The 55839-nt window shown below is 74.7% G+C and carries 53 protein-coding genes (2 of these 53 cut by a window edge); 22 read left to right on the top strand and 31 right to left on the bottom strand.

Annotated elements, in window-relative coordinates:
• Positions 1 to 1542: the 5' end (the start) of an FtsX-like permease family protein gene (locus AB0D46_RS15475; protein ID WP_362877828.1), read on the bottom strand. 1728 nt of this gene lie to the left of the window's left edge; only the first 1542 of its 3270 coding nucleotides appear in the window; the start codon lies at positions 1540 to 1542; its stop codon lies off the left edge, out of view.
• A 158-nt stretch (positions 1543 to 1700) separates the two neighbouring features.
• Here AB0D46_RS15475 and AB0D46_RS15470 point away from each other — a divergent pair, with 158 nt between their 5' ends.
• Positions 1701 to 2414 carry an ABC transporter ATP-binding protein gene (locus AB0D46_RS15470; RefSeq protein WP_362877827.1) on the top strand — a complete coding sequence of 238 codons (714 nt, stop codon included), beginning with the start codon at positions 1701 to 1703 and terminating at the stop codon, positions 2412 to 2414.
• 90 nt (positions 2415 to 2504) lie between these two features.
• Here the strand turns inward: AB0D46_RS15470 and AB0D46_RS15465 are convergent, their stop codons facing one another.
• On the bottom strand, positions 2505 to 2996 hold the full coding sequence (locus AB0D46_RS15465; RefSeq protein ID WP_362877826.1) for an STAS domain-containing protein: 492 nt from the start codon (positions 2994 to 2996) through the stop codon (positions 2505 to 2507).
• A gap of 187 nt (positions 2997 to 3183) precedes the next feature.
• Here AB0D46_RS15465 and AB0D46_RS15460 point away from each other — a divergent pair, with 187 nt between their 5' ends.
• Positions 3184 to 4068 (top strand): hypothetical protein, encoded by an 885-nt coding sequence (locus tag AB0D46_RS15460; RefSeq protein ID WP_362877825.1) that lies wholly within the window; start codon positions 3184 to 3186, stop codon positions 4066 to 4068.
• Positions 4065 to 4391 carry an HAD-IA family hydrolase gene (locus AB0D46_RS15455; RefSeq protein ID WP_362877845.1) on the top strand — a complete coding sequence of 109 codons (327 nt, stop codon included), beginning with the start codon at positions 4065 to 4067 and terminating at the stop codon, positions 4389 to 4391. The genes AB0D46_RS15460 and AB0D46_RS15455 overlap by 4 nt, the downstream gene beginning before the upstream one ends.
• Here the strand turns inward: AB0D46_RS15455 and AB0D46_RS15450 are convergent.
• A complete protein-coding gene (locus AB0D46_RS15450) occupies positions 4349 to 4828 on the bottom strand; it encodes a hypothetical protein (protein ID WP_362877824.1) in 480 nt (159 codons plus the stop codon). The two genes, AB0D46_RS15455 and AB0D46_RS15450, sit on opposite strands and share 43 nt — an antisense overlap.
• 216 nt (positions 4829 to 5044) lie before the next feature.
• On the opposite strand from AB0D46_RS15450, the gene AB0D46_RS15445 reads away from it, so the two are divergent.
• From AB0D46_RS15445 to AB0D46_RS15425, 5 genes are all read left to right on the top strand, one after another.
• Positions 5045 to 5551, top strand: coding sequence for a GNAT family N-acetyltransferase (locus tag AB0D46_RS15445; protein WP_362877823.1), 507 nt, complete (start codon positions 5045 to 5047; stop codon positions 5549 to 5551).
• 176 nt (positions 5552 to 5727) lie between these two features.
• Entirely contained in the window at positions 5728 to 6138 is a 411-nt protein-coding gene (locus AB0D46_RS15440) for a VOC family protein (protein ID WP_362877822.1), read from the top strand.
• 128 nt (positions 6139 to 6266) lie between these two features.
• Positions 6267 to 6812, top strand: coding sequence for an AraC family transcriptional regulator (locus AB0D46_RS15435; protein ID WP_362877821.1), 546 nt, complete (start codon positions 6267 to 6269; stop codon positions 6810 to 6812).
• On the top strand, positions 6812 to 7477 hold the full coding sequence (locus AB0D46_RS15430) for a glyoxalase (protein WP_362877820.1): 666 nt from the start codon (positions 6812 to 6814) through the stop codon (positions 7475 to 7477). The genes AB0D46_RS15435 and AB0D46_RS15430 overlap by 1 nt, the downstream gene beginning before the upstream one ends.
• Before the next feature lie 126 nt (positions 7478 to 7603).
• Complete coding sequence (locus AB0D46_RS15425) at positions 7604 to 8017, top strand: VOC family protein (RefSeq protein ID WP_362877819.1); 414 nt, start codon at positions 7604 to 7606, stop codon at positions 8015 to 8017.
• 99 nt (positions 8018 to 8116) lie between these two features.
• On the opposite strand, the gene AB0D46_RS15420 is transcribed toward AB0D46_RS15425, so the two are convergent.
• Positions 8117 to 8914: an alpha-L-glutamate ligase gene (locus AB0D46_RS15420; protein WP_362877818.1), complete on the bottom strand. Its 798-nt coding sequence runs from the start codon at positions 8912 to 8914 to the stop codon at positions 8117 to 8119.
• Positions 8911 to 9954, bottom strand: a complete 1044-nt coding sequence (locus tag AB0D46_RS15415) for a hypothetical protein (RefSeq protein WP_362877817.1) — start codon at positions 9952 to 9954, stop codon at positions 8911 to 8913. Before AB0D46_RS15415 ends, AB0D46_RS15420 begins: the two co-directional genes overlap by 4 nt.
• A 232-nt stretch (positions 9955 to 10186) precedes the next feature.
• Here AB0D46_RS15415 and AB0D46_RS15410 point away from each other — a divergent pair, with 232 nt between their 5' ends.
• From AB0D46_RS15410 to AB0D46_RS15385, 6 genes are read left to right on the top strand one after another with little or no spacing between them, the layout of a single operon-like run.
• Positions 10187 to 11800: an ATP-binding protein gene (locus AB0D46_RS15410; protein ID WP_362877816.1), complete on the top strand. Its 1614-nt coding sequence runs from the start codon at positions 10187 to 10189 to the stop codon at positions 11798 to 11800.
• The gene (locus AB0D46_RS15405; protein ID WP_362877815.1) at positions 11797 to 12195 is read left to right on the top strand and encodes a roadblock/LC7 domain-containing protein; all 399 of its coding nucleotides are present in this window, start codon (positions 11797 to 11799) and stop codon (positions 12193 to 12195) included. The genes AB0D46_RS15410 and AB0D46_RS15405 overlap by 4 nt, the downstream gene beginning before the upstream one ends.
• Positions 12192 to 12545, top strand: a complete 354-nt coding sequence (locus tag AB0D46_RS15400; RefSeq protein WP_362877814.1) for a DUF742 domain-containing protein — start codon at positions 12192 to 12194, stop codon at positions 12543 to 12545. Before AB0D46_RS15405 ends, AB0D46_RS15400 begins: the two co-directional genes overlap by 4 nt.
• On the top strand, positions 12526 to 13161 hold the full coding sequence (locus AB0D46_RS15395; RefSeq protein ID WP_362877813.1) for an ATP/GTP-binding protein: 636 nt from the start codon (positions 12526 to 12528) through the stop codon (positions 13159 to 13161). The genes AB0D46_RS15400 and AB0D46_RS15395 overlap by 20 nt, the downstream gene beginning before the upstream one ends.
• Positions 13158 to 14387 (top strand): cytochrome P450, encoded by a 1230-nt coding sequence (locus AB0D46_RS15390; protein ID WP_362877812.1) that lies wholly within the window; start codon positions 13158 to 13160, stop codon positions 14385 to 14387. The genes AB0D46_RS15395 and AB0D46_RS15390 overlap by 4 nt, the downstream gene beginning before the upstream one ends.
• The gene (locus tag AB0D46_RS15385; RefSeq protein WP_362877811.1) at positions 14384 to 15622 is read left to right on the top strand and encodes a cytochrome P450; all 1239 of its coding nucleotides are present in this window, start codon (positions 14384 to 14386) and stop codon (positions 15620 to 15622) included. The genes AB0D46_RS15390 and AB0D46_RS15385 overlap by 4 nt, the downstream gene beginning before the upstream one ends.
• Before the next feature lie 113 nt (positions 15623 to 15735).
• On the opposite strand, the gene AB0D46_RS15380 is transcribed toward AB0D46_RS15385, so the two are convergent.
• The 3 genes from AB0D46_RS15380 to AB0D46_RS15370 all read right to left on the bottom strand — a co-directional run bounded on the left by AB0D46_RS15380 (position 15736) and on the right by AB0D46_RS15370 (position 18166).
• A complete protein-coding gene (locus AB0D46_RS15380) occupies positions 15736 to 16473 on the bottom strand; it encodes a zf-HC2 domain-containing protein (RefSeq protein ID WP_362877810.1) in 738 nt (245 codons plus the stop codon).
• Positions 16470 to 17072, bottom strand: a complete 603-nt coding sequence (locus AB0D46_RS15375; RefSeq protein ID WP_362877809.1) for a sigma-70 family RNA polymerase sigma factor — start codon at positions 17070 to 17072, stop codon at positions 16470 to 16472. Before AB0D46_RS15375 ends, AB0D46_RS15380 begins: the two co-directional genes overlap by 4 nt.
• A gap of 110 nt (positions 17073 to 17182) precedes the next feature.
• Positions 17183 to 18166, bottom strand: coding sequence for a DUF1996 domain-containing protein (locus AB0D46_RS15370; protein WP_362877808.1), 984 nt, complete (start codon positions 18164 to 18166; stop codon positions 17183 to 17185).
• Between the two features lie 277 nt (positions 18167 to 18443).
• Here AB0D46_RS15370 and AB0D46_RS15365 point away from each other — a divergent pair, with 277 nt between their 5' ends.
• The 3 genes from AB0D46_RS15365 to AB0D46_RS15355 all read left to right on the top strand — a co-directional run bounded on the left by AB0D46_RS15365 (position 18444) and on the right by AB0D46_RS15355 (position 24417).
• On the top strand, positions 18444 to 19178 hold the full coding sequence (locus AB0D46_RS15365) for a DUF1838 family protein (protein WP_362877807.1): 735 nt from the start codon (positions 18444 to 18446) through the stop codon (positions 19176 to 19178).
• Between the two features lie 456 nt (positions 19179 to 19634).
• Positions 19635 to 21416, top strand: coding sequence for a S8 family serine peptidase (locus tag AB0D46_RS15360; protein WP_362877844.1), 1782 nt, complete (start codon positions 19635 to 19637; stop codon positions 21414 to 21416).
• Between the two features lie 241 nt (positions 21417 to 21657).
• Positions 21658 to 24417 carry a LuxR family transcriptional regulator gene (locus AB0D46_RS15355; RefSeq protein ID WP_362877806.1) on the top strand — a complete coding sequence of 920 codons (2760 nt, stop codon included), beginning with the start codon at positions 21658 to 21660 and terminating at the stop codon, positions 24415 to 24417.
• A 28-nt stretch (positions 24418 to 24445) separates the two neighbouring features.
• Here AB0D46_RS15355 and AB0D46_RS15350 read toward each other — a convergent pair whose 3' ends face one another.
• The 10 genes from AB0D46_RS15350 to AB0D46_RS15305 all read right to left on the bottom strand — a co-directional run bounded on the left by AB0D46_RS15350 (position 24446) and on the right by AB0D46_RS15305 (position 40655).
• Positions 24446 to 25303, bottom strand: a complete 858-nt coding sequence (locus tag AB0D46_RS15350; RefSeq protein WP_362877843.1) for a glycoside hydrolase family 19 protein — start codon at positions 25301 to 25303, stop codon at positions 24446 to 24448.
• Between the two features lie 256 nt (positions 25304 to 25559).
• Positions 25560 to 25973 carry a rodlin gene (locus AB0D46_RS15345; RefSeq protein WP_362877805.1) on the bottom strand — a complete coding sequence of 138 codons (414 nt, stop codon included), beginning with the start codon at positions 25971 to 25973 and terminating at the stop codon, positions 25560 to 25562.
• Positions 25974 to 26081: 108 nt separating this feature from the next.
• A complete protein-coding gene (locus AB0D46_RS15340) occupies positions 26082 to 26303 on the bottom strand; it encodes a DUF5302 domain-containing protein (protein WP_362877804.1) in 222 nt (73 codons plus the stop codon).
• 105 nt (positions 26304 to 26408) lie between these two features.
• Positions 26409 to 26690, bottom strand: coding sequence for a hypothetical protein (locus AB0D46_RS15335; protein WP_362877803.1), 282 nt, complete (start codon positions 26688 to 26690; stop codon positions 26409 to 26411).
• Entirely contained in the window at positions 26687 to 27436 is a 750-nt protein-coding gene (locus AB0D46_RS15330; protein WP_362877802.1) for an HNH endonuclease family protein, read from the bottom strand. Before AB0D46_RS15330 ends, AB0D46_RS15335 begins: the two co-directional genes overlap by 4 nt.
• Positions 27437 to 27652: 216 nt before the next feature.
• A complete protein-coding gene (locus AB0D46_RS15325) occupies positions 27653 to 29512 on the bottom strand; it encodes a hypothetical protein (RefSeq protein WP_362877801.1) in 1860 nt (619 codons plus the stop codon).
• Positions 29509 to 33543, bottom strand: a complete 4035-nt coding sequence (locus tag AB0D46_RS15320) for a DUF5682 family protein (RefSeq protein WP_362877800.1) — start codon at positions 33541 to 33543, stop codon at positions 29509 to 29511. The genes AB0D46_RS15325 and AB0D46_RS15320 overlap by 4 nt, the downstream gene beginning before the upstream one ends.
• Complete coding sequence (locus AB0D46_RS15315) at positions 33540 to 34694, bottom strand: AAA family ATPase (protein WP_362877799.1); 1155 nt, start codon at positions 34692 to 34694, stop codon at positions 33540 to 33542. The genes AB0D46_RS15320 and AB0D46_RS15315 overlap by 4 nt, the downstream gene beginning before the upstream one ends.
• 148 nt (positions 34695 to 34842) lie before the next feature.
• Positions 34843 to 39804, bottom strand: a complete 4962-nt coding sequence (locus AB0D46_RS15310) for a DNA-binding protein (protein ID WP_362877798.1) — start codon at positions 39802 to 39804, stop codon at positions 34843 to 34845.
• The gene (locus AB0D46_RS15305; protein ID WP_362877797.1) at positions 39801 to 40655 is read right to left on the bottom strand and encodes a DUF4132 domain-containing protein; all 855 of its coding nucleotides are present in this window, start codon (positions 40653 to 40655) and stop codon (positions 39801 to 39803) included. Before AB0D46_RS15305 ends, AB0D46_RS15310 begins: the two co-directional genes overlap by 4 nt.
• A 196-nt stretch (positions 40656 to 40851) precedes the next feature.
• Between AB0D46_RS15305 and AB0D46_RS15300 the strand changes: the two genes are divergently transcribed.
• Positions 40852 to 42144 (top strand): TerD family protein, encoded by a 1293-nt coding sequence (locus AB0D46_RS15300; protein ID WP_362877796.1) that lies wholly within the window; start codon positions 40852 to 40854, stop codon positions 42142 to 42144.
• 60 nt (positions 42145 to 42204) lie between these two features.
• Here AB0D46_RS15300 and AB0D46_RS15295 read toward each other — a convergent pair whose 3' ends face one another.
• Positions 42205 to 43707 (bottom strand): MFS transporter, encoded by a 1503-nt coding sequence (locus AB0D46_RS15295; RefSeq protein WP_362877795.1) that lies wholly within the window; start codon positions 43705 to 43707, stop codon positions 42205 to 42207.
• Positions 43708 to 43838: 131 nt separating this feature from the next.
• On the opposite strand from AB0D46_RS15295, the gene AB0D46_RS15290 reads away from it, so the two are divergent.
• Entirely contained in the window at positions 43839 to 44285 is a 447-nt protein-coding gene (locus tag AB0D46_RS15290) for a MarR family transcriptional regulator (protein ID WP_362877794.1), read from the top strand.
• A 102-nt stretch (positions 44286 to 44387) separates the two neighbouring features.
• Here AB0D46_RS15290 and AB0D46_RS15285 read toward each other — a convergent pair whose 3' ends face one another.
• Positions 44388 to 44861: a MarR family transcriptional regulator gene (locus AB0D46_RS15285; protein WP_362877793.1), complete on the bottom strand. Its 474-nt coding sequence runs from the start codon at positions 44859 to 44861 to the stop codon at positions 44388 to 44390.
• Positions 44862 to 44979: 118 nt separating this feature from the next.
• Here AB0D46_RS15285 and AB0D46_RS15280 point away from each other — a divergent pair, with 118 nt between their 5' ends.
• Positions 44980 to 45390 carry an organic hydroperoxide resistance protein gene (locus AB0D46_RS15280; RefSeq protein WP_362877792.1) on the top strand — a complete coding sequence of 137 codons (411 nt, stop codon included), beginning with the start codon at positions 44980 to 44982 and terminating at the stop codon, positions 45388 to 45390.
• 33 nt (positions 45391 to 45423) lie between these two features.
• On the opposite strand, the gene AB0D46_RS15275 is transcribed toward AB0D46_RS15280, so the two are convergent.
• Positions 45424 to 45876 (bottom strand): hypothetical protein, encoded by a 453-nt coding sequence (locus AB0D46_RS15275; RefSeq protein WP_362877791.1) that lies wholly within the window; start codon positions 45874 to 45876, stop codon positions 45424 to 45426.
• A 315-nt stretch (positions 45877 to 46191) separates the two neighbouring features.
• Here AB0D46_RS15275 and AB0D46_RS15270 point away from each other — a divergent pair, with 315 nt between their 5' ends.
• Together AB0D46_RS15270 and AB0D46_RS15265 are read left to right on the top strand one after the other, a co-directional pair.
• A complete protein-coding gene (locus AB0D46_RS15270; RefSeq protein ID WP_362877790.1) occupies positions 46192 to 46401 on the top strand; it encodes a hypothetical protein in 210 nt (69 codons plus the stop codon).
• The gene (locus tag AB0D46_RS15265) at positions 46392 to 46841 is read left to right on the top strand and encodes a hypothetical protein (RefSeq protein ID WP_362877789.1); all 450 of its coding nucleotides are present in this window, start codon (positions 46392 to 46394) and stop codon (positions 46839 to 46841) included. Before AB0D46_RS15270 ends, AB0D46_RS15265 begins: the two co-directional genes overlap by 10 nt.
• Before the next feature lie 471 nt (positions 46842 to 47312).
• On the opposite strand, the gene AB0D46_RS15260 is transcribed toward AB0D46_RS15265, so the two are convergent.
• From AB0D46_RS15260 to AB0D46_RS15215, 10 genes are all read right to left on the bottom strand, one after another.
• Positions 47313 to 47822 (bottom strand): DinB family protein, encoded by a 510-nt coding sequence (locus tag AB0D46_RS15260; RefSeq protein WP_362877788.1) that lies wholly within the window; start codon positions 47820 to 47822, stop codon positions 47313 to 47315.
• 102 nt (positions 47823 to 47924) lie between these two features.
• The gene (locus AB0D46_RS15255; protein WP_362877787.1) at positions 47925 to 48590 is read right to left on the bottom strand and encodes an LPXTG cell wall anchor domain-containing protein; all 666 of its coding nucleotides are present in this window, start codon (positions 48588 to 48590) and stop codon (positions 47925 to 47927) included.
• A 155-nt stretch (positions 48591 to 48745) separates the two neighbouring features.
• Positions 48746 to 50860 (bottom strand): RICIN domain-containing protein, encoded by a 2115-nt coding sequence (locus tag AB0D46_RS15250; RefSeq protein ID WP_362877786.1) that lies wholly within the window; start codon positions 50858 to 50860, stop codon positions 48746 to 48748.
• Positions 50861 to 51231: 371 nt separating this feature from the next.
• On the bottom strand, positions 51232 to 51564 hold the full coding sequence (locus AB0D46_RS15245) for a TcmI family type II polyketide cyclase (RefSeq protein ID WP_362877785.1): 333 nt from the start codon (positions 51562 to 51564) through the stop codon (positions 51232 to 51234).
• A gap of 40 nt (positions 51565 to 51604) precedes the next feature.
• Entirely contained in the window at positions 51605 to 52087 is a 483-nt protein-coding gene (locus AB0D46_RS15240) for an SRPBCC family protein (RefSeq protein WP_362877784.1), read from the bottom strand.
• 1 nt (position 52088) lies between these two features.
• Positions 52089 to 52343: an acyl carrier protein gene (locus AB0D46_RS15235; RefSeq protein WP_362877783.1), complete on the bottom strand. Its 255-nt coding sequence runs from the start codon at positions 52341 to 52343 to the stop codon at positions 52089 to 52091.
• Positions 52344 to 52418: 75 nt separating this feature from the next.
• A complete protein-coding gene (locus tag AB0D46_RS15230) occupies positions 52419 to 53678 on the bottom strand; it encodes a beta-ketoacyl synthase N-terminal-like domain-containing protein (RefSeq protein WP_362877782.1) in 1260 nt (419 codons plus the stop codon).
• Positions 53675 to 54946 (bottom strand): beta-ketoacyl-[acyl-carrier-protein] synthase family protein, encoded by a 1272-nt coding sequence (locus AB0D46_RS15225; protein ID WP_362877781.1) that lies wholly within the window; start codon positions 54944 to 54946, stop codon positions 53675 to 53677. The genes AB0D46_RS15230 and AB0D46_RS15225 overlap by 4 nt, the downstream gene beginning before the upstream one ends.
• On the bottom strand, positions 54943 to 55389 hold the full coding sequence (locus AB0D46_RS15220) for a cupin domain-containing protein (RefSeq protein WP_362877780.1): 447 nt from the start codon (positions 55387 to 55389) through the stop codon (positions 54943 to 54945). Before AB0D46_RS15220 ends, AB0D46_RS15225 begins: the two co-directional genes overlap by 4 nt.
• Before the next feature lie 99 nt (positions 55390 to 55488).
• On the bottom strand, positions 55489 to 55839 hold the end of the coding sequence (locus AB0D46_RS15215) for a SchA/CurD-like domain-containing protein (RefSeq protein WP_362877779.1). Its footprint extends 750 nt past the window's final position; only the last 351 of its 1101 coding nucleotides appear in the window; the start codon falls outside the window, past its right edge — the gene reads right to left on this strand; it ends in the stop codon at positions 55489 to 55491.

Genomic DNA, 55839 nt, shown 5'->3' with positions numbered 1-55839 from the left:
CCGGCCCAGGCCCCGGCCCCGGGCCGCGAGCCACCCGCCCAGGAGCGCGGCGAACGGCAGCAGGCGCAGGACGAGGAGGGTGCCCGCGCACAGGGCGAGGGTGGGGGCGGCGACCAGGACCGGATCCACGCCGAGCCCGCCGGAGGTCCCGCCCCCGGCGGCCCCGGAGCCGCCGTACCGGTCGAGTTGCCGGTAGGCGAGGAGGGCGAGCGCGAGCACCGCCAGGTCGAGTCCGGAGCGGGCGGCCGCCGAGACCCGGGCGCGGCGGCCCCCGACGCGGGCGAGGAGCCCGGCGGCCGCGCCGCGCAGCACGGCCGGCAGCGCGGTCAGCAGGACGCACAGCAGCGCGCACCCGGCCGCGACCGGCCACAGCACCCAGCTGCCCCCGGTCTCCAAGGGGGTCCCGGCCGGCGGGCCGTGACCGGCGGCGACGCGCAGCAGCGGCGGGGTGAGCAGCGGGGCCAGGGCGGCGGCGGGCAGGGCGAGCAGCAGCGATTCGGTGGCCGTGAGCATCCCGAGGCGGCGGCGGGAGGCCCCGCGCGCGGTGAGCAGGACCCGCTCCGATTCCTGACGTTCCGTCAGCAGCCGGGAGACGAGGAGGAGCGTCGCCGCCGCGAGTACGGCCAACTGGAGCGCGCCGACGGCGAGGGTGGACCGGGCGACCTGCCGGGCGGTGTCGAGCCCCCGCAGGTACTCCGGTAGTTCGGTGCTCGGGGTCAGCCCGTACGGTTTCGCGCCGGGGGTCGGAGCGCGCTCGCGGACCCCCTCGATCTGTGCGGCGCTCGCCTGCGAGAAGTCGGCGGTCAGCAGGGTCGCGCGACTGTTCTGCACCAGCGCGCCGGCGGTGAAGGCGGAGTCGTGGACGAGCATCGGACCGTAGGTGGCGAAGCCGGCGACCTGGAGTTCGCGGCCGCCGAGCGGGTCGAGCCGCCAGTAGGGGGCGCTCCGGTCGATGGCCCGGTAGACGCCGGTGACCAGCACCGTCAGCGGGGCGCCGCCGTAGCGGTCGTCCAGGCGGACCTCGGCGGGCAGGGCCGCCGCGTCGAGCCGCAGGCGGCTCAGCGCCGTCTGCGGCACGGCCACCGGTATCCGCTCGGTCCGCCCGGCCGCGGTTTCGGTTCCTCCGGCCACCGCCTCGGGCCACCGGCCCGCGAGGAGGCGTAGGCGCTGCTGGTCGAGCGCGGCGAGGACGGTCAGGTCGGCGTCCCCACCGGCCGCGCCGCGGCCGCCGGGCAACCCGTACGAACGGCTGCGCGCCACGCTCTCGACGCCGAACGGTAGCGGCCCGAACAGCGCGGCGCCGAAGGCGCGCGCGTTCGCGTCGTCCCCGGCGCGGGTGCCCAGGGCGTGTTCGGCGGAGAGCAGGACCGAGGTCCTGGCGTGTCCCGGGCCGGTCAGTGCCTGCCGCGTCGCCGCGTCGTCCACGTTGCGGGTGAAGGCGAGCAGCGCCGTCAGCGTGGTCGTGGTGATGAGCGCGGTGAGCAACGCGGCGGCCGCGAGCGGCAGTCGCCCGCGCATCCGGCGCACGACAAAGCCGATCATGTGCCTTCCTTCCCCCCATCCGGACCATGGGCACCGGATAGCGGACGATGCTGTCAGATTCGATCCGACAGTGGAAGGGACTTGCGTGCGGGACGTGACAGATGAGCATATTCGGAATCGAAGGTGCGCAAGTGAGCCGGCCCGGAGGGAAGTCCACCATGAAGCAACAGGAGAACGCGGCCACCGCGACGTCCATGATGGTGGTGCGCGACCTGCGCAAGAGCTTCGGCACGGGAGAACGCGCCGTACACGCCCTGAGAGGCGTCACCTTCGAGGCCCGACGCGGTGAACTCACCGCCCTCAAGGGCCGGTCGGGGTCCGGAAAGACCACCCTGCTCAACCTGGTCGGAGGACTCGACACCCCGACCGGCGGCACCGTCGAACTCGACGGAACCGACCTGGCCGGGCTGGACGAGGACGGATTGCTCGCCCTGCGCCGCGACCGGATCGGTTTCGTCTTCCAGTCCTTCGGACTCATTCCGGTGCTGACCGCCGCCGAGAACGTCGGCATCCCGATGCGGATGCGCAAGGTCCCGGCGAAGCAGCGCGAGGAACGGGTCCGCACGTTGCTGGCCCTGGTCGGCCTCGTCGACCACGCCGAGCAACGGCCCGGCGAACTCTCCGGAGGTCAGCAGCAGCGCGTCGCCGTGGCCCGCGCGCTGGCCAATGAGCCCGCCCTGATCATCGCGGACGAGCCCACCGGCCAACTCGATGCCGAGACCGGCCGCTCCATCATGCGGCTGCTGCGCGCCGTGGTGCGCAGCGAGGGAGTCACGGCACTGGTCGCCACCCACGATCCGACGATGATCGAACTCGCCGACCGGGTGGTGGAGTTGCGTGACGGGCGGATCGTGACGGAGCCGACGGACTGATGGCCGGCCTCCCGCGTTCCGGCGGCGCCGGCAACTGCCGTGCCAGTGCGAGGGCCAGCAGCAGCGGGATCAGGGTGAGCGCCGCGAAGGTCACGGTCCCACCCCCTGAGGGACGCCGTTCACCGACCGGATCCGCTCCTCCAGTGACAAGAGGAGCCGGACGGAACGGGAGGCGCCGGCCAGCTCCCAGGAGCGGCCGCTCAGGACCCACCGGTCCAGCGCGTCCAGCAGGGCCGAATCGCAGAAGGAGACCCGGGTCGCGTCGAGGAGGAGGCGTCGTGCGCCGCGTACGGCCCCTTCGTCGAGGAGCCCGCGCAACGGGGCGCAGGTGTAGTGGTCGAACTCGCCGGCCAGGGTGACGGCCAGGACGCCGTCGCGGAGCGCGGAGCGTATGCGGGGGAGCGGGTCCGGACCGGCGTCCGGCTCCGCTTCGGCCGACCGGGCCGGTGCGCGCGGATCGTGGGGTTCCGGCGGACCGGGTGGGACGGTCCGGGCGGACGGGGCGGCTGAGGCGGTCGGTGCGGACGGGGCGGTCAGAGCGCGGGTTGCGGGCAGTATCGGGGCGTTTATGGGAGGGTTCACGCCCGCTCCAACGGGCCGTCCCCCGGTCGGGGAAGCGGCCCCGGCGCACACTTCACCCGCGCGGGGCGCCCCGCTGACCCGTTCCGGCGATCTTCCTCACCCGCTCGGGTCACCCGTGCGCCCGCCCGGCGGCGCGGGGCGGACGCGGTACCGCGCGGCCGGCCGGTGATGGCCGACAGTGGGGCGCGTGGACGTGGACGAGGTCATCGACGCGCTGTACGCGGCGCACCCATCGGGTTTCACTGCGGCGCGTGCCGAGGCCGCGGCCCGGGCGAAGAAGGAGGACGGACCGCAGGCCGCGCGCCGCTTCACGGCCCTGCGCCGGCCCACCCTGGCCGCCTGGGCCTGCAACCTGCTCGTACGCTCCCAGCCGGAGGAGGCCGAGCAGTTCCTCCAACTCGGACAGGCCCTGCGCACCGCCCACCACACGCTGGACGGAGAGCGGCTGCGGGCGCTGTCCCACCAGCAGCACGTGGTGATCGGAGCCCTCGCCCGGGAGGCCGGCCGGCTGGCCGGGGAGGCGGGCTCGCCGATCTCCGAGCCGGTGGTGCGCGAGGTGGAGCGGATCCTGTACGCGGTCCTCGCCGGACCGCAGGCGGCCGCGGAGTGGGCCTCGGGCCGGCTCGTACGGACCCCCGAGCCCGAGCCGCGGTTCCCCGAGGCCGACCCGGACGCCGTACGGGCGGCGGCCGCCGGGGCCGACCGCGGTGGCGGGACCGATGCCGGCGCTGCCTCCGACGCCGACCACGACGGGCGCCCGGAGGCGGCGCGGGCCGCCGCCGAGGACGCCGAAGAGACCGCCGTCGCCCGCGAGGAGGAGCTGCGGGAGGCCGACGGGGCCCGGCGGACCGCGGTGGCCGCGGCGGCCGACGCCGACGCCGAGGCCACCCGGTTGGGACGGGAGGCCGAGCGGGCGAGGGACGTACGGGACCGGGCCTACGCGGCGGTCACCGAGGCCGAGGCCCGCCACCGCGACGCCGGTCGGGCCGCGAAGGAGGCCCGCGACGCGGCCACCGCGGCGCAGGACCACCTCCGTAGCCTGCGCACCCCGCGGAAGGGCGCTCCCGGCTGAGGCTCGCCTTCACCCTCTCCGCCGACGACGCCGACCGTACGAAGCCGCACCCCGACCCGTACCGGGCGGCCGCCGCCCGGCTCGGCCTGGCGCCGGGCGAGTGCGTCGCCGTGGAGGACTCCCCGGACGGCGCGGCCTCCGCCGAGGCGGCGGGCTGCGCGGTCCTCGTGGTGCCCTCGCAGCTCGACGTGCCCCGCACGCCGGCCCGCACCTCCGCGGCCTCCCTGGAGGACGTCACCCCGGCCGTGCTGCGCGCCTGCGGGCGGGCCGGAGCCGGGGATCAGGCGGAGAGGTCCAGCAGCGCCAGGATCCCGTCGGCGTAGGCGGCGGCCACCGACCCCGGAGCCGCCGCCCGCTCGCGGTGCAGCCCCGGCAGGCCCGTACGGATGAAGGCGGCGCACTGGCCGTACAGGCCGGCCTCGTGCGAGGAGCCGTCGTCCTCCGTGTTCAGCAGGGCCAGCAGCGTCCACAGCAGCGCCTCGCGGGTCGCCAGCCGAGGCGGTCCGGCCGCCCACACCGCCATCAGCACCCCGCACGCGGCCGGCGCCGGCGCCCGCAGCCGCGACCCGGCGAACACGTGGCCCTCCAAGGCGTGGAACGCCGCCGGATGGCCCTCGGCGGCGTTCCACAGGGTCTCCTCCAGATGCTCCGCCGGACGACCGCAGCCACAATCGACGGACCCCCAGTCGTGCCGGAGGATCTCGTCGCTCACGGCGTCGGGCACCAGTGGGCTGCTGCGCGGCTTGTCCATCCCTCTCATGAGCCACAAGTATGGGATCCGCCGGCCCCCGGGCGTCCCGGCCACGGCCACTCCCGGGGCACGGAACGGCCGCAGTTTGATGACGACGGCCCGACGACGCGCGCACGGTCCCCTGCCGACGCTCCCCGGACCGGCGCTGGGCCGCGTACGCACCGGACGGTCCCGGCGGCGGCGGGACCCTGGCACACCGGGCCCCGCCCCGGCGACACTGACCGGATGCGCATACGAGCAGCGGTCCTCGCGGACCTTCCGGTCTGCCAGGACATCGAACGGGCCGCCGGCGAATGCTTCCGCGACATCGGAATGCCCGCCGTCGCCGATGACGATCCGCTTCCCCCGGAGGAGCTCGCCCGCTACGCCGACACCGGCCTGGCCTGGGTGGCCGCCGGCCCCGACGACCGTCCGCTGGCCTACCTCATCGCCGAACCCGTCGACGGCGCACTCCACGTCGAGCAGGTCTCGGTGCATCCCACCGCCGCCCGCAAGGGGGTGGGCCGGGCCCTGCTGGAGCACGCCGCGCTCCGCGCTCTCGCCCGCCACCACGACGCGCTCACCCTGACCACCTTCACGGCTGTGCCCTGGAACGCCCCCTACTACCTGCGCTGCGGCTTCCGGATCCTGGCCGACGAGGAACTCGGCCCCGGCCTGCGGGAGATCCGGCGACAGGAGGCCCGGCACGGCCTGGACCGCTGGCCGCGCGTGTGCATGGGGCGGACCCTGTGATCCCGACCGGGCCGGGACCGGACCGGGACCGCGCGCGTCACCGGCCGGAGCGGAACCGGCCCGAACCGTACGGAAGTTGGCGGAGCGCGACAGCGGGGGCGCGGACGGATCCTGGTGCGTGCGCGTCGATCAGGAATGGAGAAGCGCGCCGCACGAAGTCGCTCTAGCCTGCCCCCATGGACATCACCATTCACACGACGTCGCTTCCGCACGACGACCCGGACGCGTCGCTCGCCTTCTACCGCGACGTCCTCGGCTTCGAGGTCCGCAGCGACGTCGGGCAGGGCAGGATGCGCTGGATCACGGTCGGCCCGGTCGGCCGGCCGGACACGTCGATCCTGCTGGCGCCGCCCGCCGCCGATCCCGGCATCACCGAGGACGAGCGCCGCACGATCACCGAGATGATGGCCAAGGGCACCTACGGGTGGATCCTGCTGGCCACCCCGGACCTCAACGCCACGTTCGAGAAGGTGCAGGCCGGCGACACCGAGGTCGTCCAGGAGCCGACCGAGCAGCCGTACGGCGTCCGCGACTGCGCGTTCCGCGACCCCGCGGGCAACCTGATCCGCATCCAGGAACTGCGCTGAGCCGTACCGGCATCGATGCGGGCGGGCCGGCAGCGACGCGGCCGTGCGGGCCGGCACCGCGAGCGCCCGTGAGTCCGTCGGCGTCCGTCGGTGGAAGGGGACGATGAAAGACGAAGGGGAGGGTCCTCATGTGCAAGCCCGAATGGCGCCGGGCACGCGTCGAGGCGCAGCGCCTGGCCGATCTCGCGCGGTTGCGCCGCGTCCGTGATCGGATCGACCGGGAATACGCGCAGCCGCTGGACGTGGAGGCGCTCGCCCGGGACGTGAGCATGTCCGCCGGGCACCTGAGCCGGCAGTTCCGGGCCGCGTACGGCGAGTCGCCGTACGCGTACCTCATGACGCGTCGCATCGAGCGGGCGACGGCGCTGCTGCGGCGGGGCGACCTCAGCGCCACCGAGGTCTGCTTCGAGGTCGGCTGCGCGTCGCTGGGCACGTTCACCACCCGCTTCACCGAACTGGTCGGCATGCCCCCCGGGGCCTTCCGGCGGCGGGCGGCGGAGACGGCGGCGGAGGCGGCGGCGGAGGCGGCGGCCGACCACGTCGGTGCCGCGGGCACCGCCCGCGGGGCGGGGCCGGCGATCAACGTGGAGGGAATGCCGGCGTGCGTGGCGAAGCAGGTCTCCAGACCGGTCAGGAATCGAGAAGCCCCGGCCGCCACGCAGCCCCTAGCGTGATGGTCATGGCAACCACCGCTTCCACCGCAGCCGTCACGTCCCTCGCGTCCGTCACCCTTGAGGTGGCCGACCTCGAAGCCGCCCGTCGCTTCTACCGCGCCTTCGGCGTGGACGCGCACCTGCGTCTGAGGGCCTCCGCGGCGCCCTCCACCGGATTCCGCGGCTTCACGCTGGGGCTCACGGTATCCGGGCCGGCCACCGTCGACGGCTTCTTCGGCGCGGCGGTGGACGCCGGCGCCACCGTCCTGAAGCCCGCCGCGAAGTCGCTGTGGGGCTACGGCGGCGTCGTGCAGGCCCCGGACGGGACGATCTGGAAGATCGCGACCTCGGCGAAGAAGGACACCGGCCCCGACACCCGTGAGGTCGACGAACTCGTCCTGCTGCTCGGCGTCGAGGCCGTGAAGGCCACCAAGGAGTTCTACGTCGGCCGGGGCCTGACCGTGGCCAAGAGCTTCGGCGGCAAGTACGTCGAGTTCGCCCCCGGTCAGGCCGGCCCGGTCAAGATGGCGCTGTACAAGCGTCGCGCCCTGGCCAAGGACCTCGGTGTCCCCGTCGACGGCGCCGGCTCGCACCGCGTCGTCCTCGGCGGCACCGCCGATGCCTTCACCGACCCGGACGGGTTCGTCTGGGAGGGCGCCGAGTCGCCCGCCCCCACGTCGTCCTGACGCCCCACCCCGTCCCACCGATCGACCGGCGGGCGCGCGCCGTGACCGACGAACACGCGCCCACACGACACCCGGGCCGATGCCCGGACGCCGGACCGCACACCCGTACACAACAAGGAGCAGGACATGAAGGCGCACGTCAGCTCGATCCTTCTGGGCGTCCGGGACATGGACCGCGCCAAGCGGTTCTACTCCGAGGGGCTCGGCTGGAAGATCCAGAACGACTTCGGCATCTCGGTGTTCTTCTCCTCGGACGGCGCCTCGCCCGTCGGCTTCTACAGCCGTGAAGGCCTGGCCGACCAGGTGGGCACGGACCAGGAGGGCAGCGGCTTCAGCGGACTGGTCCTGACCTACGTCGTCCGCAGCGAGAGGCGGGTCGACGAGATCATGGCGGAGGCCCAGCAGGCCGGCGCCACGGTCCTCAAGCCCGCCGGCGCCCTGCCGTGGGGCGGTTACGGCGGCACCTTCTCCGACCCGGACGGCTACATCTGGAGCCTCGGCCACAGCGACCGGGGAACCGACCAGCCCTACGCGGAGTAGCCGCCCGTCGGCTCTCCGCCGTCCTGTTCGTCGTGGTCACCGTGCTGGGCGCCGCCTCGCAGGCCGTCGCCGCCGCCGGGGACAAGAAGGTCGAGGTCATCAAGTAGCCCTGGCCCTGCGCAGGATCAGGTCCGCCAGGGCCGGCGGCGCGCCGGCCTGACCCCGGATCCCCGGGAAGGCGTTGACGTCCACGATCAGCGGTGTGCCGTCAACGGTCTCGATGACGTCCACGCCGTAGACCTCCAGGTCGAAGACCTCGCCCACCCGGAGCGCCGACTCCTTCCAGCGCGGGGGAAGTTCGTCCCGCATCGCGGTCGGTCCCTGAGTGCCGGTGGCCAGTTCGGAGCGTCTCAGGCCGGCGAAGACCCGGTCCCCGACGACCCACAGTTTGTGGTCCCAGCCGTTGTTGGGGGCGAAGTCCTGCACGACGACGGGTTCTTGGCCCCACGCCGGCTCCAGGGCCCGCAGTCCTTCGGATCCGTCGACGCGGGCGACCAGGTCGTGCTTGCGGCTGCGCCGGCTCTTCACCACGAGCGGCCGCTCCGGCCGGCCGGCCGCCGAGGACACCAAGTCCGTCAGGCTGGTGAACGCACGGGTGGCGGCGAAGGGCAGCCCCGCGGCGCGGGCCAGCTCCGCCATGGCGATCCGGTCCTGACACCGTTCCGTGGCCGCCGCGGAGTTCAGCACCACGGAGCCCCGCCGCTCCAGCTCCCGCGCCAGTTCCAGCGCCGCCGGGGTCCGCGCCTTGAGCAGACAGACGTCGGGCGTCGCCCCGGGCGCGCCGGCGGCCCCCGCCGCCGGGTCCAGCGACAGCACGGTGTGTTCCGCGGCGAGCAGCTCGGCGGTGGCCGCGAGCAGCGGATGCCGCGGGTCGGGGGCGATCAGGGCTACCCTCACGCGCCGTCCCCCGCCCCGGCCGAGACCTGTGCGGGGAGCGTCAGGGGGAGCGCCGCGTACGCGGCCCCGGAAGCCCCCGGCATCGACGGCATCGACCGCGGCACCCCGGACGTCCCGGGCACGATCCGCGTGGCCGGGGACGCCCCGGGCCCGGACTGGGCCGGCAGCGACGCTCCGAGGCCGGACCGCGCGGCCCCGGGCTCGGCCGACGGGCCCGCGACCGGCCGCGTGCCCGCGCCGGCCAGCGCGAGGACGGCCCGCGCCACCCGGGCCGCGGCGTCCGGGACCTGACGGAAGCTCGGGAAGTCGTTCACGTCGACCACCACCGGCCCGTCGGGACCCAGCAGCACGTCCACCCCGTACAGGTCCAACCCGTACACCTCGCCCACCCGGGCGGCGATCGCCGCCACCTCGGCGGGCAGCGGCACCCGGCGTTCGCGCACGGCCGGGTCGGGGTGCAGGGGGGAGCGACGTTCGGTGGCGAACAGGTCCCCGTCGACGCAGTACACCTTGACGTCGGTGCCGGGGTTCGGCACGTACGGCTGGGCGATGAGCATGCCCTCGCCCGCGAGTTCGGGTAGCAGTGCCGCGAGCCGGTCCGGTGACGGCAGGAGGTGCACCGCACGGCCCGAGCTGCCGTCGGCGGGCTTGACGACGAGCGGGTACTCGCAGTCCGGTACCTCCGCCAGGAGTTCGGGCCGGGCCACCGCGTACGTCGGCGGCACCGGCAGGCCGTGCGCGCTGCCGAGGGCGGCTGCGAGGGCCTTGTCCCGTACGCCGCGGATCGAGCGGGCGTCGTTGATCGTGGTCGCGCCGGTGGCCGCGGCGGCCTCCAGGAGGGTGAGTCCCGGGCCTCCGGACACGGTCTTGAGGACCCAGGCGTCGTGCACGCCGGTCCGTACGACCTCGGCCATGCGCAGCAGCGACCCGCCCGGTCGAACGACGTCGACCCGGTGGCCCCAGGCGGTCAGTTGCCGGATCACCTCGTTCGGCATGCCGTCGTGGCGGTAGTGCTCCTCCACCAGGAAGCAGAGCCTCATGGACCTTCCCCATATTCCCCGGACGTCCGCCGCCGATCCAGTCCGGCGAGTTGTGACGTCACAGGATGCCATGTCATAGCCCCGAAACCGCTCCAGACCTGTCCTTAGTGGGCGCTACGCAGCGTAACTTCCGCCGAGACCTTTCCTAAACGATCAGCAATCCTCATATAGTTGTCCCTCGTTACCACAGGAACCCTCTCTTCCATATACGCCCGGTTTGAGGCTTTGATTGATGACGGCGTCGCCTTCCCCCCTTCGCCCCGCTGTGCTCGCCCTGCTGATCACAGCAGTGGCCACCGGCGCCCTCTCCATGGCGGCGGTGGCCGCGGCCCCGTCGTCCGTCCGCGAACCACTCGGCTGGTTCTCGGCGTCCGGCTCCCTGGCCCTCTCGGTCGCGGCCTGCGCCCTCACCTGGACGACGCGCGCGTCCCGGCTGCTGCGGGGCCGACTCACCGCCCTGGGCCGTGAACTCGCCGACCGTGACGCGCACCTCGCCCGCCTCACCGCCGAGGCGACCCGCGAGACGGCGGCCCGCACCGCCGAGCGCACCCGCCTCGTCGCCGAGCACGTCGCCGAGGTGGAGCGGCTGACCGCGGCCCGCGCCGCGGACCGCGAGCACCTGACGGCCTCGCACGCCGCCGAACTGGACCGCATGACCTCCGCCCAACTGGCCTCCCGCGAACGCCTCGGCGAGGAGCTGCGACGCGCCCGCTCCGGCCGCGCCGCCGCGATGGCCGCCGCGGCCAACGCCGCGGGCCGGATGCAGGCGCTCGCCACCGGCATGCTCGCCGACCTGCGGGACATGGAGCACCGGCACGCCGACGAGGACGTTCTCGGGGACCTGCTCCACCTCGACCACCGCACCGCCCAGGCCGGCCGCCTCGCCGACTCCATCGCCGTCCTCACCGGAGCCCGCTCGGGCCGCCGCTGGGCGAGGCCGATCGTCATGGAATCGATCCTGCGGGGAGCCATGGGCCGCATCGGCGGCTACCAGCGCGTCCGGCTGCACTCCACCAGCGAGGCCGCCGTCGCCGGGCACGCCGCCGAGGGCGTCATGCACGCCCTCGCGGAACTCCTCGACAACGCCGCGAACTTCTCCCCGCCCAACGCCGAGGTCCACGTCTACGTGGAAGAGGTCCCGGCCGGCGTCATCATCACCGTCGAGGACAGCGGACTCGTCATGAGCGAGGTCCAACAGCGCCGCGCCGAACAGGCGGTGACCGCCGAATCGCTGGACCTGGCCGGGCTCTCCGGCACCCGCCTCGGGCTCGCCGTGGTGGGTCGCCTGGCCCACAAGCACGGGCTGACCGTCTCCTTCCGGCCCTCCGCGCGCGGCGGCACCGGCGCGCTCATGATGCTGCCGCAGGAGCTGATCAGCCGCACCGCGGCCGAGGCCCTGCCCACCCCGGCGCTCGTGGCCGCCCCGGCTCCCGCCCTCGCGGCGGCGCCCGCGGCCGCCCCGGAAGCGGAGCCCGCCCACGGCGGCCGCCCCGCCGACCACGCGCCCGCCGGCCACGACCCCGCCGGGCCCGCGCCGACGCCCGCCCGCGAGCACGACCCCCGGACGGAGGGACCGGCCGCCCCCGCCGCCGCACAGGACACCGAACCCGCCGGTCGGGACCCGGTGATCGGCGACAGCGGACTGCCCCAGCGGCGGCGCGGTCGGACCCTGGCCGCCGCCCACCCCGAGGGACCCGACGCCGCCGGAGCCGCGGCCCGCAACCCGGCCGCGCCCACCGGCGCCTCCCGATCGGCCGCCCGCTTCGGCAGCTTCCGCCAGGCCGTGCGCGGCAACGCGGCGCAGCAGCCCCCGAACCCCCCGCACCCGGAAGGCAACACGCGATGACCGGCACCACCGACGAGACGCTCAGCTGGCTCCTGGAAGGACTCCTGGAGCGCACCCCCGGCGCCCGGCACGCCCTCGTGCTGTCCCGGGACGGGCTGAAGCTGTGCCGTACCCCCGAGCTGTCCGTCGACCAGGCCGACCAGCTCGCCGCCATAGCCGCCGGCATCCAGAGCCTGTCGCACGGCGCGTCCATCGAGTTCGGTGACGGCACCGGCGGAGTGCGCTCCGCGATGGCCGAGTTCTACGGCGGGATCCTCTTCATCGTCGAGGCGGGCGAGGGCGCGCACCTCGCGCTGGTCGCCGACGAGGAGGCCGACGCGGGCTTCGTCGGCCACAACATGTCCGAACTGGTCGAGCAGCTGAGCGAACACCTGATCGCCAGGCCCCGGGGTTGAGCCGCGGCAGGCCGGGCCGGGACGACTCCCCGGACCGGCTCTACACCCTCACCGGCGGCCGCAGCAGCTCCGGTTCGGACGCGTTCGACCTCGTGACCCTGGTGGTCACGGAATGCGACCCCGTGCCCGGGATGCAGTCCGAACACGCCGCGATCCTGCGGATGTGCCGGTTCCCGACCGCCGTCGTGGAGATCGCGGCCGAGCTCGGGCTGCCGGTGTCCATCGTGCGGATCCTCCTCGCCGACCTGCTCGGTACCGGCCGCATCAGCGCCCGGCACCCGCGTTCGACGTACCTCCTTCCCGACCTCGACATCCTGGAGCAGGTGCTCGTTGGACTCCGCAACCTCTGACCGGGGCACGACCCGGCAGACCCTCAGCGCCACCGCCGACAACGGCCTGAAGATCGTCATCGTGGGTGGGTTCGGGGTCGGCAAGACCACCATGGTCCGCTCGGTCAGCGAGATCCGTCCGCTGAACACCGAGGAGACGATGACCAAGGCGGGCGAGGCCGTCGACGACACCTCCGGGGTCGGCGCGAAGACCGCCACCACGGTGGCCTTCGACTTCGGCCGCATCACCCTCGACGCCCACAACGTGCTCTACCTGTTCGGCGCTCCCGGGCAGGAACGGTTCTGGTTCCTCTGGGACCGACTGTTCTCCGGCACCCTCGGCGCCGTCGTCCTCGTGGACACCCGCCGGCTCGCGGACTCCTGGTACGCCATCGACCGCCTCGAACACCACGGCACCCCCTTCGTGGTCGCCTGCAACGACTTCGGTGGCCCCTCCCACACCCCCGAGCAGATCCGCGAGGCGCTCGACCTGCCCGCCCAGGTGCCCCTGCTGTTCTGCGACGCCCGCTCGCGCGGCTCCAGCCAGCAGGTGCTGATCTCCCTGGTCCAGCACCTCCAGCACCTCCAGCGCCACCAGACGGCCGTCCCGCACACGATCCCGGAGCCCACCCCGTGACCACCCCCGAGCCCCAGCCCGTCTACCTCGGCGGCCCCCGTTTCCAGACCGACCCGATCGAGCTGTATCGGGAGATGCGCCGCGACCACGGCGCCGTGGCCCCGGTCGTGCTCGACGGCGACGTACCGGCCTGGCTGGTCCTCGGGTACCGCGAACTGCACCAGGTCACCAGCGACCCGCAGCTCTTCTCCCGCGACTCCGACCTGTGGAACCAGTGGGACCGCATCCCCGCCGACTGGCCGCTGCTGCCGATGATCGGCCGCAAGCAGCCGTCGATCCTCTACACCGTCGGCGAACGCCACCGCGAACGCGCCGCCGTCATCTCCGGCGCCCTCGAAGCCGTCGACCCCTTCGAACTCAAGGGCCACGCCGAACGCTTCGCGGACGAACTCATCGACGGCCTGTGCGGCAGGGGATCCTGCGACCTCGTCGGCGAGTACGCCATGCTCCTGCCGCTGCGCGTGCTGGCCCGCCTCTACGGGTTCTCCGACGAGCAGGGCCCCGGCCTCGTCACCGCGATGAACGACATGATCAACGGCCGGGCCGGCGCCCTGGAGGGCCAGCGCCACCTCGGCGAGTCCATGTACGCGCTGCTCGCCGCGAAGCAGGCCGTCCCGGGCCCGGACGTCGCCTCCCGCATGCTCGCCAACACCGCCGGCTTCACCATGGACGAGGTCGCGCAGGACCTCATGGTGATGATGGCCGCCGGCCACCAACCCACGGCCGACTGGATCGGCAACACCCTGCGCCTGATGCTCACCGACGACCGCTTCGCCGCCTCCCTCGCGGGAGGCCGGCACAGCGTCGGCGAGGCCATGAACGAAGTCCTCTGGGAGGACACCCCCACCCAGAACGTCGCCGGACGCTGGACCACCCGCGACACCAAGCTCGGCGGACAGCACATCGGCCGCGGCGACCTGGTCCTGCTGGGCCTGGCCGCCGCCAACGGGGACCCGCACGTACGCACCGACGCGGGGTCCCTCACGGGCGGGAACAACGCCTTCTTCTCCTTCGGTCACGGCGAACACCGGTGCCCCTTCCCCGCCCAGGAGGTCGCCGAGGTCATCGCGCGGACCGGCATCGAGGTCCTCCTCGACCGGCTCCCGGACGTCGACCTGGCCGGCCCGGCCGACGGACTCACCCGGCGGCCGTCGCCCTGGTTGCGCGGACTCACCGACCTCCCCGTGACCTTCACCCCGACCCCCGCGCTTGGAGCCACCCGATGACCTGCCCGATCGACCACACCGGCCCCGCCCCCCTCGTCCTGGACCCCTTCGTCACCGACCTCGACGCCGAGAGCGCCGCGCTGCGCGCCGCCGGTCCGCTGGTCCCCGTCGTCCTGCCGGGCGGTGTCGGCGTGTACGCGGTCACGCACCATGCCGAGGCCAGAAGACTCCTGACCGACTCCAGAGTGGTCAAGGACATCAACGTCTGGGGGGCCTGGCAGCGCGGCGAGATACCCGCCGACTGGCCGCTGATCGGCCTCGCCAACCCCGGCCGCTCCATGCTCACCGTCGACGGCGACGAACACCGCCGGCTGCGCACCCTGGTCGCCCAGGCGCTGACCGTCCGCCGGGTGGAGGAGCTGCGCGCCGGCATCGAGGCGCTGACCACGCGGATGCTCGACGCGCTGGCCGAACGCCCCGCCGGCGAGAGCGTCGACCTGAAGGCCGGCTTCGCCTACCCGCTGCCCATGAACGTCATCAGCGAGCTCATGGGCGTGGACGCCGCCGAACACCCGCGCCTCAAGGCCCTCTTCGAGAAGTTCTTCTCCACCCAGACCCTGCCCGAGGAAGTCCCGCAGATGATGGCGGACCTCGGCGCGCTGTTCTCCCGGATCGTCGAGTCCAAGCGGGAGAACCCGGGCGACGACCTGACCAGCGCCCTCATCGCGGCCTCCGAGGACGGCGACCACCTCAGCACCGAGGAGATCACCAACACCCTCCAGCTGATGGTCGCGGCGGGCCACGAGACCACGATCAGCCTCATCGTCAACGCCGTCGTCGCCCTGGAGACCCACCCCGAGCAGCGCGCCCTCGTGCTGAAGGGCGAGGTCCCGTGGGAGAACGTCATCGAGGAGACCCTGCGCTGGTCCACCCCGACCTCGCACGTCCTGATCCGCTTCGCCACCGAGGACATCGAGGTCGGCGACCGGATCCTGCCGCGCGGCGCGGGCCTGATCGTCTCCTTCGGCGCCCTCGGCCGTGACGAGGCCCAGCACGGCGAGAGCGCGGGCGAGTTCGACGTCACCCGCACCCCGAACCGGCACATCTCCTTCGGCCACGGCCCCCACGTCTGCCCCGGCGCGGCCCTGTCCCGCCTGGAGGCCCTGGTGGCCCTGCCCGCTCTGTACGCCCGCTTCCCGGACCTGCGCCTGGCCGTGTCCCGCGAGGAACTGCGCAACAAGCCGATCCTGACCCAGAACGACCTCTTCGACCTGCCGGTCCACCTGACCGCGTAGCGCTCGGACGGACCCGGCCCCGCCGCGATCGGGTGGCAAACAGGGGCCCGGGAGCTGGACACGCTCCCGGGCTCCGTCACGTCCCCGGCCCGACGGGCGGGGTCCCGGGCCCGTTACGCCGGCGCGGGTACCGGCACGGACACGAAGGTCCGTCCCGCCTCGTTCTCGACGAGGACCTCCCGCACCTGCGCGGGATCGACCGCCGCCGTGCCGTCCAGCGCGGCGCCCTTGCCCTCGCCGTGCTCGGCCGTGCCCACGACCCAGCCGCCCGCGATGGTCCGCGTACCGTCCCGGGCGACCACGACCAGCCGGCAGCGTTCGCCCGGCGGCACTCCGGTGACCGCCGCGTGCACCCGCACCCACTTCGGCGCCGGCGTCACCTGTACGGTCATCCGCGCGCCCGTGCCCCGGTCCGTCGCCGAGGCGACCCGGGTGCCCGCCACCGGGGGAGAGGGCGCCGCGGACACGGTCGGGGACGGCGGCGGAGGCAACGCGACGCCGGGACCGGCGTCCCCCGCGAGCCGGGTACCGGCCCAGAACACGGCCGCCATCGAAGCCGCGGCCGCCACCGCGACCAGCGCGACCCGCCGCCGCGAGGCCGTGGAACGTTCGCCGCGGACCTGCCGCAGCGTCCGCTGGAGCAGCAGGTCGCCGCCCTGCGGGGGACCGTCGAGGAACGCCTCCTCGGGCACCTCGCCCAGTACGCTCTCCAACTCGCGCAAAGCCGTCACCTCCTCACGGCACCCCGAGCAGGTGCCGAGGTGCTCCTCGACCCGCCGCACGTCCTCCTCGTCCAGGACACCGAGCACGTACGGTCCGAGCAGTTCCTCCTCGTGCCGCTGCCGGTTCATGCCACCACCTCCCGCAGTCCGCCGGGCTGCTGGGGCGGCCGGGCTGATCGTCTGTCCTTGCTGTCGTCCCTGCCGCTGTCCGAGAACACCTCGCGCAACGCCTTGAGGGCGTAGTGCGCGCGCGACTTCACCGTTCCCGCCGGAATCCCCAGGCGGTCGGCCGCCTCGGTCACGCTGCGCTGCCGGTAGTACAACTCCGTCAACACGTCCCGGTGTTCCGGGGTGAGCCGGTCGAGCGCGCCGAGCACGGTCATGGAGTCCACCACCGAGTCCGCGTGGTCGAGTTCCACCGGCGGAGCGGCCGACGAGCCGGACACCTCCGCGGGCCGGGCGGCCTTGGCCCGGTACCGGTCGGTGATGATGTTGCGGGCCACCGTGAGCAGCCAGCCGCGCACCGAGCCCTTCCCGTTGACGAGGACCTCGGAATGCCGCCACGCCCGGATCAGCGTCTCCTGGACGACGTCCTCGGCGGCGGCCCGGTCCCCGGTCAGCCGCGTCGCGTACGCGAGCAGGGCGTGGCCGTGGTCCTCGTAGACCGTCCTGATCAGTGCTTCGTCGGTCGAGCCCCGCCGAGTGCGGGGCCACAGTGGTCCGGCCATCTGACCCTCTCCGTCCTCCTCGTGTTACGTGGTGCGGTCGGAACACGCCGGGGACGGACGAATGGTTCAGGTGAGGTGCGTCACTTTCGCGCGGACCGGTGGAGGGCCGCTCAAGTCCGGCAGACGCGGCCCTCGTTGAGACAGCCGACGACCTCCCGCATCCGCTCGTCGGTCATCACGTCGACGAACATGGCATGGTCCGTCCGCGGACTGTGCCGCTGCTCGGGGAAGGAATCGAGCGCGACCGGGGTGCCCGCCGCCACCGCGTAGGAGAGCGAGAGGCGCAGCTCGGGGACGGGGAAGGTGCCCTGCGGGCACACGCCCTGCGCGGAGGGGAAGCGCAGGTGCGAGCGGTGGCCGGGGGTGCCGGTGTCGAGCCCGTTCCAGCAACTGGGGAAGACCAGGGTCCGGGTGAGCAGGCTGCCGGCCGGGCAGCGCGGGTAGTCGGTGGTCGAGCGGTCGGGGAAGCCGGTACAGCCCCAGCGGGCCCGTACGTCGGCGTCCTTGCCGGCCGTGTACGCGACGGCGTCACCGGTGATCGCCCGCAGGAAGCGCGGCATCGGTACCACCTTGCTCACCGGACTCCCGCGGAACTCGACGCCCACCGCGGCCTCGGGGAGGATCTCGCCGGCGTTGCCGTGTCCGGCCGAGACCTCGTGGGCGCGGGTCCCCGGCCGGTCGAGGCGGCGCAGCACCGGCCAGTAGTAGGTGGAACGGTCGCCGCCGGAGCAACTCGTGGCGGCCGCGGCCAGCGAGGCGTCGTCCGACATGGCGTCGGTGGACAGGTTCCCGACGTACGCGTGCGTGTGGTGGGCGCCGGCCCGCAGGCCCGGCGAGACCACCAGGTTGTCCTCGTTCCAGTGGCCCTCCGCGTTGCGGCCGCAGTCCACCGTCACCCTCCCCGCGGAGCCCTCGGGGCCCGTCGGGGTAGGGGGCGCGGCCTCGCGCGGCACCTCGCGTATGTCCACGTACGCCCCCGCCACCTCTCCGTGCTGCGGGGCGGCGGCCCGTGAGGCGCCCAGCACGGCGGCGACCAGGCCGGTGCCGAGCACCAGGCAGACGAGGGGCCACAGCAGGCGGTGTTCATTCCCCATGGCGGTCACGGTTGCCGGTGCTCCGTACGGTCGTCAACGGGGCGTCCTCGCGCCGGGAGCCCGGTGTGATTGTAGGCGCGGTCCGGCCGCTCCCGAAGTCGCCGGGACCGTCCCGCCCGACGTTGCGCCGCCCGGCCCGCACCCCCGACGGCACACCCACCCGGATGGCCCCCGCGCCCCCCGTACGCCGCTCGCCGGTCCCGGACCCTCCCGGGCGGACCCGGACGGCCGGAGAGTGCCTTGCAGGGCCGCCGGGCGGCCGCGCAAAGTTCTCCGTATGACACCGGCTGAACTCCTCCACGACTTCGCCCGCACCCGCGCCTCCCTCGACGGAGCCGAGGTCACCTTCCGGTGGACGGGCGACGTCCACTCCTGGGCCCCCGACGAGCCCTACGGCAGGATCTTCGGCTTCGAGGGCCTCAACGTCAGCCGACTGGAGGCCGACGAGGAGAGCGGCGGCTACCGGCTGCTCTCCCGCGAAGCGGCCTTCTACCTCGACCCGACGACTCGGGAGATCCTGGAGACCTGGCAGGACAAGCCGGTGGTCCACGTGTGGAACGACCCGGCGAACCTGACGCTGCGGCCCTTCCCCGTCCCGCGCACCGAACTCGGCGACCAGGTCTGCTTCAGCCTGGAGATCCCCCTCGCCTACCCCTCGCCGCTGCCCGTCGCCGACTACCCGCTGAACTCGGCCTCGGACACCTACCGGGCCCTGGAGCTGTTCCAGTTCTTCGCGCCCGCCGCGGCCCTCGCCGGCGACGCGCCGAGCGTGCCCGCGACCATGTCCTGGACGCGGATGTCCCCGTGGCTCCCCTGGATGGAGCAGGGACAACGCCCCGGCGGGCTCGCCTTCCACTGCCGCGGCGCGAAGCTGGGCTCGTACGACGAGGTTCCCGAACGCACCCGCGACCACATCGCCGCCCGCCACCCCGAATTCGCCTCGGCCCCGCAGAAGTGGACCGAGCCGAACGAGTCCAGCTGGACCTACTTCCGCCGGCTCAACCCGCGGTGACCCCCCGCGGGCCCTGCCCCGCGCCGGTCCCGTACCCCGCCCCCTCACCCGCCCCCTCACCCGCCCCCGTCCCCGGCCGCACCGGGGGCGGGGGCGGGCGCGTAGGGGTCCGGACAAGGGTTTTCCCCGTATCGGGTTCATCTCCGCGTTGCCTACTGTCTGCCCACCGGCGATCCACCGGACCCGAACCGCCCCCGCACCAACCCCACATGGTGTGAAGCGCGACGGGAACGCGGATCGCCGGGATCGCCGTTGCCCTGCCCCGCCGTCGCGGCCGGGCGACGCGGCGCGCGGCGGTGGCCGGGGCGGGGACTGACCAGTCCGCCCCGGACCCCGCGGCCGCCGGTTCACCTCCCACACTGCACCGACCGGCCGCTCCGGCCTGCCCGGAAACGGCCCTCGAAAGGGAACACCGTGCACGCATCCAGACGCAGCAGGCTCATATCCGTGGTGGCCATGTCCGTCACCCTCCTCGCCGGCTCCGCGACCGCTTCGGTCGCCGTGACCGCCGAGAACGACCCGGCCACCTCCCTCCCGGCCGCCGCGGCCCCCGCCGCGCCCGCCGGTGCGCCGGTCGAGAACCTCATCGTCGGATACAAGTCCTCGGCCTCCGAGGCCAGTTCCAACACCGCGGCCGCGGACGACGCGACCGCGAAGGGCAAGAAGGCCGGCAAGAAGGCGAAGTTCGACCGCCGCCTCGGCACCGGCGCCGCCCTCGTCAACCTGGGCGGATCGGTCGCCCCGGCCGACGCCGCCGGTGTGATGGCCGAGTTCCGCGCCGACCCGGACGTCGCCTACGTCGAGCCGGACACCCGCGCCTACGCCATGGCCGTGACCCCGAACGACACCGAGTACGCCAAGCAGTGGGACCTCTTCGAGCCCACCGCCGGCATGAACGTGCCCGCCGCCTGGGACAAGACCACCGGCTCCGGCGTCACCGTCGCCGTGATCGACACCGGCTACGTCGCCCACTCGGACGTCGCCCCCAACACCGTCGCCGGCTACGACTTCATCTCGACGTCCTCCGAGGCCCGTGACGGCAACGGCCGGGACAACAACCCCGCCGACGAGGGCGACTGGAACGCCACCGACGGCGAGTGCGGCGTCGGCTCGAAGGCCAGCACCTCCTCCTGGCACGGCACCCACGTCGCGGGCACCATCGCCGCGGCCACCAACAACTCCAAGGGCGTCGCCGGCATCGCCTACGGCGCGAAGATCCAGCCCGTCCGCGTGCTCGGCAAGTGCGGCGGCGCCACCTCGGACATCGTCGACGCCATCACCTGGGCCTCCGGCGGCACCGTCGCGGGCGTCCCGGCCAACGCCACCCCGGCCAAGGTCATCAACATGAGCCTCGGCGGCTCGGGCACCTGCGGCTCCAGCTACCAGAACGCCATCAACGCGGCCGTCGGCCGCGGCACGACCGTCGTCGTCGCCGCCGGCAACAGCAACGCGAACGCGTCCGGCTTCTCCCCGGCCAGCTGCAACAACGTGATCAACGTGGCGTCGAGCAACCGCGCCGGCGACCGCTCGTACTACTCCAACTTCGGCACGATCATCGACATCGCCGCCCCGGGCGGTGAGACCCGCCGCGCCACCGACACGCCCGGCACCGTCACCACCCCCGAGAACGCGATCCTCTCCACCCTGAACGCCGGCACCACCACCCCCGGCGCCGAGTCCTACAAGCCGTACCAGGGCACCAGCATGGCCGCCCCGCACGTCGCGGGCCTCGCCGCCCTCATGAAGTCGGCGAAGACCTCCCTGACCCCGGCCCAGATCGAGGCCGCGATCAAGGCCAACGCCCGCCCGCTGGCCGGCACCTGCACCGGCGGCTGCGGCGCCGGTCTCGCCGACGCGACCGCGACCGTGAACGCCGTGACCTCCACGACGCCCACGACCCCGTCCTTCGAGAACACCACGGACGTCGCCATCGGTGACAACGCCACGGTCGAGAGCTCCCTCACGGTCACCGGCGTCGCGGGCAACGCCCCGGCCGCCCTCAAGGTCGGCGTGAACATCGCCCACACCTACATCGGTGACCTGAAGGTCGACCTCGTCGCCCCCGACGGCTCCGTCTACACGGTCCACAACCGCGCCGGCGGCAGCACCGACAACATCAACCAGACCTACACCGTCAACGCCTCCTCCGAGGTCGCGAACGGCACCTGGAAGCTGCGCGTCAACGACAACGCCGGTGGCGACACCGGCAAGATCGACTCCTGGAGCCTCGGCTTCTGACCCGCACCGGACCCCGGTCCCCCCGGCCCCCGCGGAGCCCCCCAACTCCGTTCTGACGGGCCGATGGTACGGACCATCCCAGCGCGCGGACCTGCCGGTACCTCCCGTACCGGCAGGTTCGTCGTGCTTTCCTGTCGCCCGACTGAATTCTGCGTCACAATCCGGGTCCGTCCGGCGGCCGACCTCGTATTGTCGCGTCTCACAGGAAAGGCACAGGACCGGGGACCGAAAGGCTGGTGGCGTGGCGGCGACGGGGAACGCTGACGCGAACGTCGGACACGGAGAGTTGATCGAGGCGGTCGACCGGGCGCTCACCACGCACGGCCGCGCCGTCCTCGTCGGACCGGCCGGAGCGGGCAAGACCGAGGTGGCGCGCGCCGTCGCGGCCGCCGCCGAGGGTCGGCGCGAAACCGTGCTCAGGCTCGCCCCCGAAGCCGCGGACCGGTGGATACCCGAGGCCTCGGCCGCCGCCCTCCTCGCCACCGTGCCCCGCGCCGCCCTGGAACGGCTCGCCGGACCCCAGCGCACCGCCATCGCCCTCCTGCGCCGCGAGACCGTCGCGACCGGAGCGGGCCGCGACCACGTCGCGCTGCGGCTCGCCCTCGTCGAGGTGCTCCGCACCCTGGCCGCCTCCGGGCCCGTCCTCCTCGTCCTCGACAACGCCCAGTGGCTCGACGCGGAAACCACCGATCTGCTCCGGTTCGCCCTGCGCCTGACCCCACCGCGGGTACGGGTCCTCGCCGCCGAGTGCGTGCACGCCGGAACCCCCGTCGCCGAACCCCTGTGCGGCCCCGGCACCCCGGCCGTCCGGGTCCCCCCGCTCGGCGCCGACGAAGTGGCCGAACTGCTGCTGCGCCACGACCTGCCCGCCCGGCTCGCCGGCCGCATCCACCAGGCCAGCGGCGGCAACCCGCGCCTCGCCCTGGCACTGGGACACTCCCTCGCCGAAGCCGCCGGGACCCGCGACGGCGGCGCCCACCACGCCGACACCCTGCCCGTCTCCGGCCAGGCCCGCGACGTCGCCCGCCGGCTGCTGGCCGAAGCCCCCGCCCGGGCCCGCCGCACCCTGCTCCTCGCCGCCCTCACCGCCCGCCCCACCACCGCGCTGCTGCGCCGCGCCGGCAGACCCGACGCGGAGGCCGAGCTCACCGAGGCCGAACGCGCCGGGCTGGTCACCGTCGGGGCCGACGGAGCCGTCGCCTTCACCGCGGGCGCCGTCGCCACCGTGCTCGCCGCCGACTCCGGCTGGCCCGAACGCTCCTCCGGGCACGCGGCCCTCGCCGACGCCGTCGACGACCCGGTGCAGGCCGTCCGCCACCGGGCGCTCGCCGTCGACCACCCCGACGCCCGGCTCGCGGCCGAGGTCACCGCCGCCGCCGACTCCTGCCGGCGCCGCGGCCAACGCGCCCTCGCCGCGGAACTCGGACTGCTCGCCGCCGAACGCACGCCCGCCGCCCTGCCCCAGGAGGAGCTGGCCCGCCTCGTCGGCGCCGCCGAGGACGCGGGGTGGGCCGGCCGCGCCGACCTCGCCCGCCGGGCCACCCGCGCCGTGCTGGCCCGTGACGCCTCGCCCACCCAGCGGGTCCGGGCCCGCCTCGCCGTGATCGACGCCGCCGGCCAGGCCCTGGCCGACCTCGACGAAACCTTCGCCAACGCGGTCGCCGACGCCGCCGGCGACCCCTCGCTCCGGGCCGCCGTCCAGCTCCGCATCGCCTGGAAGCTCAACCTGAGCGACGGGGACCCCGTCCGCTCGCGCGACGCCGCCGCCGAGGCGGGGGCCCTCGCCAAAGCGGGCGGCGACCAGGTCGCCGAGGCCATGGCGCTGACCGTACGGGCCAGGATGGGCCGCATCCTCGGGGACCACGACGCCGAGGACATCCTCGCCGAGGCCCTGGCCCTGCCCGCCCCCGAAGTCCCCCTCGGCATGCGCAACGCGCCCCAGTACCTCGCCGTCCGGCACGCCCTCTTCGACGACCGGCTCGGCGACGCGCACGGCCAGCTCCTCGCGCTGCTACCCGCCGTCCAACGGACCGGATCCGCCGAGGACGTCTTCGAGGTGCTGCGCAGCCTCACCGAGGTCGAGCTGCGGCGGGGCCGGTGCGCCGCGGCCGCCGCGCACGCGCGCCGGGCCGTGGAGCTGACCATCGAGGCCGGCCTGTCGCCCGGCCCCGCCTGGTACGTCGCGGCGACCGCCGAGGCCGCCGGCGGCAGTTTCGCCCGGGCCGCCGGGTACGCCCGCCGCGGCATCCGGGCCTCCGAGGAGGAGCAGGACCAGGTCTTCCTGTCCCGGGGCCTCTACGCGCTCGGCACCGTCGAACTGGCCACCGGGGAAGCGGCGAAGGCGGCGGCCACCTTGTGCCGGGTCGCCGAGCTGGAGGGCGCCCAACAGGTGGTGGACCCGTCGATCCTGCGCTGGCACGGGGAACTCGCCGAGGCCCTGGTCGCGGCCGACGCCCCCGACCGCGCCGCCGAACTGCTGGACGGGGTCGCTCCGGTGGCCCGCGCGCTGGGACGCACTCCCGTGCTCGCGGCCCTGGACCGGGCCCGGGGATTGTGCCTGTCGGCGCGGGGGGACGCCGAGCCGGCCGTGGCCCTGCTGGAGGAGACGGCGCGGCGCTTCGAGACCCTCGGGCTGCCGTTGGAGCACGGCCGCACCCTGCTGGCGCTGGCCCGGGTCGAGCGCAGGCGCCGCCGCCGGGCCCCCGCGCGGGCCGCGCTGCTCGCGGCGGCCGAGGTGTTCGAGCGGGCCGGGGCGAAGCCCTGGCTCGGCCTGACACGGGAGACCGCGCCGGAGGCCGCCGCCCCGCATCCGGGGGTGGCGGCCCTGACCGAGGCGGAGGCCCGGCTCGCCCTGCTCGTCGGCGCCGGGGCCAGCAACCAGGAAGCGGCCGCCAAGCTGTTCCTGAGCGTGAAGACCGTCGAGGCCCGCCTCACCCGGATCTACCAGAAGCTCGACGTGCGCTCCCGCGCGCAGTTGGCCACCGCGCTGCGCGGGCACTGAGCCCGGGCGGCGCGGCGGCCGGTGCGGATCAGCAGGTGAGGTTGTTGCCCGGGGTGACGCCCAGCAGCTGGGTGAAGTTCTGGTACTTGCTCACCCGGCTGTGCACCTGCGCGGGGTTGCCGCCGTTGCACTCCAGCGCCCCGTTGATGGAACGGATGGTCTCGCCGAAGCCGGCGCCGTTGGCCATGGCCGCGTGGGGGGTCATGGTGCCCGGACCGTTCTGGGTGTTCCAGTACCAGAGCGCCGTCTTCATGGCGACGGCCGGGTCCTGCTCGACGAGGTACGGGTTGGCGAGCAGGTTGATGCCGAGGGCGTCGCCCGCCGCCTTGTAGTTGAAGTTCCAGCTCAGCTGGATGGGTCCGCGGCCGTAGTACGCGGCCTGCCCGGCCGGGCAGCCGTAGGGCTGGGTCGCGTCGCAGTAGTGCGGGTAGTTCGCGGTGTTCTGCTCGACGATGTGCACGAGCCCACCGGTCTCGTGCGAGACGTTCGCGAGGAAGGCGGCCGCCTCGCGGCGCTTGGTGGTCTCGTCGCCGCTGTTGGCGAAGGCGGGGTAGGCGGACAGCGCCGCGACCAGGCCGTTGTAGGTGTAGAAGGGGTTCCGGTTCGGGAACATCTGGTTGAACTGGGCCTCGCTGACGACGAAGCCGGACGGGTCGGGGTCCTGGCCGCCACCGCCGCCACAGACGCCCTGGTCCGACCAGACGCCCCACTGGCCGGTGGTCCCGGGCGTCTCGCCCTGGGTCCACCACTTCGCCTGCCAGTTGCGGCCGTTGTGGGAGACGGTCCCGCCGCCCGTGTAGACGGCGGAGGAGGCCCACGCGCCGGCGCAGGCGGGCGCGGCCGAGGCGGAGGACGCGGGCAGGGCGACGGCGAGGCCGAGGGTCATCGCGGCAGCTGCGGCGAGGGAGAGGGCGCGGCGTCGGGCGGCACGTATCACGTAACTACTCCTGAAGTGGGGGGAATTGTCGCGAGGTGTGGGGGCGACGACTACCGCCACTGAACCGAAGTGGTCTGGACCTGTCAAGGTCTAGACCAAATATTGTCCGCGGCTGCCACATCCGGTGCGGGGGACCGCGCGGGGCCGCAAACGCCGAACCGGCGCGACGACCTGGGTCGTCACGCCGGTTCGGATGCCGAACGGATCAGCTACCGGCCGAGAGGTTGCCGGAGAGGACCGGGATGTTGTCCACGAGGTGGGACAGCGACTCGTCACCCTTGGCCTGGGTGGAGTTCTCGGCGCACTGCTGGTTCTGCGGGTTGGACAGGACGTTGACGTCCTGGACGCCGATGTTGGCGAGGACCGCGACCAGCGACTGGGCGTTGACCTTCGCGGGCAGGCCGACACAGAGCTTGTTGAGCGAACCCTGGATCGCGCTGAGCTGCGGGCTCATGGCGCCCTCGGTCGACTGGTTGCCGTAGACCTGCGAGGCGCCGTTGCCGTTGACGGTGTTCACGCCGTTGTCGTTGCCGATGGCCATCGCCGGGGACGCCATGACGGCACCCGTGCCGATGACGGAGGCGGTGACCGCAGCAGTGGCCATGAACTTCTTGAGCATCGTTGATCCTTCTGTCGCATGAGCTGTCCCCGGCGGGACGTCCTGATCAACTGCGTCCGGCGCCGGTGGTTATCGCGCGTCACCCATGCGGCCCAACGATCGGCCCGGTCAGCCGGTCTTGCGACGGACCTTCTTGTTCTTGCCGCCCGCGCCGCTGCTGGATCCCTGTACCTTGGCCCGGCTCTGGTGGGACTGCTGGGACTGGGCGTGGGAAGCGTTGCGCGCCATGGCCTCGCGGAACTTCCGCTTCGCCTCCTCGGCCGGGGTCTCGTCCTGCGGTGCGTCGGTCTGCGCCGCATCGGCCTGCGGGGTGGTGTTCTCGTCTGACATGGCTGCCTCCTGGGGTGATCAAGTTGCCCCAGTCTGTCAGTCGGGCGGCGCTCAGGCCATCGCGTTGCCTCCGCTCCTGCCGGCCGGCCCCCCGATCCGGGCCGCTCAGCAGCCCGGACGGGGTGCTTCGGCCCCGCCGCCGGCGCGGATCGCGGCCAGTGCCGCGCGGTGCAGCGCGGCCGGATCGCCCGTCGCGACCGGGCTGCCGGTCAGCGCGTACCACTCGTCCGCTCCCTGGTACTGGACCGCGAACCGGACCTCGCCGTCCGCGCCGGCGGTGGTCCGCAGGGTGAGCGGACCGGTGATCACCCCGACCTCGTCGGTCATGGCGCCGCCCGGTCCGGCCGGCACGTCGTCCTGCCGGCACCACGGTTCGGGGGCCGTCATCCGGCGCAGGTGTCGATCATGGTGGTGAGGGTGGCCCTCTCGGCTTCGGTGACGGTCAGCCCGTAGTGGGACTTGACGGTGGTCCAGGCGCGCCCGTACTGGCACCAGCTCGACCGGTCCGTCGGCTGCCACTGGTCGGGGCTCTGGTCGCCCTTGGAGCGGTTGGAGGACGCGGAGACCGCCAGCAGCTGCGGGCGGGCCAGGTCGTTGGCGAACGCCTTGCGCTTGGCCGCGTCCCAGCCGGCGGCCCCCGAGCGCCAGCCCTCCGCCAGCGGCACCATGTGGTCGATGTCCAGCTTCGCGGCCTCGGTGAAGGACGCCCCGTCGTACAGGCTCTTCCAGTGGCCCGAGACGGCGCGGCACTCGGCGTCCTGCGCGACATCCGTTCCGTCCCGTTTCAGTACGGTCTCGCGGGTGTCGCACTTGCTGCCCTGCTCGGCCCAGTGGGTGAACCTGTCGCGGCTGTACCCGGCCATCGTGCCGGGCTTGCCGACCGTGAGCGCGGCCAGCTGCGACCGGGCCACGGCCGCGCTGACCATGCCCGGCAGTACGTCGCCGGCGACCGGCTTCGCGTCGTCGCCCGACGGCGCCGCCCGCGAAGGGGAGGGGGCGGCGCTCGGGGTCGCCGTCGCGCCCGGCCGGTCGCCGCCCTTCCCGTCCCCGGGGACCTGCTCACCGCATCCGACGCTGCCGAGCAGCAGCACCGCGGTCACGACCGCGACGCCCAGACCTGTCTGACGCACCATGAAACCCCGCCCCGAGGAGACTCCGCCCACTGTCCGGTGCAGCCTACCCATAACCGGACATCCAACCCCCCGGCGGGCCGACCGAGTCGCCGCGTGTTGCGCCCGCGCGGGCCAAGTCGGTCCATTGGCAGCCCTGTTGAGCCGCCCCGGGGCGGCGGCGCGGCGTGCGGGGGCGCGCCGACTTCCGGCCACCCGGCCACCCGGCCGGGGCGCCGGTCAGCTCCAGGAGGCGGCGACCAGGGAGCGTTGGGCGGCCGCCAAGTGGGTGGCACAGGCCAGCCAGGCGCGGGCGTACCCGTCGGCGGAGGGATCGCCGAGACGGCCGAAGGCGTTCCGCGGCCGCCGGTCCGCCTCCAGGACGAGCGCCCCCGCCAGGTCGGCCGCCGCGGCGAACCCGGCACGGCGCAGCGGCGCGTACGCGGGCAGCGGCTCCGGGCCCCGGCCGGAGCCGGCCACCGCGCGACGACCGCCCGCGACGCCCGCCTCCAGCAGCCGGCGCACCCGCCACAGGGGCGAGTCGGCCAGCGGATCCGGGCCCGGATCGCAGGAGCCGGGCAGCGCCCCGGGGGAGCCGCCGTCCGGGAAGTGGCTGCCCTGGAGCCGGTCGTAGCCGAGGTCGGCCCGGTCCAGCCACTCCGGCGGCAGCCGCAGCGTGTGCTCCGCCCCCGGGACCGGCCCCACCGCCAGCGGACGCAGCGTCGCCGCCCGATCCAGGTCCGGGCGCCCGAGGACGCGTACCGCCAGGCCCGGATGCCCGGCCAGCCGGCGCAGGTTGGCGGTGTGCGCCAGCTCCGGGTGCGGGTGGGCGGGGCGCAGCCGCAGCAGGGGCGCGTCCGGTCGTACGGCGCCGGCCGCGGACAGCTCCCGTACCAGGAGGTACTCGCCCGCCGCGCCGGCCACCTCGACGTCACAGCCCAGCAGGTCCGTCCCGGATTCCGGCGCCCCGCTCGCCTGGTGCGCGGCGACGGCTTCGGCGGCCGGCCGGGCGAAGAGCGCCGCGAGGGGCTCCTGGTTCCAGGTCAGGCCCGGGACCGGGGTCGCCCGGACGCCGCGCCCGGCGCCGAGCCGGCCGTCGGCGGAGACGGTCGCGCCGACGACGCGCAGGCCGCCGCGGGCAAGCCCCGCGTGGTCCAGGACGCCTCCGCCCAGCGCGACGGACGCCGCCCCGGCGCCCCGGGCCCGCGCGAGCCCGCCGGGGCGCACGTCGGACACCGAGTACGGGGCGCCGTCCGCGCCCAGCAGGTGGGTCACCACGCCGCCGTAGCCGGTGGCGCTGAGCACCGGCTCCCGGCACAGGCCCTGGACGCGCAGGCTGCCGCCGGCCCCGTACGCCCGCCGGCCGCCGTCGGTCACGCCCGGGCCGCCGGCGCCCGAGGCCAGCAGCGCGGCGACCCGCAGCAGCCCGGCGAAGGCCGCCGTCAGGTCGGTGAGCCCCTGGGCGGCGTCGCGGTCCCGCGCCGCGCGCAGGCCCCGTACGACGCGCAGCGCGGCCGCCTCGGCCGCCGGCAGCCCCGCCACGCGCGCCGAGTGGGCGGCCCGCAGCAACTCGGCCTGGACCACCGCGCCCCCGGCCGTGACCCCGGCGGCGAGCGCTTCGGCCGACGCCGTCCACAGCGCGGCGCCGGCCGCCCGTGCGGCGGCGGTGAGGGGCTGTGCGCCGCCGCTCGGAGCCACCGAAGCGGTCCCGGCTCCGCCGTCGGGGTCCGATGACGCCCGCGGCCCCACGGGCGGGGTCACGGACTCCGGTTCCGCTACGGGTGCGTCCGCCGGGTCGGCGAGGGGAGCCGCGCCCAGCACGGCGGCCCGGTGCAGGCAGCGCGGCGCCAGCAGGCAGCCGCAGACGGCCTGCCCGGCCTCCGTGACCACCCCGGTGGCGCCCGGACGCAACGTCACCACCGCGTCCTCGCCGAACCGTACGGTGACGCTCCCGTCGGGCTCCGCCCGGGCCGAGCCGGCGCATCCCGCCACGGCCGCGTCGAGCTTCTTGCGCAGCCGGGCGCTCAGGTCCTCCACCGCCCGCGCGAGGACCTCGGGGGCGACGGGCGGCAACGGCGCGGCGGTGCTGGTGGTGCTCAACGGGGCTCTCCACGGAGTCGGTCGCCCACCCAGCGGGCGAGGGCGAGCGGGCTGAGGGCGGCCACCGGCATGCCGGCCGCCACGAGTTGCCGGGCCACCGGCACCGAGTACCGGGGCGCGCCCGCGTCGTCGAGCGCGGCGCAGCCCAGCAGGTGGGCGCCCGAGGAGGCCAGGGCGCTCACCTCGGCGAGGAGCCCGCCGAGCGGCCCGCCCTCCTCGAAGTCGCTGACGACGACGACCAGGGTGCGGCTCGGCACGGTGATCAGCGAACGGGCGTGCGCGAGGCCGGCCGCGATGTGCGTCCCGCCACCGACCCGGACCTCCAACAGCAGCGACAGCGGATCCTCGACGCGGTCGGTGAAGTCCACCACCGAGGTGGAGAACGCGAGGAAGTGCGTGGACAGCGTCGGCACCCCGCCGAGGACCGCCGCCGTCAGCGCCGACCAGATGACGGACGCCTCCATCGAGCCGGAGACGTCGACCACCAGGATCAGCCGCCAGTCGCTCTCCCGGGACGCCCTGGTGCGGAACACCGGACGCTCCGGGACGACGACCACCCGGCCGTCGTCCAGCCGGCGGGTGTGCGCGAGGTTCGCCCGCAGGGTGCGGGCCAGGTCGAGCGCGCCGCCCGGGCGGCGGGTCGGGCGCGGGGTCGACAGTCCGGAGAGCGTCGGCCGCAGCCGCGTCGCCAGCTCCTTGGCCAGCTCGTCGACCAGCCGCCGCACCAGGGGCCGCAGCCGCGCCAGTTGGCTCTCCGGCATGCCGCCGGCCAGCGACAGCACCGAGCCGAGCAGCTCCACGGAGGGGCGTACGGACGCCGGGTCGAGCTGCGCCAGCACATCGGTGCGGCCCGCCCCGGCCGCGTCCGCGAGCACCTCCTCCCGCAGGTCGGCGCCGAAGAGCGCCTCCAGCTCGTGAGCCCATTCGCGGGCGGTGGGGAAGGAGGCCCCGTCCCCGCCGCCCCGACCGCCCCGGTCGAGATCCGCCGAGCCCTCGCCCCGACCCGCCCCGTACAGCTCGTCGAGGGCTCGGGCGTAGCGCCGGGCGTCGGCCGGGAGCCGGTCGCGCTGCCGGCCGAGCAGCAGCCGCCACCGATCGGCGGGGGCCAGGCGCCGCTCCGTCGGCGGCGCGGAACGCGGCGCGTCCGGCGCCCCCGGGACCGGCGCCCGCGCCGCGACCGAAGGCGCGGGGAGCGGCAGCTCCTTGAGCGCGGCGGCGCCGGCGGCGTCGGCCGCCGCCCACAGGGCGAGCAGCGCGGGCGGCGCGTCCAGGGAGAGGTCGACGCGGTCGCCGAGCCGCTCCGTCACCGTCTCCAGCAGCCGCTCGCGGGCGGCCGGGGCGAGGGAGTCGAAACCCGCGCGCAGCGCGGGCAGCCGCTCCAGGAACGCCTCGTCGCCGAGGCTGTCCACCCGGTCCAGGAGCGGGGTCAGGGCGGCCGGGGAGGAGTCCAGCAGCGGGCCGGCGGCGCCGAGCACCCCGGCGAGCCGTCGGGCCAGGACCCGGCGCCCCTCGGGGGCGGTCGCGGCGTCGACCCAGGCGGCGGTCCGCCGGCCCAGCTCCGCCACCGGATCCAGGTCCAGCAGGACCCGTACGGCCAGTGCCGCGCTCCGCATCAACGGCGATGCGGTGTCCGCCAGTTCGCTCAGGGCCGCGTCCATGCGCAGCCCCAGCAGGCGGGACGCGGCCCGGTCGGCGAGGGCCACCAGCGCGCCGGCGTCCGCGAGGTCGTCGCTGCCGGCCAGTCCGGGCAGCGACCGTACGGCGGTCTCCAACAGGTCCCCGATGAGCGTCCCGGCGGTGTCCCGGGCCCCGGCGGAGGCGCCGGGGAGGTGTCCGCGCCGCAGGGCCTCCAACAGATCGACGGCCTCCAGGAGTTCCGGGAGCCCGGCGGTGTCCGGGAGCACCTCCGCCGCCTCCACGAGCCGTACGTCGACCAGCGCGGGCAGGTCGCAGCGCGCGGCGGCGGCCAGCCCGGCCAGCACCTGGGCGGCCGTCGGGCCGCCCGCGGCGGCTTCGCGGCGCGCCGTGTCCCGCAGGGTGCCGGCGGCGGCCTGGGCGGCGCTCACGCCGCGGACGCCGGCCAGGTCGAGGCGGGCCGGGACGGAGGGCGTCCAGGCAAGCCGCCACTTGCTGCCCAGCGCGGCCCCGTCACCGGTCGCGGCGACGGCGACGGGTTCGCCGTAGGAGGCGCCGCAGACCAGCAGGCGCTGGAGCAACACCTCGCGGCGCGCGTCCAGCGGGGAACGCAACGGGTCGAGGCGCACCTCGCGGGACGCGGGCTCCTCGGGCGACGGCAGCCTCAGCTCGGCCAGCTCCGCCTCCACGGACGGACCGAGGCCCGATCGCGGGGCGTGCGGGGTGGTCCGGCCGCGGCCCGCGCCGACCAGTACGGCCTCCAGGGCGCGGGCCAACGCCCGCCCCCGACCGAGGGGTTCGCCCTGCCCGAGCACCGTCGTCACGGCCTCCAACAGCTCGCCCCGACCGGGCGCGGGCAGCCCGCGCAGCACCGCCAGGTCGCAGGCGAGGCGCAGCGTCTCCGACGCCTCCCCGGTGCCGGCAGTGTGCCCGGCGCGGCGCAGCTCCCGGCACACGCCGGTGACGGCGACCGACGCCGCCTCCCGCACCCGTACGGGGTCACCGCCCGCTTCCAGGACGGCCTGCTGCCACAACGGGTCCCGGATCCCGGCCGGGTAGCCGGATCGGGAGTCGAGCAGGTCGTACGAGTACGCCACGAAGGAGGTCACCACCTCCGCCCCGCCGTCCCCGACATCCGACGGCCGACTCTTCGCGGGCCGCTCGCCGGCATCGACGGACGGGCCCCCGCGCGCGGCCGATGCGCGAGCGGGCCCGGTGGCGGTGCTCGCCGCCCCGGCTGCGCCGGTCGCGCCCGCTACGCCGGAGGCTGCGTCCGACGCCGTGCCCGACGCCGTGCCCCGGCCCGTCCCGGTGACGGCCGGAACGGCCCCGGACAGGGCCGGGGCCCCGGCCGTGTCGGGTGCGTCCGCCTCGGTGGCGGTCGCACCCGGAGCCGTGTCCTGCCCGGCGGAGCGTCCGGTCCCAGCGCCGTCGGTGGCGTTCGGGGCGTCGGCGGGGCGAAGGGTGCTCGCCTCCGCACCCGCGTCCGCCGCATGCCGGGGTGCGGGAACCTCGTGGTCCGGGTCGCTGGGGAGCAGTGCGGGGGCGTGGAAGGCGCCGATGAGGGCGGCCACCCGGCGTCCTCCGGCGCCCGCCTCTGCGATCACCCGTCGCATGTGGGCCTCGCGGGCCAGGTCCGTCGCGGGTACCGTCCCCGCGTCGGACCGCAGGGCCCAGCCGACGCCGAGCGCGGCGCGGCGGACCGCTTCGGCGGAGCACCCGGGGGCCAGTACCTCGACGGCCCGGTCCCACAGGTCCTCACCCTCCCGCCCGGTACCCGACGCGACGAGCGCGTCCGCGAAGACCCGCCCGGCGGCGGCCGGGTGACCGGTCTCCGCCCCCGGCCGGCGTCCGGCGTCCGCCGGTTCGGCGTCCCGCGGCGCTGCTCCGGCGCGTCCGGCCTCCGGCGGCCCCGCACCGGCCGGGCCGCCACCGGTCGCCGCCCGCCCGTCGGACCCGGCTCCGGGCTCCGGCGCGTCGCCGGGCGCCGCTCCGGGCTCCGGGGCCGCGTCGGACCAGCCCGGGTCGGTCAGCGGCAGGTCGCAGCAGACGACCTGCACGCCCCGGCCCCGCGCCCAGCGGATCGCCGCCAGCTCGGGGGAGAAGTCCGCGAAGGGGTAGAAGGCGAGCCGGCCTTCGCGTCCGAGGCCGGCCAGCGCCACCGGCGCCACGGTCTCCGGATCGGCGAGGTGCTCCAGCCACGGCTGGAAGTCGGCGGGCAGCTCCACGCAGACCACCTCGGCCCCCGCCGCCTCCAGCAGCGCCGGTACCACCGCCGCCAGGGCGGGGCTGTGGTGGCGTACGCCCAGCAGGTAGGGCGCGCGCGACGCGGCGAGGGCCGCCACCGCGGTCCGCGGCTCGGCCGCCGGGCCGGCCGTCTGGTCGGTGACCGTCAACGCAGGCTCCCGCGCAGGTCCCAGAGGCGGCGCCACATCGCCGAGCCGTCCTCGGCCCGGCGCCGGACCGGGCCGTCCCAGTACCCCAGCAACCGTCCGTGGTCGGCCGGATCGTCCTTGCGCACGACGCCCAGCAGGTGCCCCGGCAGCAGGTCCAGCGCGTCACCACCCGGCAGGTACGCGGCGGCCACCCCCAGCGACGCCGCGACCTGCACGGCCTCGGCGGTGGACATGACGGTGCCGGGCCGCTCCACGTCCCAGCCCTCGGCGGACCGGCCCGAGCGCAGGTCCCGGAACACGGTGACGAGCGCGTCGAGCACCGAGTCGTCCACAGCGAAGGCGGCGCCGGCCCGCTGGACGGCGGCGACGGCCTGGCGCCGGATCAGCGTGGCCTCCGCGTCGGCGTCCGCGATCGGATCGACCGTCTCGAAGTTGAAGCGCCGCTTGAGGGCCGCGGACATCTCCGACACGCCCCGGTCCCGCAGGTTGGCCGTCGCGATGACCGTGAAACCGGGGGCGGCGCAGACCAACGCGTCCTCGGTGGCGGTCAGTTCGGGGACGGTGACCCGACGGTCCGACAGGATCGACACGAGCGCGTCCTGCACCTCGGGCAGGCAGCGGGTGATCTCCTCGACCCGGACGACGCGTCCGGTCCGCATCGCCGAGAGCACCGGGGAGTCGACCAGGGCCTGGGCCGTCGGGCCCTGGGCGAGGAGCAGGGCGTAGTTCCAGCCGTACCGGAAGGCGTCCTCGGTGGTGCCCGCCGTGCCCTGCACGGTGAGGGCGCTGGTGCCGGACACCGCGGCCGCCAACAGCTCGGACAACATCGACTTGGCGGTACCGGGCTCGCCGGTGAGCAGCAGTCCGCGTTCACCGGCGAGGGTGACCACGCAGCGCTCCACCAGGGCGCGCTCGCCGACGAACTTCGCCGCGATGACCAGCTTCGACGGCAGGCCGGCCCGACGCCCGGGCAGGGCGAGTTCGGCCCCCTCGCTGCCGCACACGAACGTCACGACGGCGCGCGGGGTCAGGGCCCAGCCCGGCGGCCGGGGGCCGGTGTCCTGCGCGGCGAGGAAGGCGAGTTCGGCGGCGTACCGCTCCTCGGCCGGCATGACCTGCCGGGCGGGTGCGGGCTGATCGGTGACGGTCATCGGGTCCTCTGTGTTCTGGAAGTCGACAAGTGCGGAGGGAAGGGAGGAAAAGGGAGGAGAAGGAAGAAGGAGAAGGGGCCGGGAGAAGGGCCCGTCGAGGACGACACGGGGGCGCGCGCCGGCGCGCGCCCCCGTCCGGGCCGTCCGGTCAGCGGCGGCGGCGGGTCGCCGTGCGCTTGACCTTCAGTTCCTCGAAGCGCGGTACGTCGCCCTCGCGGACCCGCGCCCACGCCCGCCGGTACAGGTCGGCGGCCGGTTCGGTCGGCGCCGACAGGCCCAGCGTCGGGCGGCCCCCCGACACGACCGGGTACATCGGCAGTTTCCAGGTCTCCACCGGCAGGGCCGGGGAGTCCAGGTCGGACCAGCCGCCCGGCAGGAACAGGGTGCGGCCCGCCCGGCTGCGGCCGGCCGTCACGACCAGCTCGGTGGCGGCCAGTTCCGCGCGGGCCGCCTTCAGCCGGGCCGGCTTCCAGCCCGTCCAGCGGGCCGTGTTGCGGTCCGTCGGGTCGGGCATCGCCAGCAGCGCCAGGTACAGCGCGGCCGCGTCGGCGCCCAGCCCGTGCGCCTCCTCCACCTCGGCCACCAACTCGGGAACGGACCGGCTCGGGTCCTGCGGCCACCAGGTGCCGTCCCGGTCGGCGGCCCCGGCCGCCGGCGCCCCCGGGTCGGCGAGCAGCGCGGCGAAGCGCGGGTCGTGCGCCAGGCGCAGGGCCGTCTCGGCGGCCGAGGGCAACTGCTCGGGACCCCGGAGCAGCGGCAGGTACGGGTCGGAGCCGGTCGAGTCCAGCAGCGCCGGGCGCAGCGCCGGCCGGGGCATCCCGTCGACGGTGGGCAGGACCACCGCGCCGTACCGTTCGTAGCCCTGCGCGGTCTCCGTCGGCGTGCCGGCCGCCATCCGGAAGTCGGCCGCACGGATGTAGTGGCCGCCCAGCAGCAGTTCGGGCGCGGCCAGCCGCTGTCGTACGGCGGTCAGCGCCGGCGGCAGGCACGCCCGGATCGGGTCGCCCGCGGGCAACCGGTGCGCCAGCCACGCCGTGAGCGTGATCGCCCCCTGCAACACGGAGACGTCGAAGGCGCCGTCGGTCGGTACGACGGGCTCCACGTGGTCGCCCTTGACGGTCCACGCGACATCGGTGGACAGCTCCGGGGAGGCCACCGGGTCGAGCAGCGCCGGCAGCGCCCGGTGCAACGCCCAGCTGCTGCGCACGTCCTTGCCGGCCTCGGTGGGCAGCCAGTCGGGCATCGGCGTACGACGCCCCACGCGCCGGTTCCAGACCCGCGCGGCGGCCGCCGCGTCCGGGCCCTCGGTCCACAGCAGCGCCGGATCGGCCGGCAGCAGCGCGGCGACCAGTTCCCGGCGCACGTCGAAGCCGAGTTCCTTCAGGTCGGTGCGGGCGTGCCCGGCGGCGGTGGCCTTGATCCCGAGGACGGTCCGCAGTTCGGCGGGCAGGAAGCCGCGGTCGTACGAGTCGAGGTGCGGCAGGCCCGCCAGCACCAGCCGGGCCGTCGTGGAGGAGACCCCGGTGAGCCGGGCGAACTCCTCGGCGGCCTCGGGGAACCAGGGGGCCGCGCCGCGGGTCCCGGCCTCCCGCAGGAACGCGGCCAGCCAGCCGGCCCCGCGCTCCGGGTCGCCCGGGACCGTGGGGTCGCCGAAGGTCTCGTAGGGCGCGGGCACGGTGAACGCGCCGCTCGGATCGTGCAGGAGCGCGGCGAACTCGCGCCGCCCGGGCCGGCCGTCGATGGACTCGGCCATGCCGAGCGCGGCGCCGCCGCCGAGCGGCAGGACGCTGCGGTGCCGGGTGCCGCGGCCGCGCTCACGGCCGTCCGCCCCGTGCAGGCGACCCTGGTCGATCCGTACGCGGACCCGGCGCCACCGGGCCGCCGCCCGCTCGGTCGAGCCGAGTCCCAGCGTGTCGATCTCGGCCAGCAGCGCGCACAGCGCGGTGCGTTGCGCGTCGGTGGTGCCGGTGACGACGGACCGGTAGGCGACGGCGGCGGGTCGTTCCAGGAAGGGGCCGGTCCACGGGAGCGCGGAGTGGGGGACGGAGGGCTCGTCGACGTGCAGGCGTCCGGGCACGGCCTCGGCCGCGGTGTCGGCGGTGGCGGCCGCGAGCCTGCGCAGGAGCTGGAAGACCGTGTCGGACTCCTCGCTGTAGCGGTGGTGCCCGGAGCCGACGAGCCCGTCCAGGCCTTCGTCGAGGAGGCGGTCGGCCGGACCGCGTTCCACCGGCGTCCGGGGCTGCCGGGGCTCGGCCGGGGCCAGCGAGCGCGCCACCCGGTCCAGGGCCTTGCGCTGGGCGAGCGCGGCCCGCACCTGTTCGACGACGCCGCCGATCAGCACGGGGTCGGTGATCCGGGGCAGGGCCGCGGCGACCAGCGCGGGCACCTCGTCGGGCTTCGCGGCCTCGGCGGCCTTCAGGAGGGTCGCCGCGGTGTCCCGGTCCATCGCGCGCAGCACGGCCGAGCCCTCGGGGTCCCGGGCGCGCAGGCAGTGCCAGTAGGGGAGCGGCGGGAGTTCCACGCCCCGGGTGGCGAAGGTACGGGTGCGGTGGTCCGCGCTGACCGAGGCGGTGACGACGCCCTCGGGGTCGATGAGTGACAGCGTCTGCCAATCGGTGGCCACGGCGCGCGGCCGCCCGTCGCCGGGCAGTTCCACGGCGTGCCGGGGAATGCGGTTGCCGACGGGCACGGTGACGGACCTGCCCGCGTTGTCGGAGCCGTGCCAGCCCTGGTCGGGGACGCGCACGGCGCGCCAGCCGAGCAGTCCGTCGACGGGAGCGCCGAGCACGGAGCCCTCGACGGCGGGTACCGGCCGCAGCCAGTTCTGCCCGACGGCGTCGGGCAGGGTGCTGCCCTGTGGGTGCCCCTTCAGGGCGTCGGCGAGGAACCCGGGTGCGGAGCGCCGGCCGGTGGTGCCGGTGGCGGGGTCGTACTCGGCCCAGCCGGGCTCGGCCGGGTGCTGGGCGTGTTCCCACACCCAGTAGGAGACTCCGTCGGAGATGACCTCCCGCTCCTCGGGGAGTCGGGTGTCCCCGGGGTGCAGGACGTGCGCGCCGGTGGCGCGGCCGCCGCCGGGCAGCTGCATGGACACGTGCCCGGAGCGCGGGTTCCAGTAGTCGCCCTTGGAGTCCAGGGTGAGGACGTCCCCGGGCTCGCTCAGCCAGTAGCCCTGCACGGGCCCGTCGTAGGAGGACCAGAAGACCAACAGGTCGCCGTCGACGTAGTGGAAGCCGGTGACCTGGTGGGGTCCGGTGGGAACGCGCAGGTCGTGGGTCAGTACCGTCGAGTCGGCGTCGAGGACCCGGACCTGACCGGAGTTGGCGACGATGACGTGGGGCCACGCGTCCATCACGACGCGGTGGTGGTGGCGGTTGTTGCCGGGCGTGAGTTCGGCGACGGCCTTGTCCCAGACAGGCCAACCCAGTTCGTCGAACAGGCCGCCGCGCAGCGTCCGGGCGAGGATCTCGGCCAGGTCGGCGGCGGCCGCGCGGGCCACCTCCTCCGGGGCCAGGGCCAGCGCCTCGGCGGGCAGCCAGGTCAGGCGCTGGATGGCGGCGGGCAGCTCCGGGAGCGCCGCGGCCCGGGACGAGTCGGCGACCCGGCGGACCCACTCGGCGACCAGCGGCATGCTGCCGTCGGTACGGGCGAGGAGACGCACGACCGTGCGCCCGACGGACATGTGCCCGTTGAACCCGTCGAGGCCGCGCAGCAGGATGGCGCGCAGCCGCTCGTCGGCGCACAGCGCCCGCAGGTCACGGCGGTCGGGCGTGCTCGCCCACTGCTCCAGGCCGCGGACGACGTCCCGGCCGTGGCCGCCGTGGTGGTCGCCCACGCCGGGTACGGCGACGGGCACGTCCAGGGACAGCAGCAGGTCGATGAGGTCCACGTCCTGCAGGCCGATGCGCAGACGGTCCTCCCGCTCGGGGGAGGCCAGTTCGGTACGCAGCCGGTCGGCGCAGCGGGTCACCAGCGGCAACAGCGTGGGCAGGACGGGCGCGGCGCCCCAGCCGCTGTGGCGGGCGGTGTGGAATCGCTCCAGCCAGCCGGCGGCGCCGTCGGCGCAGCGCTCCTCGGCGGGCAGGTCGGCGTCGGTGAGCCCGGCGGTGGCACCCGACTCCTCCAGCACCTCCAGCCACAGCGCGGCCAGCTCGCCGGCGGCGGCGCCGCCGGTCGGGGCCAGGCCCAGCAGGGTGCCCCGTACGGACGGAACCCGTCGGGCGAGCGCGACGAGGGCGGCCCGGTGGGACTTCCACCAGCCGCTCGCGGCGCGCATCGTGGCGGGCAGCGGCAGCAGCTCCGCCAGGTACTCCTGCTCGGCCTCACCCGCGGTCGGCCCGGCGGCGCGGGCAAGCCGGCGCAGCTCCACCGCGGCCTGCGCGGACGGCGGGAGCCCGCCCGCGGTGCGGCGCACGCACAGCCGCCGGAACCGGTCGAGGGCCTCGGCGGGGGAGACCCGCAGCGCCAGTTCCTTGCCGTAGGCGGTGAGCACCTTCACGGGCAGCGCTCCGGCCAGGGCGAATTCGAGGAACACGGCGTCCAGCCGGTCCTCGTCGACGCCCAGCCCGTACTGGCTCTCGCTGGTCCGGGCGCGGCCGAACAACTGGGCGGCGTACGTGGTGTTCTCGACCGCGAGGAACAGCCGGGCGGCCTGCTCGTGGAAGACGGGCAGGAAGTGCGGGACGGCGGCGGCGAGCCGGCCGGCCAGCTCGTGGCAGGCGTCCAGCGCCGCCTTGGGCTTCGTCTTCGCCTGCCGGGCGATCCGGTCCAGTTCGGGGACGACGGCCAGCGCGTGGTGGCCGTCGTCGGGGTGGTGCACCAGGACCCACTCGGGGAACCCGAGGGCCTGCCGCCGCCCCAGACCCACGACCGGCGGCTCGGCGTCCTGCGGTACGAGGCCCAGGAACCCGGCCGCGAGGTCCTCGGCGGCGCCCAACTCGGCCGCGGCGATCCGCACGACGACCCGTTCGTCGCCGAGCGCCGGGTGACGGTACGTCCGCGCCGTCAACGGCACGGCGTCGGCGCCCGCGCCGGTGGCGTCGGCGGGCAGCACCGCGCCCGCCCGGAGCAGTGCGGCGGCTTCGCCGCCGTTGCTGATGGTGGTGGTGTTCACGCGTCCCCGCCCTCTTCGATGCTGCGCCCGGCGTACAGCGCCGCGGCCATCCTCATGCCCTCGGACCAGGCCACCGGCCCGACCTCGTGGAGCCGTACCGACCGGCCCTCGTCGTCGTGCCAGTTCAGCGAACCGGTGGCCGACTCGCTGTCCCAGTACGGTTCGCCGATCCACACGGCGGCCTCCACGGCGCGCCCGGTGTCGCGGACCTTGCAGGTGGAGTAGCCGCCGGAGACCCGGTAGCCCAGGGCGGTGGCCCGGGCGGCGAGGCTGAACCGGGAGGGGAACACGCCGCCCGCGTAGTCCCGCACCTCGGTCTCCGTCGCGGCGAGCCCCGCGGGCCTGACCCAGGTCGGCCGGTGGATCTGCTCCACCTTCTGCGTGATGCCGAGTTCGGCCGCGAAGTCCCGTACGTCGTCCAGGTCGGGCAGCAGCACCGGATGCGGCAGGGTCACCGTACGCGGCGCGAGGCGTACGGTCTCGCCGTCGAGGTTGACCACCTTCAGCTCGCCCGCGGCGGTGGCGTCGCGCAGGAAGCCGACCTCGTCGGGATCGTCGCCGACGATCGCCAGGTCGCGCAGCGCCGCCTGCCAGGCCTCGTCGGGCCACACCCGGGCCAGCAGCGCGGTCGGCACCGGAAGCGAGGACACCATCCAGGCGTCCACCTGCGCGGCGCAGGACGCCTCGTGCCGCTCCAGCCACTCGGCGAGCCGCCGCAACCGGTCCACCTCGGGGTGATCGCGCAGCGCCTTCGGGAGCGCCTTCAACTGCCGCCCCGCGGGCCGCCGCGCGGTGACCCGCCCTTCCACGAGGGCGACCTCGTAGCCCTCGTCCACTGCCAACCAAGCCATCAGAACGTGCCCCTCCGCCTGTTCGCGTCCGTTTCCGCGCAGCCCACATGACGGCGCCAACGCCCCTGAGCTGCGGTATGCGGGGAGACTAGCGAGAGCCACTGACAGCGTCCGCCACGGGTCGGCGGGCGGTGGGGGAGCAGGCGTGGACAATGAGGGCGGTCGAAGCGTCAAGCGCACAGAACGGGGCGGGACAGTGACACAGGCACCTGTAGAACTCGACAAGGGCGGGAACGACGAACTGCCCGGCGCACGGGTCACGGTGACCGTACGGACACCGGCGTCGGTGGACGTCTGCGCACTGCTGCTCACGGCTGAGGGCACCGTGCGCGACGACGCCGACCTGGTCTTCCACAACCACCCCGAACAGGACGGCGTCCGGGTCGCGGGGCAGGTCGTGGAGGCGGACCTGGACGCGGTCCCGGCCGCCATCGAGACGGTGGTGTGCGTCGCGAGCATCGACGCGGACGGGCCGGACGCCGCCTTCGACGCGGACTCCACCCCGAGCGTGTCGGTGCGCCACGGTGCCCAGGACCTGGTCTTCGTCCCGCCGCCGCCGACGGACGGCGAGACGGTGCTGCTCCTCGTCGAGCTGTACCGCCGGGACGGCGGCTGGAAGGTCCGGGCGGTGGGGCAGGGCTACGCGAACGGCCTCGCGGGACTGGCCGCGGACTTCGGCGTCGCGGTGGAGGGGTCGGCGACCCGGGCGCGAGCGGTGGAGGCGGAGCCGGTCGGCGTCGTTCCCGAGGCCGAGCCCGAGCCCGAGGTACGGCCGGAGGCCGCGCCCGAGCCCGCGTCCGAGGTACGGCCGGAGGCCGCGCCCGAGCCCGCGTCGGCGCTGGGCCGGATCGAGTTGGTCAAGAACGGTACGGCCACCATCGCGCTCGACAAGAGCGACCGGGGCGCGGTGGTGACCGCCTCCCTGGAGTGGGACGGCGGGGGCCGCGTGGAGGGCCCGGCCGACCTCGACCTGTACGCCTTGTTCGTGCCCGCCGCCGGGGTCCGCCGGGAACTCACGCAGAGGGAACGGCGCGCGGCGGACCGGGAGTCGGGGAAGACGCCGACGGCCGGGGCCGTGTACTGGAACAACCGGGGTTCCCTGGAGGACCGGCCCCACCTGGCGCTCGACGGCGACGCCACGGTGCCGGGCCGCGAGACGATCCGCGTCCACCGTCCGGACACCCACGGATACGTGTTGATCTGCGCCTACAGCGCGCTGGACAACGGCACCGGCAGCTTCAAGAGCTTCGGGGCGAAGGCGGTGGTGACCGACGGGCGGGGTTCGACCGTCGTCGTCCCGCTGTTCTCGGAGCAGGAGAACGCCTACTGGGCGGCGATCGCCCTCGTCGACTTCACCCGCCCGGACGGCGTGATGATCAGCCAGGTGGAGAAGTACAGCGGAGCCAACGTCGAGAACCGTCCCGTGCTCTACGCCGACGGCGCCTTCGAGATGGACCTGGGACCGGTGGAGTTCAAGGAAGAGCGGTGATACGAGGACGCCGCCCCCGGTCCGATGACCGGCGGCGGCGTCCTCGCGGGGCGCACGGGCTCAGACGGCCCCGGCCGGCTGCGCCTCCTTGACGGGGGCGGGCGCCGCGGCCGGAGCGGCGGCCGCACGGGGGCCCGGGCCGCCGCCCAGGCCGAGCCAACTGATCAGGGCGACCAGCGCGAAGGCGACGGCCCCGATCCCGAAGGTGAGGGTGAAACCGGACTCCGCCGGCAGGGCGGGGACGCCCGGCGGGAGGTGCTCGATGGTCTGCGAGGCCAGGATCGTGGTGACGATGGCGCTGCCGATCGCGCTGCCGGTCGAGCGGGAGATCGAGTTGATGCCGTTGGCGATGCCGCTCTGGTGGTGCGGGACGTTCGCCATGATCACGGCGGGCATGGCCGCGTAGCCGAAGCTGACGGCCGCGCCGACGACGAGGCCGGCGCCGATCACCGAGGCGCTGTGGCCGTGGTCCAGGGCCAGCCAGCCGAAGCCGACGGCACCGAGGGCGGCCGCCAGACCGAGCGCGACGCGCGGCCCGCGGTGGCGCACCAACTGGCCGCCGATGGGGGAGGCCAGCAGGGAGACGATCGCGCCGGGCAGCAGGAACTGGACCGACGCGCGCAGGATGGACGCGTCGAAGCCGTAGCCGGTGATCGCCTTCGGCATCTGGACGAGGTAGGACACGCCCAGGAAGTTCGCGAACATGCCGAAGCCGACGAGGATGCCGGCCAGGTTGGCCATGAGGACCGGGCGGTGGACGAACATCCGCATGTCCACGAGGGGTTCGCGCACCTTGAGTTCGGTCAGTACCCACACCAACGTCATCACGGCGGCGCCGGTGAAGCTGCCCAGCGTCCGGGCCGAGGCCCAACCCCACTCGTGGCCCTGGGAGATGGGCAACAGGAGCAGCAGCAGGGCGATGCCGAGGGTCAGCGCGCCCAGGAAGTCGGTGCGACCGCCGGTCTTGTGGCGGGTGGCGGGGACCAGGACGACGACGGCGAGCAGGGCCAGCGTCGCGAAGCCGGTGGCCATCCAGAAGGCGTTGCGGTAGTCCGCGTCGGCGCCCGAGGTCAGCAGGCCGGTGGCGACGAGCGCCAGCCCGCTGCCGAACGCGAGGGTGCCGCTGACCAGCGCCATGGCGCCCGGCAACTTCTGCGGCCGGACCTCCTCCCGGAGCACCGACAGGGCCAGCGGGAAGATCGCGGTCGCGGCGCCCTGGAGGACGCGTCCCAGGATCAGGAGGGGCAGCGAGGTCGCGAGGGCGGCCACGACGGATCCGGCGACCATGACGCCGAGGACGGCCACCAGGGTGGGCTTCTTGCCGTGCTGGTCGCCGAAGCGGCCGAGCAGCGGGGTGAAGACGGCGGCGGAGAGCAGGGTGGCGGTGGTGACCCAGCTGACGTTGGCGGTCGAGGTGCCGAGGTCGGTGCGGATCAGGCCCAGGATCGGGACGGGCAGGGTCTGCATCATCGACACGACCATGGCGGCCAGGCTCAGGGCGAAGACGATGACCGTCTCGTTCCTCTTCCCGGCGTCGGCGGGGGCGGATGCGGCGGAGCTCATGAGGGGGAGGACCTACTTCAGGACGAAGATGTTTGATGTCATCAAGTACTTCGTCGACGGTAGACGTGGATAGTTAAGGAGGTCAAGTAAACAATTGATAATGTCAACGAAACTGAGTAGGCTTCGGGGGTATGAGCGCTCCCCCCACGCCCCGCCCCACCAAGCTCCAGTTGCTGGAGCTGCTCGCTGCGATCGGCACCGCCCAGTGGCGTGACTTCGCGGCGGCGGCCGCGCGTCACGGACTGACCTCCACCCAGGCCAAGGTGCTGGCGCAGCTGGAGGGCCCCGTACCGATGCGCGGGCTCGCCGCCCTGCTGGTGTGCGACGCCTCGAACGTCACCGGGATCGTCGACCGGCTGGAGGCCCGCGACCTGGTACGGCGCGAGCCGTCCCCGGCCGACCGGCGCGTGAAGAACGTCGCCGCGACCGACGCCGGCCGCGAGGTCATCCGTCGGGTCCGCGAGGAGATGCAGGCCACGCACGGCGCGCTCGACGAACTGGACGCCGAGGAGAGCGCGACGCTCTACGCCCTGCTGGAGCGGCTGCGCCCGACCCTGGAACGTGATTCCGGAGCCTGAGGGGGGACGTACGTGCGGCCCGGTGCCCGAGCGGTTCTGCTCAGGGGTGTCGGGCCGCCGTTCTGTGGTGGTTCGGTCGCCCTCAGCCCTCAGTCTCCGCCCTCAGTCCTGCGGCGCGGCGGCGTCGAGTGCGGCCGTCAAGCGGCCCAGGCGCGTTTGGAGGTCGCGGATCTCGGCCAGGTCGAACCCCGTGGCCGCCGCGATCCGGCGCGGCACCTCCACGGCGCGGGCCCGCAGTGCGGCGCCCTCGTCCGTGAGGACCGCGTGTACGGACCGCTCGTCCTCGGTGCTGCGCTCGCGCCGGATCAAGCCGGCCGCCTCCAGGCGCTTGAGCAGGGGTGACAGCGTGCCCGAATCGAGGCGCAGGTGCTGTCCGAGCTGCTTGACCGGCATCGTGCCGTGCTCCCAGAGCACCAGCATCACCAGGTACTGCGGGTAGGTCAGCCCCAGGTCCTTCAGGACCACCCGGTAGAGCCCGCCGAAGGCGCGGCTCGCGGCGTTGAGCGCGAAGCAGATCTGCCCGTCCAGTCGGAGGAAGTCCTGGTCGGGGAGGCGATCGGTCGGCTGCTCGGTCATGGGAGCCAGTGTACCGGAAGGCTTCTTGCGGGCTATTGAGTTGTGCACAATCTAATTGTGTGCTCTAGTGGTGGTCGAGGGTCGGCCGCCGACCCCGCCCCTGTGAAAGGACCTCCCGATGAACGCGCTGTACACCGCCGTCGCCACCGCCAACGGTCGTGAGGGCCGCGCCGTCAGCTCCGACGGCCAGATCGACCTCGCGCTCGCCATGCCGCCGGCGCTCGGTGGCAACGGGCAGGGCACCAACCCCGAGCAGTTGTTCGCCGCCGGGTACGCCGCGTGCTTCGCCAGCGCCCTCGGCCTGGTCGGCCGCCAGGCGAAGGTCGACACGAGCGACGTGTCCGTCACGGCGGAGACCTCCATCGGCCAGGACGACAGCGGCTTCGCACTGGCCGTCACCCTGCGCATCGAGCTCCCCGAAGCCCTCGCGGGCGAGACCGGCGCCCTGCTGGTCAAGCAGGCGCACGAGGTCTGCCCCTACTCCAAGGCCACCCGGGGCAACATCCCCGTCGAGCTCGTCATCGAGTAGTCACCACCCGGGCCCCGGCCCCTCGGCAGTCCGTCAGGCGGTGCGCCGCGCGGCCACCGCCGCGCAGGCCACCGCCAGCGGCAGTTCCGCCCCGACCGCGAGGGCCGGCGCCGCGCCCTGGCCGCTCGTACCGGCCGAGGTCGTGACGTCGAACCAGGCGCCCATCGTGAGCGGCGCGGCCGTCGCCGCCGCCACCGGCGACACCCGCGGGTCCCCCTTGCGCAGCAGCAGTCCCGTCGCCGTCAGGCCGGCGGCCAGTGCCGCGTCGAGGCCGATCCACGCGGTGGACCAGTTCGACACCTGCGCGCTCTGCGGCACGGTCCGCGCCAGCACCACCATCCACGGCAGCAACGCCGGCCCCGCGCCGGTGAACACCGTGGCGAGCCGCCGGGTGCGCCGGTCCGACCCGAGCGGCTTCGCCGCCGTCCGTCGGGCGGTGGTCCCGCCCTGCGGGCGGGCCGGGAACTGCGGGGTGACGAGGGCCATGGCCGCGGACTCCTTCCTGTCCGGCGGACCGTCCCCCGGGCACACCACCACTCCGGTGGCGCGCGCGGCGAGGATCACTGGCACCCGGGCCCGGTCCGGGGGTGGTGCCAGGTACACCCCCGCCGGGTGCCAGGGCGGTGGGAACACCCCCCGCGTGTCCGATTGCCGTACGGACCATGGCACTTCGCGGCGCGCCGAGACGCACGTACACCTGGATCGCGGCGCACAGCCCCTGGTCGGCGTGGGCCCGGCGCAACACGGCCTTCTCCGTCGCGGCGATCGGCCACCCTGTACGGCGGTGGTGAGGGCCGGCCGGTGACGGCGGTGGAGATCCTCGGTGGCGGCGCGGTCGTCACGGTGACCCCCGCCGCGGACCGTGACGTGGCCTACCGGGCCCGGTTCACCGACGCGTGGACGGCTCCGACCGTCGAGGAGAGCCTGCTCGGCGGCACCTTGCGGCTGACCCCGCACTGTCCGGGGGCCGGCAGGACGCGGGGGACGGCTCCCGCTGCTCGGTGGAACTGAACGTCACCGTCCCCCGGGACGTACCCGTGCAGGTGTCGGCCGGGTCCGGCCGGGTCTCCCTCAGCGGTTTGGACGGCGCCGTGGACGCCGACGTCACCTCCGGCGCCCTCACCCTGGCCGGGCTGCGCGGCCCCCTGCGCGCCGCCGTCGGTTCGGGCATGCTGCGCGCCACCGCGCTGGGGTCCGCGCGGGCGGAGATCCGTACGGGTTCCGGGCGCGCGGAGGTCGAGTTCCCGGTCCCGCCGGAGCGGGTCACCGGGTGCGCGGGCTCCGGGCGCCTGGACATCACCGTCCCGGCGGCCTCCCGGTTCCGCATCGAGTGCCGCAGCAACGCCGGACGGTGCGAGACCGACGCCGCCCTCGCCGATCCGGCGTCCCCGCACTCCCTGGACCTCACCGCCGGCTCCGGCCGCGTCCACGCCGGCCCGTCCGCTCCCTGACCGGAGCGGGGAGTCCTCGGACCAGCCGGCGCCGCCGGGCGACGTGGCCTGCGCCATGAGAACCTCGCCCGTCGTGCGGGAAACCGTTGACCAGGCCCGGCCCGTGGGCTTGCCGCCCCGCCGATGGCCACGCTCGGCGATCCGGATTCGGTACCGGACGCCTCGTGCGCGGTGATGCGCGAGGCCGGGGGCGGGCTGCCGGGCGCCGCCCGGCAGCCCGGGCGGATCCGTCGGGACGTGACCGACGCCGACCTGCTGCCCGGGTCAACGCCTCGGCCGGACTACCGACCGCGCCCCCTCGATGGCACCCGCCGCGCGGCTGCCGCCGCCGGCCGGCCGTGGACGGCCCGGCGGACGACGGAGGCCGGAGGGGGTGGACCGCGTCGCGGAGCGGTGAGCCGGGTGGGCGCATGGGCGTGACGGGCCGGGACTTCGGGGGGTCGCTCACCGGGGTGCCGCGCTCCGCAGGCGTCAGCGGCGTTGGACGGCTCCGCGGACGAAGGCGGCCTGACCCGCGTGCTGGAGGTCGTCGGACAGGACGCTGACCAGCCGGACCGCCAGGGTGACCGGCGGGTCCCAGCGGTCGTCGACCACCCCGTCCATATCGGCGGCGGCCAAGCCGCGCAGGTGGCTCAGGGTCCGTTCGTGGACGGCGTCGTGGTAGCCGAGCAGCAGCTCACCGGAGTCCACCCGGACCGCCGACACCTCCTGCGGGCCGTGCCCGTAGCCGGTCGCGTCGGCGGGCAGGTCGAGCGCGAACCGGTCGGCCCAGCCCCCGCTCGACCACACCTGCTCGGTGCCCGCGGCGTCGGCCAGGTGGTCGTCCTGGACCCGGGTCAGGTGCCAGACCAGCCAGGTGATCGAGTTCGCCTCCGGGTCGAGCCGGGCGTTGAGTTCCTCGGCGGACAGCCCCTCGACCACCTCGTGCACCACTTCGCGGACCCGCCCGAAGCCGTCCGCGAGTACCTCAGTTGCCTTCATGCGCCGTCCTCAGCCGTGTCGCGTCCAGGCGACCGCCGGGCCGGCGGCCGCCGCCGCGACCACCATGCAAGGCCCTTGGCCGGCGGCGTCGCAGACACTCCGTCAGCGCAGCGAGCGACGTCGGCGGCGCAGCAGGACACCGGCCGCGGCGCCGGCCAGCGCGATGCCCGCGACACCGGCCGTGGTCCACCAGCCGGTGTTGTCGGCGGCGGAGCCGGACCGCGCCGCCGAAGGAGCGGGCGCGGACGGCCCGGTCGACGCGGGCGACCCGGGCGTGGCGGGAACAGCAGGCCCAGCGGACCCGGCGACCGTCGGAGCCGGCACGGAGGCCGGGGCGGGCGCCGGCGCGGACGCCGCCGTCGTGGGCGCCGGGTCCACCACCGGCACGCCGACCTCCGCCTGGCCGTGTCCGAGCGCGGGGAAGCCCGTGTCGACGCTCACGGTCCAGGTGCCGGGCGGGAGCGATTCGGCGGTCGTCCAGCCGGCCGGCCTGGCGGGATCGCGGACCAGTCGCCAGGGCCCCTCGGTGCGGGTGCCGTCGGCGCTGACCGAGTTCACGGTGGCGGCGACCTGCTCGTCGACCGGGTCCCCGTCGTTCTCCCAGGTGACGTCGGCGGTGACGTGGCCGTCGCGTTGACCCGTGACCACCACCTTCAGGGTGTCGCCGTGGGCGTGGGCGGGCCCGGCGAGGGCCACGCCCTGGACGAGGGCCAACAGGGCGAGGCCGAATCCGGCCAGGGTCGGGGAAACGGCGGCGCGCAGTCGCATCGGCACGGTGCTCCAGGGGATGAGGAGAGCGGGAGGGGAGCGGAACGTGTGGGGGGAGGAACGTCAGGGGGACGTGGGGGAGGCGGGACGAAGAGGGGGACGGGGTGGCGGGCGGCCGCAGGGGAGTACGGCCGCCCGCCCGTTCCGGAGGGTGCTCAGCCCGCCTTGCGGGCCGTCCAGACCTGCGCCGGACGACCGTCCGCGCGCTGGAGTTCGAGCAACCAGTCCCCGTAGTAGGGCCGGTTGCTCACGGCCAGCGCGAAGCCGCCGCTCGGGTCGGAGACCGTCACCGCGCCGTCGCGGGCGGACACCTTCCAGCGCTGCGCGCCCGCGCTCCCGCAGGGCTGCTGCGCGACCCACATCCCGGCGGCCGGCGCGCCGCCCGGCTGGAGGCACTTGCCCGAGACGGCGGACCGGATGCGGACCAGCCCGTCACCGGCGTCGTCGAAGTACCACTGCTGCTGCGCGTAGCCGTTGCTGCGCCCGGCGACGAGGACGGTGCCGTCGGCGGTCCGGCCGCCCCACAGTTCGGCGGCCATGCCGGTGCTGCCGTTGCCGAGCACGTAGCGGGCGCCCGGCGTGGTGATGGCCCCACCGTTCTTGTCCGCCGTACGGAACGAGGCGGCCTTGCCGGCCCCGCTGTCCCGCCCGGCCGTGTCACGGACGGACACGGCCGCCGTGTACGCCGTTCCCGGCCGGAGGTTGTAGACGCGCAGCGACGTCGACTGCACCCAGGTGAGGTGCTTGCCGTTCAGCATGACCTGGTACCAGGCCGCACCCTCGGTCTTCGGCCAGCTCAGCACCACCGAATCGGCCTGGATCTGGCCGGCCGTCACGGTCGGTCCGCCCGTGGGCTTCCCGGTCGGCGTCGGGCTCGGCGACGGCTTCTGCGTCGGCGTGGGCTTGCCGGTCGGCGTCGGCGTCGGCTTCGGACCGGGGTCCGTGCCGCCTCCTCCTCCGCCGGCCGCGCGCATCAGGAACTGGTTGTCGGCGATGTTCCAGTGGCTGGCGAGGTAACTGCCCGCCTTCGGACTGGTGTGGAAGTAGTCGTCGTGGTTGCAGTCCAGGATGTTCTCGGCAGCCTGGTTGGCGCAGACGGTGCGCATCTTCGGGTAGTACGGCGTGTCCGAGTAGCACATGACGTCCCACTCGTCGGTGCAGTGCGCGCCGCGGCTGGTGTTCGGGGCGCTGTTGTTGACCGCGCCCAGGTTGTGGCCCAGTTCGTGGGCGGCGGTGTGGCCGCCCCAACAGCCCGAGTCGGTGCGCCCGTAGGAGGGGCCGAAGTTGCTCAGGTTGTTCTGGCCGGGCCGCTCGTCACCGTTGAAGGTGCCGATGCCGCAGTAGACCTTGGCGTCCGCGAAGATCATGTACTTGCGGTCGCGGCGGTCCAGTCCCTTGCCGGCGAGCGCCTTGTTGGTGGCGCTGAACTCCGAGAGCGCGGACTGCGGCAGTTCGATGCTGAGCACCGAGGGCGTGCAGTCGGCGGCCGTCACGTAGCGGATGTGACGGACACCGCCCGTCTCCTTGGCGCTCGCCGAGTAGATGACGTCGGCGTCGGCGGCCCACTTGCGGAACGAGGCGAGGTATTCGGCGTAGCGGTCCTGGCCCGGGGCGTGCACGTACACGACCTGCACGCGGTTGCCGGTGGTGCCGTCCCCGTCGCACTGGACGGTCTGTCCCGCCGGGCCGGCGGCGACCGCCTGGCTGCCGGCGGCCGGCGGCGCGGGAGCGGCGGCCGCCTGGGCGCTGCCGGCGTCGGCGGCCGCGGGCGCGTCCTGAGGACGCCCGCCGCCTTCCGTCGCCGCCGGGTCGCCCGCCGCCGGGGCGGCGGGGTCGGCGGCCGGGGCCTTCGCCTTGACGGCCGGCAAGATGTCCTTCTTGATGTCGACGCCGCCGGGAGGGGCGTCGGGGCCGTGGGTGCACAGGCCGGCGTCCGTGCGGTAGACACCGGCGCAGGTGTCGCCCTTGGGCGCCGCCTCCAGGCCGTCGTAGACCATTCCGCGAGTGCCCTCGTTCGCGGGCTTCGCCGCGATGGGGGCGGGTTCCGCGTCCCGGGCGGGTGCGGAGGCCGGCTCGGGGGAGTCCGCGGCGGGTCCCGCGGCCGCCGTGGGCGGGAGCGCCTCGGCCCGGTCGCCGAACCCGGACCAGGCCAGGCCTCCCGCGATCACCGCCGCCGCGGCGACGGCGGCGGTGACGAGTATGAGTCGGCGGGGTTTGGGCCGGTCCTCTCGGGGTCTGCGGCGTCGGCCGCCCGCGCGTTTGGCTGTCATGCGCACCTCAAATCGATGTGAGGGGGGTGGGTGCGCGGAAGCTTGCCAGAAGGACGCCGAGAAGAATTCGGACAAACGGGAATGGGGGCCGAGAAATCTATCCGTTACCTGGTCATCGAATCTGATGAACTGTCAACTTGCTTGTAAATCGAAGGAGTTACGCGCGTTGAGCCCAGATGGTCCAGGCCAATAAAGGGATCTCGTTATCAAATCGAGATATGAGGCGGAATCTTGTTGACGGGAATTCAGTCAGGTATTCATGTAAAAACTACCTGCCGAATCTCCCCGGTCACGAGCGGTGAAGCACGGCCACCGTCCTGGGTGCCCAGGCCGCCCGGTCGTTCCGCCGGCGGCAAGGGCACCCGTACGGACTACCTGCTCGCGTCCCGCTCCCAGCGGTAGAACCGGTGCGCCATCGCGTCCTTGGGGCCGCGCCAGGTCTGCGGGTCGTGCGGACTGACGAACGTGGCGAGCCGGTCGCTGAGGCCGACGAACTCGGGGTGCTTCATGACCCGCGCGATGGCCGGCGCCGGGTCCTGGTCGGACTCGATCAGGTGCAGGTACACGTCCCCGAACTGGAACAGGCTGCGACGGTTGACCCCCACCAGGTGGGGGAGCTCGCCCGCGTCCGACTCGGCGAACAGGCCGGCGATGTCGGGCGCCGAACCCGGCGCCATGCGGGCCACGATGAGGGCTTGGTGCATCGGGAGACTGCCTTCCACTGGGTGGGCTGCGGGCGCCGGTTCAGCGCCGGTCGGCGGCCGGGGTGCGCACCGCGCGCCGGCCCTGCTCGATCTTGTCCCGGATCAGTTCCATCTGGATCCGGGAGTTGTGGTTGATCCGCCGGGTCATGCCATCGTCGTCGATGGGCGCGTCCGGCTTCATCGCGAAGTCCTGCACCCAGCGCATCCGGGTGCCGCCGCCGGGCACCTCGCCGTACTCCCAGTGGATGTTCATGTGGGCGAACGGTCCGGTCTCCACCCGGCGGGCCTTCACGGTCAGGCCCGCGCGGTCGACGGTGCGCTCGGAGACCCAGCTCCACACCACGCCGTTCTCGTCCGGGTGCATCGCGAGGCGGAACCGCGTGGTGTCGCCCGCGTTCTCCAGGATCTCGATCGACGCGTACTCGCTGAACAGCTCCGGCCAGTTCGGCAGGTCGTTCGTCACGTCCCACACGACGTCGACGGGCGCGTTGACGTGGATCTCGTTGTCGGTGTGTCCAGGCATGTCAGGCTCCGGTCATGAGGCTGTTGTTGACGAGGTCGAGGAACTCGTGGGGGCTCTTGCAGCGGTCGGCGTCGGTGGGCAGGGCCCACCCGCGCCGGTTCTCCAGCTCGCCGACGATGCCGAGCAGGCCCAGCGAGTCGAGTCCGTAGTCGTCGAACCGCGACTCCGGACGGCTGGCCATCTCGGAGGGGTCGACGGTGATCCCCGCGGTCTTCATCAGGGCCGCGAGCTCTTCCAGGGTCAGTCGGTCGGACATGGCTGCCTTCTCTCTTTCCTGCTTCCGGGGTGCCGCGCCGAGGACGCCGCGGCCCTGACGGGCGGGTCCCGATCCCTAGGCGGGCGATTCGGGCCCTTTTCGGAGGACGACCGCCGCGTTCGAACCCATGAGGCCCCGGCTCAGTACGAGCGCGGTCCGCACGGGCGCGACCCGGGCGTCGCCGGTCACGACGTCGAGGTCGTGGCAGACCTCGAAGACGTTCGGCGTGGGGGGTACGACGCCGTGCTCCAGGGCCATCACGGCCGCGGCGACGTCGAGGGTGCCGGCCGCGCAGTACGCCCGTCCGGTACCGGTCTTGGGGGCGGTCACGGCCACGCGGGCCCCGTGGGAGCCGAGCGCGTCGTGGATCGCCCGGACCTCGGCGGCGTCCGCCTCCGGCGTGCCCAGGGCGTCCGCGAAGACGACGTCCACCTCCTCGGGAGCCACGCCGGCCTCCGCCAGCGCGCCGCGGATCGCGTGGGCGAGGCCCTCGGCGGACTCCTCCCAGCGGCCCGGCCCGGTGAACGTCGCGGCGTGGCCGGCCAGCACGGCCCGCACCGTCGCGCCCCGGGCGGCGGCCGCGGCCGCCGCCTCGACGACGAACATCGCGCCGCCCTCCGCCGGGGCGAACCCGCACGCCTTCGAGGTGAAGGGGCGGTAGGCGCGCTCCGGGTCCTCCCGGGTGCTGAGCCCCGGGTACCCGAGCTGGCAGACCATCGAGTACGGGGCGAGCGGTGCCTCCGTCGCGCCGACCAGCATCGCCCGGCTGCCCCGGCGGATCTGCCGGGCCGCGTGGGCGAAGGCGTCGAGCCCGCCCGCCTCGTCGGAGGCGACGACCCCGCACGGGCCCTTGAACCCGCGCCGGATGGAGACCTGGCCGGTGCTGGCCGCGTAGAACCAGGCGATGGACTGGTACGGGCCGACGTAGCGGGGGCCCTGCCCCCACAGCCGTTGCAGCTCGCGCTGCCCGAACTCGCCGCCGCCCGAACCCGCGGCGGTGACGACGCCCACCGCGTACGGATCGTCCTCGTAGTCGCCCCGGCCGAGCCGGGCGTGCTCCAGGGCGAGGTCGGCCGCGGCCAGGGCGTAGTGACTGAAGCGGTCGGTCTGTACCAGGAACCGGTCCTCGACGAGGGACCCGGGCTCGAAGCCCCGGACCTCGCCGGCGACCCGCAGCGGCAGGTGCTCGCACCCCTTGCGGGTCACCCGGTCGAGGACGCTGACGCCCGACTGCGTGGCCTTCCAGAAGGCATCGGCGCCGATCCCGTTGGGCGCGACGACTCCGATGCCCGTGACGACCACCGACGTGTCGGCTTCCGCAGTACGGCTGTTCACGCGCGCACCTCCTTGGGCTGGGTCAGGACCACGGCGGACTGGAAGCCGCCGAAGCCGCTGCCGACCGACAGCACGTTGCGCAGGGTGTGGTCGCGGGCCGTGCGCGGCACGTAGTCCAGATCGCACTCCGGATCCGGGGTCTCGTAGTTCGCCGTCGGCGGCACCACGTGATGGGTCATCGCCAACACACAGGCGGCCAGTTCGATCGCTCCGATCGCGCCGAGGGAGTGCCCCACCATCGACTTGATGGAGCTCATCGGCGTCTCGTAGGCGTGCGCGCCCAGGACCCGCTTGACGGCCGCGGTCTCGTGCCGGTCGTTCTGCTTGGTGCCGGAACCGTGCGCGTTGACGTAGTCGATCTCCGCGGAGTCGACCTCGGCCTGGTCCAGGGCCGTCCGGATCGCCCGGGCCATCTCCAGGCCCTCCGGGGTCAGCCCCGTCATGTGGTGGGCGTTGCCGAAGGTGGCGTAACCGCCGACCTCGCAGTACACCGTCGCACCGCGGGCCCGGGCGTGCTCCAGCTCCTCCAGCACCAATATCGCGCCGCCCTCACCGAGCACGAAACCGTCCCGGTCCGCGTCGAACGGCCGCGACGCGTGTGCCGGGTCGTCGTTGTTCGCCGATGTCGCCTTGATCGCGTCGAAGCAGGCCACGGTGATCGGCGAGACGGGGGAGTCGGAGGCGCCGGCGACGCACACGTCCATCCGGCCCTCCTGGATGGCGTGCACGGCGTACCCGATGGCGTCGAGACCGGACGTGCACCCCGTGGAGACGGTCTGCACCGGTCCGCGCGCCCCGGTCTGTTCCGCCACCGCCGAAGCGAGCGTGGCGGGAGTGAACGCGCGGTGCAGGAACGGCGAGGCGAGCCGGTGGTCCACGTCCCACCAGTCGCCCTTCTGGCTGACGGCGACGTAGTCGTGCTCCAGACGGGTGGTCCCGCCCACGGCGGTGCCCAGGGAGACCCCGGTGCGCCACGAGCCCTCGCCGTCGAGGGTCAGTCCGGCGTCGGCCATCGCCTCGCGGGCGGCGACCAGTGCGAACTGGATGTACCGGTCCGCCCGGGCCGCGTCATCGGGGCCCAGGCCGTGTGCGGTCGGCTCGAAGTCGACCTCGGCGGCTATCCGGGAGCGGAACCCGGCCGGGTCGAAGAGGGTGATGCCCCGCGTCGCCGTACGACCGTTGGACAGCAGGTCCCAGAAGGCGGCGGTGCCGATCCCGCCGGGCGCCACGACACCGACGCCCGTGACGGCCACCCGTCGGCGGGTCAAGAGACCACACCCGTACGCTCGGGCGGGCGCTCGGCCCACGCGGTGGCCCCCGGGTTCGGAGCCTCCTCGGTGTCCACGTGCCCCAGTTCCGGGCGCGGCGCGAGCGGGCCGAGGTGGAACACCATCCGGGCCTCGGTGCTGCCGACGTTGCGGAAACGGTGCCGCACGTTCAGCGGGACCAGGAGCCCCTGGTCGGCGCGCAGCGGGTGCGGCTCCCCGTCGAGGTCGACCTCCAGCGAGCCGCTGACCACGTACACGAACTCCTCGGAGTACGGGTGGTAGTGCTCGGCGATCGACTCCCCGGGGGCGATCAGGGCCAGCCCCATGAACCCGCTCGTCGAACCCACCGAAGTCGGCGTGAGCACGGCGCGCAGGTCACCTCCGCGCCTGGTGTTGGGCTGCGTCTCGCTGAGATCGACGATGCGCGGGTGATGTTGCGTCATGACTGACTTCCTCCTGGCGGTGCGGAGCCTGAACGTGGGCTGCCGATGGTGGGGGCGTGCTGCTCGGGGCCGCGCGGCGGACGCCGCGACCCGTCCGGATCAGGACGGCGCCGGAGCCCGACGGTCGGTGATCAGGTCCATGGGGTGGGGAGCGCCGTCCGGCACGGCGCCGGGCTCACCGGCCAGCAGCCGGCGGAGCACCGCGGCCTTGCGGGGCCCGTCGATGCCGAACCCGGCCGCGAACCGACCGTCCGAAGGGCCGGTGACGTCCAGGAGCCGGACCACGACGTCGTCGCGCTGGAAGACGCTGCTGCTCACCACCGGGTTGGTGGGGCGCTGCGCGGCCGCCTCGTCCTGCCGGGCCAGGAAGCGGGCCAGCAGCGGGCCGCAGCCGGCCTTGGCCGGGTAGAACAGCGCGTGCCGGCGCACCTCCTGCGGCTCCCGGCGGGA

The organism is Streptomyces sp. NPDC048383, from assembly GCF_040651775.1.
Lineage (GTDB): Bacteria > Actinomycetota > Actinomycetes > Streptomycetales > Streptomycetaceae > Streptomyces.
This window is presented reverse-complemented; position numbering and strand designations above follow the sequence as displayed.

Excerpts from the sequence above, each read along its gene's own strand:
- AB0D46_RS15470 (WP_362877827.1), top strand. The coding sequence starts at position 1,701 with ATGAAGCAACAGGAGAACGCGGCCACCGCGACGTCCATGATGGTGGTG.
- AB0D46_RS15450 (WP_362877824.1), bottom strand. The coding sequence starts at position 4,828 with ATGAGAGGGATGGACAAGCCGCGCAGCAGCCCACTGGTGCCCGACGCC.
- AB0D46_RS15260 (WP_362877788.1), bottom strand. The coding sequence starts at position 47,822 with ATGAAGGCAACTGAGGTACTCGCGGACGGCTTCGGGCGGGTCCGCGAA.
- AB0D46_RS15435 (WP_362877821.1), top strand. The coding sequence starts at position 6,267 with ATGTGCAAGCCCGAATGGCGCCGGGCACGCGTCGAGGCGCAGCGCCTG.
- AB0D46_RS15280 (WP_362877792.1), top strand. The coding sequence starts at position 44,980 with ATGAACGCGCTGTACACCGCCGTCGCCACCGCCAACGGTCGTGAGGGC.
- AB0D46_RS15365 (WP_362877807.1), top strand. The coding sequence starts at position 18,444 with ATGACACCGGCTGAACTCCTCCACGACTTCGCCCGCACCCGCGCCTCC.
- AB0D46_RS15235 (WP_362877783.1), bottom strand. The coding sequence starts at position 52,343 with ATGTCCGACCGACTGACCCTGGAAGAGCTCGCGGCCCTGATGAAGACC.
- AB0D46_RS15445 (WP_362877823.1), top strand. The coding sequence starts at position 5,045 with ATGCGCATACGAGCAGCGGTCCTCGCGGACCTTCCGGTCTGCCAGGAC.
- AB0D46_RS15305 (WP_362877797.1), bottom strand. The coding sequence starts at position 40,655 with ATGGCTTGGTTGGCAGTGGACGAGGGCTACGAGGTCGCCCTCGTGGAA.
- AB0D46_RS15330 (WP_362877802.1), bottom strand. The coding sequence starts at position 27,436 with ATGGTGCGTCAGACAGGTCTGGGCGTCGCGGTCGTGACCGCGGTGCTG.
- AB0D46_RS15345 (WP_362877805.1), bottom strand. The coding sequence starts at position 25,973 with ATGCTCAAGAAGTTCATGGCCACTGCTGCGGTCACCGCCTCCGTCATC.
- AB0D46_RS15340 (WP_362877804.1), bottom strand. The coding sequence starts at position 26,303 with ATGTCAGACGAGAACACCACCCCGCAGGCCGATGCGGCGCAGACCGAC.
- AB0D46_RS15240 (WP_362877784.1), bottom strand. The coding sequence starts at position 52,087 with ATGCCTGGACACACCGACAACGAGATCCACGTCAACGCGCCCGTCGAC.
- AB0D46_RS15275 (WP_362877791.1), bottom strand. The coding sequence starts at position 45,876 with ATGGCCCTCGTCACCCCGCAGTTCCCGGCCCGCCCGCAGGGCGGGACC.
- AB0D46_RS15425 (WP_362877819.1), top strand. The coding sequence starts at position 7,604 with ATGAAGGCGCACGTCAGCTCGATCCTTCTGGGCGTCCGGGACATGGAC.
- AB0D46_RS15285 (WP_362877793.1), bottom strand. The coding sequence starts at position 44,861 with ATGACCGAGCAGCCGACCGATCGCCTCCCCGACCAGGACTTCCTCCGA.
- AB0D46_RS15220 (WP_362877780.1), bottom strand. The coding sequence starts at position 55,389 with ATGACGCAACATCACCCGCGCATCGTCGATCTCAGCGAGACGCAGCCC.
- AB0D46_RS15375 (WP_362877809.1), bottom strand. The coding sequence starts at position 17,072 with ATGGCCGGACCACTGTGGCCCCGCACTCGGCGGGGCTCGACCGACGAA.
- AB0D46_RS15405 (WP_362877815.1), top strand. The coding sequence starts at position 11,797 with ATGACCGGCACCACCGACGAGACGCTCAGCTGGCTCCTGGAAGGACTC.
- AB0D46_RS15335 (WP_362877803.1), bottom strand. The coding sequence starts at position 26,690 with ATGACGGCCCCCGAACCGTGGTGCCGGCAGGACGACGTGCCGGCCGGA.
- AB0D46_RS15245 (WP_362877785.1), bottom strand. The coding sequence starts at position 51,564 with ATGCACCAAGCCCTCATCGTGGCCCGCATGGCGCCGGGTTCGGCGCCC.
- AB0D46_RS15370 (WP_362877808.1), bottom strand. The coding sequence starts at position 18,166 with ATGGGGAATGAACACCGCCTGCTGTGGCCCCTCGTCTGCCTGGTGCTC.
- AB0D46_RS15380 (WP_362877810.1), bottom strand. The coding sequence starts at position 16,473 with ATGAACCGGCAGCGGCACGAGGAGGAACTGCTCGGACCGTACGTGCTC.
- AB0D46_RS15250 (WP_362877786.1), bottom strand. The coding sequence starts at position 50,860 with ATGACAGCCAAACGCGCGGGCGGCCGACGCCGCAGACCCCGAGAGGAC.
- AB0D46_RS15385 (WP_362877811.1), top strand. The coding sequence starts at position 14,384 with ATGACCTGCCCGATCGACCACACCGGCCCCGCCCCCCTCGTCCTGGAC.
- AB0D46_RS15440 (WP_362877822.1), top strand. The coding sequence starts at position 5,728 with ATGGACATCACCATTCACACGACGTCGCTTCCGCACGACGACCCGGAC.
- AB0D46_RS15415 (WP_362877817.1), bottom strand. The coding sequence starts at position 9,954 with ATGAGGCTCTGCTTCCTGGTGGAGGAGCACTACCGCCACGACGGCATG.
- AB0D46_RS15430 (WP_362877820.1), top strand. The coding sequence starts at position 6,812 with ATGGTCATGGCAACCACCGCTTCCACCGCAGCCGTCACGTCCCTCGCG.
- AB0D46_RS15295 (WP_362877795.1), bottom strand. The coding sequence starts at position 43,707 with ATGAGCTCCGCCGCATCCGCCCCCGCCGACGCCGGGAAGAGGAACGAG.
- AB0D46_RS15410 (WP_362877816.1), top strand. The coding sequence starts at position 10,187 with ATGACGGCGTCGCCTTCCCCCCTTCGCCCCGCTGTGCTCGCCCTGCTG.
- AB0D46_RS15290 (WP_362877794.1), top strand. The coding sequence starts at position 43,839 with ATGAGCGCTCCCCCCACGCCCCGCCCCACCAAGCTCCAGTTGCTGGAG.
- AB0D46_RS15360 (WP_362877844.1), top strand. The coding sequence starts at position 19,635 with ATGTCCGTCACCCTCCTCGCCGGCTCCGCGACCGCTTCGGTCGCCGTG.
- AB0D46_RS15315 (WP_362877799.1), bottom strand. The coding sequence starts at position 34,694 with ATGACCGTCACCGATCAGCCCGCACCCGCCCGGCAGGTCATGCCGGCC.
- AB0D46_RS15255 (WP_362877787.1), bottom strand. The coding sequence starts at position 48,590 with ATGCGACTGCGCGCCGCCGTTTCCCCGACCCTGGCCGGATTCGGCCTC.
- AB0D46_RS15350 (WP_362877843.1), bottom strand. The coding sequence starts at position 25,303 with ATGACCCTCGGCCTCGCCGTCGCCCTGCCCGCGTCCTCCGCCTCGGCC.